The sequence below is a fragment of the Bacillus sp. BML-BC051 genome (assembly GCF_019656175.1).
GTDB classification, from domain to species: Bacteria; Bacillota; Bacilli; order Bacillales; family Bacillaceae_G; genus Bacillus_A; species Bacillus_A mobilis.
In genome coordinates this window covers 55,874-101,265 of record NZ_BPLI01000010.1, presented here as the reverse complement: position 1 = coordinate 101,265, position 45,392 = coordinate 55,874, and the positions used below count along the sequence as shown (strand labels likewise).

Annotated in this window: 50 protein-coding genes, 1 riboswitch and 1 other annotated feature (1 of these 52 cut by a window edge); of the genes, 33 read left to right on the top strand and 17 right to left on the bottom strand. The window is 36.4% G+C overall.

The window, feature by feature from the left end:
* Positions 1 to 29: 29 nt before the first annotated feature.
* On the bottom strand, positions 30 to 215 hold the full coding sequence (locus tag K5S59_RS04205; RefSeq protein ID WP_001080394.1) for a YqzH family protein: 186 nt from the start codon (positions 213 to 215) through the stop codon (positions 30 to 32).
* Between the two features lie 223 nt (positions 216 to 438).
* Here K5S59_RS04205 and argC point away from each other — a divergent pair, with 223 nt between their 5' ends.
* The 7 genes from argC (at position 439) to K5S59_RS04170 (ending at position 6,612) form a co-directional block, all read left to right on the top strand.
* Positions 439 to 1,476, top strand: coding sequence for an N-acetyl-gamma-glutamyl-phosphate reductase (gene argC / locus K5S59_RS04200; protein ID WP_000861232.1), 1,038 nt, complete (start codon positions 439 to 441; stop codon positions 1,474 to 1,476).
* A gap of 10 nt (positions 1,477 to 1,486) precedes the next feature.
* On the top strand, positions 1,487 to 2,710 hold the full coding sequence (gene argJ / locus K5S59_RS04195) for a bifunctional glutamate N-acetyltransferase/amino-acid acetyltransferase ArgJ (RefSeq protein ID WP_120450853.1): 1,224 nt from the start codon (positions 1,487 to 1,489) through the stop codon (positions 2,708 to 2,710).
* Between the two features lie 11 nt (positions 2,711 to 2,721).
* The gene (argB, locus tag K5S59_RS04190; RefSeq protein WP_120450852.1) at positions 2,722 to 3,489 is read left to right on the top strand and encodes an acetylglutamate kinase; all 768 of its coding nucleotides are present in this window, start codon (positions 2,722 to 2,724) and stop codon (positions 3,487 to 3,489) included.
* On the top strand, positions 3,486 to 4,646 hold the full coding sequence (locus K5S59_RS04185; protein WP_000200524.1) for an acetylornithine transaminase: 1,161 nt from the start codon (positions 3,486 to 3,488) through the stop codon (positions 4,644 to 4,646). Before argB ends, K5S59_RS04185 begins: the two co-directional genes overlap by 4 nt.
* Before the next feature lie 12 nt (positions 4,647 to 4,658).
* Positions 4,659 to 5,609, top strand: coding sequence for an ornithine carbamoyltransferase (gene argF / locus K5S59_RS04180; RefSeq protein ID WP_000108883.1), 951 nt, complete (start codon positions 4,659 to 4,661; stop codon positions 5,607 to 5,609).
* Positions 5,610 to 5,786: 177 nt separating this feature from the next.
* Positions 5,787 to 6,347 (top strand): DUF2062 domain-containing protein, encoded by a 561-nt coding sequence (locus K5S59_RS04175; RefSeq protein ID WP_002072979.1) that lies wholly within the window; start codon positions 5,787 to 5,789, stop codon positions 6,345 to 6,347.
* Positions 6,348 to 6,405: 58 nt separating this feature from the next.
* Positions 6,406 to 6,612 carry a hypothetical protein gene (locus K5S59_RS04170; protein WP_000291944.1) on the top strand — a complete coding sequence of 69 codons (207 nt, stop codon included), beginning with the start codon at positions 6,406 to 6,408 and terminating at the stop codon, positions 6,610 to 6,612.
* Positions 6,613 to 6,636: 24 nt separating this feature from the next.
* On the opposite strand, the gene K5S59_RS04165 is transcribed toward K5S59_RS04170, so the two are convergent.
* Positions 6,637 to 7,083 (bottom strand): MarR family winged helix-turn-helix transcriptional regulator, encoded by a 447-nt coding sequence (locus K5S59_RS04165; RefSeq protein WP_000445817.1) that lies wholly within the window; start codon positions 7,081 to 7,083, stop codon positions 6,637 to 6,639.
* A 74-nt stretch (positions 7,084 to 7,157) separates the two neighbouring features.
* On the bottom strand, positions 7,158 to 7,937 hold the full coding sequence (locus tag K5S59_RS04160) for a GDSL-type esterase/lipase family protein (RefSeq protein ID WP_000755842.1): 780 nt from the start codon (positions 7,935 to 7,937) through the stop codon (positions 7,158 to 7,160).
* A gap of 362 nt (positions 7,938 to 8,299) precedes the next feature.
* On the opposite strand from K5S59_RS04160, the gene cpdB reads away from it, so the two are divergent.
* Positions 8,300 to 10,642 (top strand): bifunctional 2',3'-cyclic-nucleotide 2'-phosphodiesterase/3'-nucleotidase, encoded by a 2,343-nt coding sequence (gene cpdB, locus K5S59_RS04155; RefSeq protein WP_000748625.1) that lies wholly within the window; start codon positions 8,300 to 8,302, stop codon positions 10,640 to 10,642.
* Between the two features lie 50 nt (positions 10,643 to 10,692).
* On the opposite strand, the gene nhaC is transcribed toward cpdB, so the two are convergent.
* Complete coding sequence (gene nhaC, locus K5S59_RS04150; RefSeq protein ID WP_120450851.1) at positions 10,693 to 12,066, bottom strand: Na+/H+ antiporter NhaC; 1,374 nt, start codon at positions 12,064 to 12,066, stop codon at positions 10,693 to 10,695.
* A 277-nt stretch (positions 12,067 to 12,343) separates the two neighbouring features.
* Positions 12,344 to 12,564: a binding site (T-box leader), on the bottom strand.
* A gap of 142 nt (positions 12,565 to 12,706) precedes the next feature.
* Here nhaC and K5S59_RS04145 point away from each other — a divergent pair.
* The 8 genes from K5S59_RS04145 to K5S59_RS04110 all read left to right on the top strand — a co-directional run bounded on the left by K5S59_RS04145 (position 12,707) and on the right by K5S59_RS04110 (position 19,468).
* Positions 12,707 to 13,063 carry a hypothetical protein gene (locus tag K5S59_RS04145; protein WP_000726894.1) on the top strand — a complete coding sequence of 119 codons (357 nt, stop codon included), beginning with the start codon at positions 12,707 to 12,709 and terminating at the stop codon, positions 13,061 to 13,063.
* Positions 13,064 to 13,185: 122 nt separating this feature from the next.
* Positions 13,186 to 14,574 carry an adenosylmethionine--8-amino-7-oxononanoate transaminase gene (gene bioA, locus K5S59_RS04140; RefSeq protein ID WP_000217833.1) on the top strand — a complete coding sequence of 463 codons (1,389 nt, stop codon included), beginning with the start codon at positions 13,186 to 13,188 and terminating at the stop codon, positions 14,572 to 14,574.
* A complete protein-coding gene (gene bioD, locus K5S59_RS04135) occupies positions 14,574 to 15,302 on the top strand; it encodes an ATP-dependent dethiobiotin synthetase BioD (protein ID WP_000012583.1) in 729 nt (242 codons plus the stop codon). Before bioA ends, bioD begins: the two co-directional genes overlap by 1 nt.
* Positions 15,268 to 16,455, top strand: coding sequence for an 8-amino-7-oxononanoate synthase (gene bioF / locus K5S59_RS04130; RefSeq protein WP_001077314.1), 1,188 nt, complete (start codon positions 15,268 to 15,270; stop codon positions 16,453 to 16,455). The genes bioD and bioF overlap by 35 nt, the downstream gene beginning before the upstream one ends.
* Positions 16,452 to 17,192 (top strand): alpha/beta fold hydrolase, encoded by a 741-nt coding sequence (locus K5S59_RS04125; protein ID WP_000661272.1) that lies wholly within the window; start codon positions 16,452 to 16,454, stop codon positions 17,190 to 17,192. The genes bioF and K5S59_RS04125 overlap by 4 nt, the downstream gene beginning before the upstream one ends.
* The gene (bioC, locus tag K5S59_RS04120; RefSeq protein ID WP_000608935.1) at positions 17,158 to 17,967 is read left to right on the top strand and encodes a malonyl-ACP O-methyltransferase BioC; all 810 of its coding nucleotides are present in this window, start codon (positions 17,158 to 17,160) and stop codon (positions 17,965 to 17,967) included. The genes K5S59_RS04125 and bioC overlap by 35 nt, the downstream gene beginning before the upstream one ends.
* Before the next feature lies 1 nt (position 17,968).
* On the top strand, positions 17,969 to 18,967 hold the full coding sequence (gene bioB, locus K5S59_RS04115; RefSeq protein ID WP_000815864.1) for a biotin synthase: 999 nt from the start codon (positions 17,969 to 17,971) through the stop codon (positions 18,965 to 18,967).
* 180 nt (positions 18,968 to 19,147) lie between these two features.
* Complete coding sequence (locus K5S59_RS04110; protein ID WP_000549787.1) at positions 19,148 to 19,468, top strand: hypothetical protein; 321 nt, start codon at positions 19,148 to 19,150, stop codon at positions 19,466 to 19,468.
* A gap of 24 nt (positions 19,469 to 19,492) precedes the next feature.
* Here K5S59_RS04110 and ribH read toward each other — a convergent pair whose 3' ends face one another.
* From ribH to K5S59_RS04085, 5 genes are all read right to left on the bottom strand, one after another.
* Complete coding sequence (gene ribH, locus K5S59_RS04105) at positions 19,493 to 19,954, bottom strand: 6,7-dimethyl-8-ribityllumazine synthase (protein ID WP_000230901.1); 462 nt, start codon at positions 19,952 to 19,954, stop codon at positions 19,493 to 19,495.
* A gap of 18 nt (positions 19,955 to 19,972) precedes the next feature.
* The gene (gene ribBA, locus K5S59_RS04100; RefSeq protein ID WP_000468991.1) at positions 19,973 to 21,166 is read right to left on the bottom strand and encodes a bifunctional 3,4-dihydroxy-2-butanone 4-phosphate synthase/GTP cyclohydrolase II; all 1,194 of its coding nucleotides are present in this window, start codon (positions 21,164 to 21,166) and stop codon (positions 19,973 to 19,975) included.
* Positions 21,167 to 21,178: 12 nt separating this feature from the next.
* A complete protein-coding gene (gene ribE / locus K5S59_RS04095; protein WP_000493926.1) occupies positions 21,179 to 21,823 on the bottom strand; it encodes a riboflavin synthase in 645 nt (214 codons plus the stop codon).
* A complete protein-coding gene (gene ribD, locus K5S59_RS04090; RefSeq protein WP_000131978.1) occupies positions 21,805 to 22,917 on the bottom strand; it encodes a bifunctional diaminohydroxyphosphoribosylaminopyrimidine deaminase/5-amino-6-(5-phosphoribosylamino)uracil reductase RibD in 1,113 nt (370 codons plus the stop codon). Before ribD ends, ribE begins: the two co-directional genes overlap by 19 nt.
* Positions 22,918 to 23,226: 309 nt before the next feature.
* Positions 23,227 to 23,370, bottom strand: a riboswitch (FMN riboswitch).
* A gap of 189 nt (positions 23,371 to 23,559) precedes the next feature.
* Complete coding sequence (locus K5S59_RS04085) at positions 23,560 to 23,766, bottom strand: CDGSH iron-sulfur domain-containing protein (RefSeq protein ID WP_001151582.1); 207 nt, start codon at positions 23,764 to 23,766, stop codon at positions 23,560 to 23,562.
* Positions 23,767 to 24,053: 287 nt separating this feature from the next.
* Between K5S59_RS04085 and K5S59_RS04080 the strand changes: the two genes are divergently transcribed.
* Complete coding sequence (locus tag K5S59_RS04080; protein ID WP_000360810.1) at positions 24,054 to 24,299, top strand: DUF2552 family protein; 246 nt, start codon at positions 24,054 to 24,056, stop codon at positions 24,297 to 24,299.
* Between the two features lie 11 nt (positions 24,300 to 24,310).
* On the opposite strand, the gene K5S59_RS04075 is transcribed toward K5S59_RS04080, so the two are convergent.
* Entirely contained in the window at positions 24,311 to 25,234 is a 924-nt protein-coding gene (locus tag K5S59_RS04075) for an alpha/beta hydrolase (RefSeq protein ID WP_220784039.1), read from the bottom strand.
* 81 nt (positions 25,235 to 25,315) lie between these two features.
* On the opposite strand from K5S59_RS04075, the gene K5S59_RS04070 reads away from it, so the two are divergent.
* Positions 25,316 to 25,795: a GNAT family N-acetyltransferase gene (locus tag K5S59_RS04070; protein ID WP_000262553.1), complete on the top strand. Its 480-nt coding sequence runs from the start codon at positions 25,316 to 25,318 to the stop codon at positions 25,793 to 25,795.
* Between the two features lie 102 nt (positions 25,796 to 25,897).
* Entirely contained in the window at positions 25,898 to 26,761 is an 864-nt protein-coding gene (locus K5S59_RS04065; RefSeq protein ID WP_120450850.1) for a LacI family DNA-binding transcriptional regulator, read from the top strand.
* Positions 26,762 to 26,784: 23 nt separating this feature from the next.
* On the opposite strand, the gene K5S59_RS04060 is transcribed toward K5S59_RS04065, so the two are convergent.
* The gene (locus K5S59_RS04060; protein WP_000994829.1) at positions 26,785 to 28,104 is read right to left on the bottom strand and encodes a Na+/H+ antiporter family protein; all 1,320 of its coding nucleotides are present in this window, start codon (positions 28,102 to 28,104) and stop codon (positions 26,785 to 26,787) included.
* A 130-nt stretch (positions 28,105 to 28,234) separates the two neighbouring features.
* Positions 28,235 to 29,233 (bottom strand): alpha/beta fold hydrolase, encoded by a 999-nt coding sequence (locus K5S59_RS04055; RefSeq protein WP_000898947.1) that lies wholly within the window; start codon positions 29,231 to 29,233, stop codon positions 28,235 to 28,237.
* Between the two features lie 121 nt (positions 29,234 to 29,354).
* On the opposite strand from K5S59_RS04055, the gene K5S59_RS04050 reads away from it, so the two are divergent.
* Complete coding sequence (locus K5S59_RS04050) at positions 29,355 to 29,831, top strand: ribbon-helix-helix domain-containing protein (RefSeq protein ID WP_000151918.1); 477 nt, start codon at positions 29,355 to 29,357, stop codon at positions 29,829 to 29,831.
* A gap of 122 nt (positions 29,832 to 29,953) precedes the next feature.
* Here K5S59_RS04050 and K5S59_RS04045 read toward each other — a convergent pair whose 3' ends face one another.
* A complete protein-coding gene (locus tag K5S59_RS04045; protein ID WP_120450849.1) occupies positions 29,954 to 31,543 on the bottom strand; it encodes a bifunctional metallophosphatase/5'-nucleotidase in 1,590 nt (529 codons plus the stop codon).
* A gap of 201 nt (positions 31,544 to 31,744) precedes the next feature.
* On the opposite strand from K5S59_RS04045, the gene K5S59_RS04040 reads away from it, so the two are divergent.
* From K5S59_RS04040 to K5S59_RS04030, 3 genes are all read left to right on the top strand, one after another.
* Positions 31,745 to 32,008, top strand: a complete 264-nt coding sequence (locus tag K5S59_RS04040) for a YqkE family protein (RefSeq protein WP_120450848.1) — start codon at positions 31,745 to 31,747, stop codon at positions 32,006 to 32,008.
* Positions 32,009 to 32,078: 70 nt separating this feature from the next.
* Positions 32,079 to 32,603: a GrpB family protein gene (locus tag K5S59_RS04035; RefSeq protein WP_120450847.1), complete on the top strand. Its 525-nt coding sequence runs from the start codon at positions 32,079 to 32,081 to the stop codon at positions 32,601 to 32,603.
* Positions 32,604 to 32,724: 121 nt separating this feature from the next.
* Entirely contained in the window at positions 32,725 to 33,552 is an 828-nt protein-coding gene (locus K5S59_RS04030; protein ID WP_120450846.1) for an aldo/keto reductase, read from the top strand.
* A gap of 29 nt (positions 33,553 to 33,581) precedes the next feature.
* Here the strand turns inward: K5S59_RS04030 and lolS are convergent, their stop codons facing one another.
* Together lolS and mciZ are read right to left on the bottom strand one after the other, a co-directional pair.
* Positions 33,582 to 34,496: an aldo/keto reductase gene (gene lolS, locus K5S59_RS04025; RefSeq protein WP_120450845.1), complete on the bottom strand. Its 915-nt coding sequence runs from the start codon at positions 34,494 to 34,496 to the stop codon at positions 33,582 to 33,584.
* Between the two features lie 198 nt (positions 34,497 to 34,694).
* Positions 34,695 to 34,829: a Z-ring formation inhibitor MciZ gene (gene mciZ / locus K5S59_RS04020; protein WP_000870297.1), complete on the bottom strand. Its 135-nt coding sequence runs from the start codon at positions 34,827 to 34,829 to the stop codon at positions 34,695 to 34,697.
* 74 nt (positions 34,830 to 34,903) lie between these two features.
* On the opposite strand from mciZ, the gene K5S59_RS04015 reads away from it, so the two are divergent.
* Positions 34,904 to 35,443, top strand: coding sequence for an NUDIX domain-containing protein (locus K5S59_RS04015; RefSeq protein ID WP_000067035.1), 540 nt, complete (start codon positions 34,904 to 34,906; stop codon positions 35,441 to 35,443).
* A 24-nt stretch (positions 35,444 to 35,467) separates the two neighbouring features.
* Here the strand turns inward: K5S59_RS04015 and K5S59_RS04010 are convergent, their stop codons facing one another.
* On the bottom strand, positions 35,468 to 36,019 hold the full coding sequence (locus tag K5S59_RS04010) for a GNAT family N-acetyltransferase (protein WP_000803488.1): 552 nt from the start codon (positions 36,017 to 36,019) through the stop codon (positions 35,468 to 35,470).
* 155 nt (positions 36,020 to 36,174) lie between these two features.
* Between K5S59_RS04010 and spoIIM the strand changes: the two genes are divergently transcribed.
* The 9 genes from spoIIM (at position 36,175) to corA (ending at position 44,230) form a co-directional block, all read left to right on the top strand.
* Positions 36,175 to 36,792 (top strand): stage II sporulation protein M, encoded by a 618-nt coding sequence (spoIIM, locus tag K5S59_RS04005; RefSeq protein WP_232289188.1) that lies wholly within the window; start codon positions 36,175 to 36,177, stop codon positions 36,790 to 36,792.
* Positions 36,793 to 36,898: 106 nt separating this feature from the next.
* A complete protein-coding gene (fur, locus tag K5S59_RS04000; RefSeq protein ID WP_000392655.1) occupies positions 36,899 to 37,354 on the top strand; it encodes a ferric iron uptake transcriptional regulator in 456 nt (151 codons plus the stop codon).
* A gap of 103 nt (positions 37,355 to 37,457) precedes the next feature.
* A complete protein-coding gene (locus tag K5S59_RS03995; RefSeq protein ID WP_001250433.1) occupies positions 37,458 to 37,688 on the top strand; it encodes a YqzK family protein in 231 nt (76 codons plus the stop codon).
* 6 nt (positions 37,689 to 37,694) lie between these two features.
* A complete protein-coding gene (gene xerD / locus K5S59_RS03990) occupies positions 37,695 to 38,585 on the top strand; it encodes a site-specific tyrosine recombinase XerD (RefSeq protein WP_000390082.1) in 891 nt (296 codons plus the stop codon).
* 144 nt (positions 38,586 to 38,729) lie between these two features.
* Positions 38,730 to 39,473 (top strand): FixH family protein, encoded by a 744-nt coding sequence (locus K5S59_RS03985; protein WP_033656201.1) that lies wholly within the window; start codon positions 38,730 to 38,732, stop codon positions 39,471 to 39,473.
* A 402-nt stretch (positions 39,474 to 39,875) separates the two neighbouring features.
* Positions 39,876 to 41,060, top strand: a complete 1,185-nt coding sequence (deoB, locus tag K5S59_RS03980) for a phosphopentomutase (protein ID WP_001046084.1) — start codon at positions 39,876 to 39,878, stop codon at positions 41,058 to 41,060.
* Between the two features lie 12 nt (positions 41,061 to 41,072).
* Positions 41,073 to 41,894 carry a purine-nucleoside phosphorylase gene (locus K5S59_RS03975; protein WP_001078444.1) on the top strand — a complete coding sequence of 274 codons (822 nt, stop codon included), beginning with the start codon at positions 41,073 to 41,075 and terminating at the stop codon, positions 41,892 to 41,894.
* A gap of 7 nt (positions 41,895 to 41,901) precedes the next feature.
* Positions 41,902 to 43,206 carry a pyrimidine-nucleoside phosphorylase gene (locus K5S59_RS03970; RefSeq protein WP_001243078.1) on the top strand — a complete coding sequence of 435 codons (1,305 nt, stop codon included), beginning with the start codon at positions 41,902 to 41,904 and terminating at the stop codon, positions 43,204 to 43,206.
* Between the two features lie 61 nt (positions 43,207 to 43,267).
* Positions 43,268 to 44,230 (top strand): magnesium/cobalt transporter CorA, encoded by a 963-nt coding sequence (corA, locus tag K5S59_RS03965; RefSeq protein ID WP_002008459.1) that lies wholly within the window; start codon positions 43,268 to 43,270, stop codon positions 44,228 to 44,230.
* A gap of 35 nt (positions 44,231 to 44,265) precedes the next feature.
* On the opposite strand, the gene K5S59_RS03960 is transcribed toward corA, so the two are convergent.
* Positions 44,266 to 45,392: the 3' portion of an NCS2 family permease gene (locus K5S59_RS03960; RefSeq protein WP_000676232.1), read on the bottom strand. Its footprint extends 163 nt past the window's final position; the window shows 1,127 of its 1,290 coding nt (coding positions 164-1,290); its start codon lies off the right edge, out of view; the stop codon is at positions 44,266 to 44,268.

Sequence of the window (45,392 nt, the reverse complement as noted above, 5' to 3'; positions counted from 1 at the left end):
AGATTTCCATATGGAAATCTCCTATTTTTTTATTTTCCAGTCACATAATCGTAAACGATATCCTCAACTGCCTCGTATACATCAATTTCAGTATTTGAATGAATTATCGTTTGAATATGTTTAATTAGCATTTCCTGATCCTCATTTGACATAGGATTATATTGATATTGCTGAAAACTTTTTATAATCATCTTCTCAATTAATTTTCTATTCATGTTTTCCCCGCCTATATGTACGTATGTATTGTTTTATTGTACTTGAAGTGAAGTGAAAAAACTACCATGCACTATTTGTGTATAAAAATCCGCTTGTATATATTATTTTTCTAGTAAAATTAAGTTTTTTAAGTTTGTAAAATTTATAAATATTTAATTGACTCTATAAATATACAATATTATAATCATACTTAATTTAAAGAATCGATATGAGGAGGAGTATATGAAAGTCGCGATTATTGGAGCAACTGGGTATGGAGGTATTGAGTTAATTCGGTTATTAGAGCAACATCCATATTTTTCGATAGCATCTCTTCATTCTTTTTCACAAGTTGGTGAGTGTATAACAAATGTATATCCGCATTTTCAAAATGTTCTTGTTCATACGTTACAAGAAATTGAAGCGGAGGAAATAAAGAAGAAAGCAGAAATTGTATTTTTAGCAACCCCAGCAGGAGTATCAACAGAGTTAACTCCGAAATTATTAGCAGTAGGTTTAAAAGTAATTGACCTCTCAGGAGACTTTCGAATGAAAGATCCTTCGACATATGAACAGTGGTATAAAAGGGCAGCTGCAAAAGAAGAAGTTCTTAGGGAAGCTGTATATGGGTTAAGCGAATGGAAAAGGTCCGAAATTCAAAATGCAAATTTAATTGCAAACCCAGGATGCTTTGCTACAGCTACATTATTAGCGATATTACCGTTAGTACGTAGCGGCATGATTGAAGAAGATTCCATTATTATTGATGCGAAATCAGGAGTATCTGGAGCAGGAAAAACGCCAACAACGATGACGCACTTTCCTGAGTTATACGATAACTTACGTATTTATAAAGTAAATGAGCATCAACACGTTCCTGAGATTGAGCAAATGCTTGCGGAGTGGAATAGGGAAACAAAGCCAATCACGTTTAGTACACATTTAATACCGATATCACGAGGGATTATGATTACACTTTATGCGAAAGTAAAACGAGAAATGGGAAGAGAACAGCTTCAAAGGTTATATGAAGAAACGTATGAACAATCGCCTTTCATTCGAATTCGCACGCCAGGAGAGTTTCCAAGTCCGAAAGAAGTGAGGGGCTCAAATTATTGTGATATTGGGATAGCTTACGATGAAAGAACAGGAAGAGTGACAGTCGTTTCTGTTATAGACAATATGATGAAAGGTGCGGCTGGGCAAGCGGTTCAAAATGCAAATATAGTAGCGGGGCTAGAAGAAACAACAGGCTTACAACATATGCCGCTTTATCTATAAGGGGGACATGATGACTAAAGTAGAGTCTATTACAAAATTAGAACATGGTTCCATTGTAGCGCCAAAAGGATTTTCGGCAATCGGTACTGCAAATGGTCTGAAAAAAGAAAAAAAGGATTTAGGTGTAATCATTTGTGAAGTGCCGGCATCATGTGCCGCTGTTTATACAACGAATCAAATACAAGCAGCCCCGTTGCAAGTAACGAAAGAAAGTATAGCGGCTGAGGGGAAATTACAAGCTATTATTGTCAATAGTGGAAATGCAAATGCTTGTACAGGAATGAGAGGCTTACAAGATGCTTACGAGATGCGTGCATTAGGGGCGGAACATTTTGGAGTGAAAGAACATTACGTTGCAGTAGCTTCAACAGGTGTAATTGGTGTTCAGCTGCCGATGGATATAATTCGAAAGGGAGTTGTAACTCTTATCCCCACGAAGGAAGTAAGTGAAGCTCATTCTTTTGCTGAAGCGATTTTAACGACGGATCTTATAACGAAAGAAACGTGCTATGAGATGATGATTGATGGGAAGAAAGTGACGATTGCTGGTGTTGCGAAAGGTTCAGGGATGATTCATCCAAATATGGCAACGATGCTAAGTTTTATTACGACAGATGCTCATATAGAGCATGACGTATTGCAAACAGCATTATCACAAATAACGAATCATACATTTAATCAAATTACGGTGGATGGAGATACTTCTACGAATGATATGGTTATTGTTATGGCAAGTGGATTATCAGAAACGAAACCAATCAATATGGAACATGCAGATTGGGAAACTTTCGTATTTGCTTTACAGAAGGTATGTGAAGATTTAGCAAAAAAAATTGCACGAGATGGTGAAGGTGCTACGAAGTTAATAGAAGTAAATGTGCTAGGAGCTCGTACGAATGAAGAGGCAAAGAAAATTGCAAAGCAAATAGTCGGTTCGAGTCTTGTGAAAACAGCAATACATGGTGAAGACCCAAATTGGGGGCGAATTATTAGCAGTATGGGACAAAGTGAAGTAGCGATTCATCCGGATACAATTGATATTACTCTTCAATCTATCGCTGTGTTAAAAAATAGTGAACCCCAAATGTTTTCTGAAGAGGAAATGAAAAAGAAATTAAAAGAACATGAAATTATGATTGATGTGTATTTACATTTAGGAGAAGAGACCGGATCAGCTTGGGGCTGTGACTTAAGTTATGAATATGTGAAAATAAACGCTTGTTATCGTACATAAGGAGAGGGAAGATGAGCGATTATATTGTAGTGAAATGCGGCGGTAGTATGTTGGATCAATTAAATGATGTGTTTTTTGATTGTATAAAGAAATTGCAACAGAAGTATAAAGTAGTGATTGTCCATGGTGGTGGCCCAGAAATTGATGCGCAATTAAAAGGTTGTAACATCAAAGTAGAAAAAAGAGATGGGTTACGAGTAACACCAAAAGAAGTTATGGATATTGTTCAAATGGTGCTATGCGGAAGTACGAATAAAAAATTTGTAATGAAGTTGCAAAGGCATAATTTACTTGCGGTAGGTTGTTCAGGGTGTGACGGCAATTTACTTCAAGTTCAACCTGTCAGCGGAAAAATAGGATATGTGGGAGAAGTAAGTTATGTCGAAACAGCCTTACTAAAAGGATTGATAAATTTGAATTATATTCCTGTTATTGCTCCGGTCGGGATACATGATAATGAGATTTATAACATAAATGCGGATACAGCTGCAGCTGGAATTGCAGCCGCATTATCCGCAAAAGAACTCATTTTTATTACGGATGTAGATGGGATATTACATGAAGGAAAATTAGTAAAGAAAACGGATGAATCGGAAATTATTACTTTAATAGAAAAAGGAGTTATTACAGGCGGGATGATTCCGAAAGTACAGGCGGCACTAACGTCATTAAAAATGGGAGTGCAAAAGATAAGTATTGTGAACGGTACAAAAGATTTTACTGAAGTTACGGGCGAGTGTATCGGAACGACGGTAACGAAAGGAGTAAGTATCGTATGACAAGTCATCTTTTTCAAACGTATGGGAGAAGAAATATTGAGCTTGTAAAGGGAAGTGGAACGGAAGTTATTGATGAAAATGGTAAGCAATATTTAGATTTCACATCAGGAATTGGCGTATGTAATTTAGGACATTGTCATCCTACGGTTATGAAAGCTGTCCAAGAGCAACTTCATGATATATGGCATATATCTAACCTGTTTACAAACAGCTTACAAGAAGAAGTAGCATCATTATTAACAGAAAATACAGCGTTAGATTCTGTTTTTTTCTGTAATAGCGGGGCAGAGGCGAATGAAGCTGCTTTGAAGCTAGCTCGTAAGCATACTGGAAAATCTCTCGTCATAACGTGTCAGCAGTCTTTTCACGGTAGAACATTCGGAACGATGAGTGCGACGGGGCAAAATAAAGTGAAAGAAGGCTTTGGTCCGCTCCTTCCGTCTTTTTTACATACTCCGTTTAACGATATAAAGGCGTTAGAGGAAGTAATGAATGAAGAAGTAGCGGCGGTAATGGTAGAAGTTGTTCAAGGAGAGGGAGGAGTCATTCCTGCTGATTTATCTTTTTTGAAAGCAATTGAAACATTATGTAATAAGTTCGGTTCCTTATTTATTATAGACGAAGTACAAACAGGGATTGGAAGAACAGGGACATTATTTGCTTACGAACAAATGGGAATAGATCCTCATATCGTTACTGCCGCTAAGGCGCTTGGAAATGGCATTCCCGTTGGAGCGATGATTGGCCGGAAGGAACTTGGAACATCGTTTACTGCAGGATCACACGGTTCAACGTTTGGTGGGAATTATATTGCAATGGCTGCAGCGAAAGAAGTATTGCAAGTAAGTAAGAAACCATTGTTTTTAAAAGAGGTAAAAGAAAAGGGCGAATACGTATTAGAGAAGTTGCGAGAGGAATTACGACATGTTGAATGTATTCAAAATATACGTGGTAAGGGGCTTATGATAGGGATTGAGTGTAAGCATGAAGTTGCGAGTTTTATAGAACAACTAGAGAAAGAAGGACTTCTCGTATTACAAGCAGGACCTAATGTGATAAGGCTATTACCACCACTTATTGTAACGAATGAAGAGTTAGAACAGGCAGTATATATGATAAAAAAAGTAGTTTGTACAAAAAACGTATCAATCATATGAGGGGGAAATTCCATGTCAACTGTACAAGTACCGAAATTAAATACGAAAGATCTTTTAACATTAGAAGAATTGACGCAAGAAGAAATTATTTCTTTAATTGAGTTCGCTATCTATTTAAAAAAGAATAAGCAAGAGCCTTTATTACAAGGAAAAATATTAGGGCTTATCTTTGATAAACATTCGACTCGTACTCGCGTATCTTTTGAAGCAGGAATGGTACAGCTCGGAGGACATGGCATGTTTTTAAGTGGGAAAGAGATGCAAATTGGAAGAGGGGAGAGCGTTTCAGATACTGCGAAAGTATTATCTCATTATATTGACGGGATCATGATACGTACATTCTCACATGCCGATGTAGAAGAGCTTGCAAAAGAATCGAGCATACCTGTTATTAATGGATTAACGGACGATCACCATCCTTGTCAAGCGTTGGCAGATTTAATGACGATTTATGAAGAAGTGAAGACGTTTAAAGGAATTAAATTAGCTTATGTAGGTGATGGGAATAACGTATGTCATTCATTGTTGTTAGCGAGTGCGAAAGTCGGAATGCATATGACTGTTGCGACCCCTGTAGGATATGAACCGAATGAGGAAATTGTAAAAAAAGCGTTAATGATTGCTGAAGAAACAGGAGCTGAAATTGAAATTTTGCATAATCCTGAATTAGCGGTGAGTGAAGCAGATTTCATATATACTGACGTTTGGATGAGCATGGGGCAAGAAGGAGAAGAAGAGAAATATACTTTATTTCAACCTTACCAAATTAATAAAGAACTTGTTATGCATGCGAAGCAAACATATCGTTTCTTACACTGTTTACCCGCCCATCGTGAAGAAGAAGTAACAGGAGAAATTATAGATGGACCACAGTCTATCGTCTTTGAGCAAGCTGGTAATCGATTGCACGCGCAAAAAGCATTATTAGTAAGTTTATTTAAAAATGTAGAAGAACTTTCTTAAATGATGTGCATCTCCAGTTGTTACGTACAAATAACAATTGGAGGTGCACTTTTTGTATTGAAATGTCATATGTATATTTAGTTAACCATTTTGATATCATTTATAATAAAAGAGGAAACTAAATTTGTTTTTCAGAGTGTGTAAGGACATACTACATATAAAAATATAGTTAAAGAGATGATGAGGGTGAAAACAACTAAGAAAACATATTCGTTTTTTCAGCGGATGTGGAGAATATTAAAGTTTCAATATTATAAGCTGCTTCGATCACCAGAAGGAGCAAAGAAAGTATCGTTAGGTTTTGCAATTGGGTTTGGTTTAGAGATGCTGGTCATATATACGGCATCGCTCGTATATGTAATATTTTATCCGATCGTTCGATTAGCAAAGGGATCTTTTCCTGCTGCGGTTATTGGCAATATTATTGGGAAAATATCATTTTTACCGGTATTTTTATTTCCAGTTGCTTATGCGTTAGGAAAAATGATTTATCCATTTCATGTGAAAAAAATACATCATGAACCATTTACGATATCTGACTTGTTTTCAAGCCATATTTTCACAATATTAAAGAGCTTATTACAGAGTGAAGTGTATGTATTAATTGGTATGACGATAATAGGAGTTGTGTTTGGGGTAATTTCATATTTTGTTGTGCATTATTTATATGAAAAAAACCGTAAGTTACGTTTGAAGAACAGAAAGAAACGAGTGAGAGAACCACTCGTGCAAATATAAAGAGTGTCACATTCATTTTCTCCTTTGAATATGTTTAAGAAAAAGGAGGAGAGAATGAATGTATTATTATTATGTACCGCAAGTATACCCATATGTAAATTATTATCCGGTAAATGATATGAGGCAGCAATTTGGAGTGTATCAGCAGCAACAATTTCAGCAATTACCACAAATACCACCACAGCAACCTACGCAAGAACAAAAACCATATTTAACGACATGGCCATATTCAAATGTATACTATGGTAATTATTACGAATCATAAAGCTGCTTCTATTTAGAAGCAGCTTTATGCGTTTGTTTTCAAAATTAAATTTTGAATGGTTTGAAGAGAGTGAATGAGTTTTTCACGTTCTTCCTCAGATAATGTTTGGAAATTTTCTTTTAATTTGTCTAAAATGAATTGTTGATACTGATTTACTAACAATTTCCCTTCAGCTGTTAGGGAAATTAAAATGACCCGTCGATCTTTTTCACTATAATGACGCTCTATTAATTCTTCTTGAATTAGTTTGTTTAATAGAGGTGTCATGTTAGGCCGTGAAATCGCTAGCCGCTTACCGATTTCGGAAACTGCTAATGTGCCATTTTCATGCAGAAGCAGCAATACTTGTGTATGTGATGGCGGCATATGTCTTTGAGAAGAAAATTCTCCAGGAAGCATAAATTTGCGATAAAAAAGAGGCACTAGCGAAAGAAGATGATCAACAATACGTTCCCACTCGCGTGATTCCATATAAAGGCCCCCTTCCACACTATCATTGTAACAAAAAAGACAGGGTATAAAAATAGAATTGTTTCATGACAGCTTTAATATTTGTAGGATAACACTTGCTTTGTAAACGCATTAGCAATAATTGCATAGCCGTTATCATTTGGGTGTACTTGGTCAAATAATAACTCTTTTTTATCATTCGATATTAATTTACGAACTGGCAAAACGATAGATGGTTGATTTGCTTTTGAAATGGAATAAACAGATTCATTCCAGCCATCTAAAAACATATCTGCATAACTGGCGATGGAGTCATCGAGTTGTAACGGGTTATAGAGCTCTGAGAGAATGAGTAAAGCGTCCGGGTTTTGATCGCGAACTGTCTTTACAATAGTTTTTATATCCGCTTCAAAATGAGCTTTTTCTTTATTTAATATTTTAATACCGTCTATAACACCGACATCACGATTTAAGCGAAATAAATTATTTCCTCCAATATTAATCGTAATGATATTTGCTGCTCTAATCTTTTGCTTTACATCTTCTGATTGAACTTTTTTAGCGAGACGATCTGTTGTAAGACCGTTTATCCCAAGATTTTCTATGGTAATTGGTTTATGAATTTGTGCTTCTATTTGTCTAGAACCTAATTCAGCAAATCCCCCTTGTGTCGATCCATATCCTTTGGCGAGTGAATCACCTAATACGAGGTGATAAAAGGAATCGTTTGTTTGCTTATCAATCCAACTTGGAGTAGATGTTTTTTCTGTTTTTTCTTCGGGTTCATTTTGTTTTGTCTCATCGTTCTTTTCGAAATAAGAATAAGAAATGATTAGAAGGAGGAGACAAACAATTGTTAAGATGACTTTTTTCATAAATTCATCCTCCTTGTAATTGGTAATTGTATCATATTCAGCAGTATTAACAATGTAAGGGCATATTATATGTTTATGAAAAGTTTACAATAACTTTACAGAAAATTTGTAGAAGTATGTCAAAAAATATTGACGATATGAAAGTACATTATATATGATAATGTCAGATAAGGTGAAATTTTAATGAGTAGGGCTTTATTTCCTGCTAATTAAAGTTTCAACAATCGGGCGTTTAAGGGGAATACTCATTAGCGCAGGATGAAATGAAAATCTTGTCTCTAATAGAAGAAAAAAGGTATGTGGTTAGAGGCAAATAGAGGTTTATTTCATTATTTTTGGTAATTGTATAAGGGGGATTTTTTGTGAAAAAGTCAAAAAAAATGCTAGCTGGAGCAACTCTTGCTATAGGTGTAATAGCGCCGCAAGTATTGCCAACAACAGCTCATGCGGATGAGAACAATGGGGAGAGTACGGTTAACTTACGAATTCTAGAAACATCAGATATTCACGTTAACTTAATGAATTACGATTATTATCAAACGAAAACAGATAATAAAGTAGGTCTCGTACAAACTGCAACACTTGTTAATAAAGCACGTGAAGAAGCGAAGAACTCTGTCCTATTTGATGATGGGGATGCATTACAAGGGACACCGCTTGGAGATTATGTAGCGAATAAAATAAATGATCCGAAGAAGCCTGTGGATCCTAGTTATACACATCCATTATATCGTTTAATGAATTTAATGAAGTATGACGTCATCTCTCTTGGGAATCATGAATTTAACTACGGTTTAGACTATTTAAACAAAGTAATTAGTAAAACAGAGTTCCCGGTTATTAACTCGAACGTCTATAAAGATGATAAAGATAATAATGAGGAGAACGATCAAAATTACTTTAAACCATATCATGTTTTTGAAAAAGAAGTAGAAGATGAATCAGGTCAAAAACAAAAAGTGAAAATTGGCGTAATGGGATTTGTTCCACCTCAAGTTATGAACTGGGATAAAGCGAACTTAGAAGGAAAAGTGAAAGCAAAAGATATAGTTGAAACAGCGAAGAAAATGGTGCCAAAAATGAAAGCAGAAGGTGCAGATGTTATCGTTGCACTAGCGCATTCTGGTGTTGATAAGAGTGGATACAACGTTGGTATGGAAAACGCTTCGTATTATTTAACAGAAGTTCCTGGTGTAGATGCAGTATTAATGGGACATTCACACACTGAAGTGAAGGATGTATTTAATGGTGTTCCAGTTGTAATGCCTGGTGTCTTTGGAAGTAACTTAGGTATGATTGATATGCAATTGAAAAAGGTAAACGGAAAATGGGAAGTACAAAAAGAGCAATCGAAGCCGCAACTGCGTCCAATTGCTGATAGTAAAGGGAACCCATTAGTAAAATCTGATGAAAAATTAGTTAATGAAATTAAAGATGATCACCAAGCTACAATTGATTATGTGAATACAGCTGTAGGAAAAACGACAGCGCCAATTAATAGTTATTTCTCATTAGTACAAGATGATCCTTCTGTACAACTTGTAACAAATGCACAAAAATGGTATGTAGAAAAGTTATTTGCTGAAAATGGACAGTACAGCAAATATAAAGGAATTCCAGTTTTATCTGCAGGAGCACCATTTAAAGCAGGTGGCCGAAACGGTGCTACATATTATACGGATATTCCAGCTGGAACGTTAGCAATTAAAAACGTTGCAGATTTATATGTATATCCAAATACGTTATATGCTGTAAAAGTAAATGGGGCACAAGTGAAAGAATGGCTTGAAATGTCTGCAGGTCAGTTTAATCAAATCGATCCAAAGAAAACAGAAGAACAACCATTAGTAAATATAGGATATCCTACATATAACTTCGATATTTTAGATGGCTTAAAATACGAAATTGATGTAACACAACCAGCGAAATACGATAAAGATGGAAAAGTTGTAAATGCAAATACGAATCGTATTATAAATATGACATATGAAGGTAAGCCAGTAGCTGACAATCAAGAGTTCATCGTCGCTACAAATAACTATCGCGGAAGTAGCCAAACGTTCCCAGGTGTAAGTAAAGGGGAAGTTGTATACCAATCACAAGATGAAACACGTCAAATCATTGTGAAATATATGCAAGAAACACCAGTTATTGATCCAGCAGCAGATAAAAATTGGACGTTTAAACCGATTGTTGCAGATAAATTAAATACAACGTTCGATTCTTCACCAAATGCACAAAAGTATATAAAGAAAGATGGGAAAATATCATATGTTGGACCATCTGAAAATGAATTTGCTAAATATGCAATTGATATAACGAAGAAGAACGATGATGATAAGGAAACTGGTGGAGAGAATCCAACAACACCGCCAACAGGTGAAGGAAATAATGGAGGAAATCCAACAACACCGCCAACAGGTGAAGGAAATAATGGAGGAAATCCAACGACACCACCAACAGGTGAAGGAAATAATGGAGGGAATCCAACGACACCGCCAACAGATGAAGGTAATAATGCAGGATCTGGACAAACTACAACGGATAATCAAAACTCAAAAGAAACAACAACTGTAAGTGAAAATAAAGAAGAACGTGATTTACCGAAAACAGGTACAAGTGTTGCTTCTACAATTGGAGCAGGCTTGGCGTTTATTGGAGCGGGATTACTTCTGTTATTTAGAAGAAAGAAAGCAAATAGATAGTCGAGAAATATAAAAAAAGGATTACCGATTCAGGTAATCCTTTTTTTATATTATGACATTGTAACTGCTTTTTCTTTCTTCCATGAAAGGCCAAATCCAGTAAAGCCGACGATAATTGTTAAGACTGGGCACGCTAAACAGAAAATTGCGAATGGAAGGTAATCAAATGTCGGAACGCCAAGGACGTTCGATAAGAATACACCACTTACACCCCATGGTACGAGCGGGTTAATAACTGTACCTGCATCTTCAAGTACACGCGATAAATTACGACGCTCTAAACCAACTTCATCGTATTTATTAGCAAATGCTTGTCCTGTTAAAACGATGGATAAGTACTGCTCACCAAGTAAGAAGTTTACACCAATTGCAGTTGAAGCAGTAGAAATAATTAATCGTGTGCTATTTTTTACGAAGCTAGAGATGATATTCATTAGCTGCGTGATAATACCCATTCCTTGTAATAATCCTCCCATACAAAGAGCTAGGAAAATAAGGGCAATCGACATCATCATGCTTTGTAGACCACCACGAGATAGTAAGCTATCAATGTCTTTAATACCAGTTTTAGAAACGTAGCCGTCTTGCATAATTTTCATTAAATCAGCTAAAGAAGTGCTAGGTTTAAAAATAAAGAGAATAATAATTCCTACCACAATTCCTGCAAGTAATGTTGGAACGGCTGGAACCTTTTTAAATGCGAATAGGAACAGTAATAAAATTGGAATAAGTGTAACGATAGAAATCGTTGCATTTTTTTCTAATGTGCTAATAAAGTTTGTGAAGTCAACGTCTCCACTAGTACCGCCTCCTAAAATGAAAAATGCGATAAAAGCAATAATGAATGCTGGAACTGTCGTCCAAAGCATGTTACGAATATGCTCAAATAAATCTACACCCGTAACAGCAGGAGCTAAGTTAGTTGTATCAGATAAAGGAGACATTTTATCTCCAAAGAATGCACCAGAAATAATTGCACCAGCGATTAGAGCCGGATCGTATCCGAGAGCACTACCCATGCCCATAAAGGCAAGTCCTACAGTTGCGGCAGTTGTAAAGGCACTACCGATACTTGTTCCAACAATTGCACAAACAACAAAAACAGTCGGAACGAAAATCTTTGGAGATACAAGCTGGAAGCCGTACACCATTAAAGTTGGAATTGTTCCAGCAGCGATCCAAACACTAATTAATACGCCTACAAGTAAGAAAATAAAAATAGATGGAATACCAGCTGAAATACTACTGATCATCCCTTTTTCCATAGTAGACCAAGAGATTTTTTTCATAAATCCAAATGCTAATAAAAGAACGATACCGAATAAAATCGGGATGTGTGGTGAAACTTCTAATTTGATAACACTAAAGCCAATGCAGAAAAAGATAAATAATGTTAAAAGAACAGATTCAATTTTTGAAACCATTGTTTTCCCCTCCTAAGTAATCTAAAATAGCTCTTTTTTATATAAAATTCGCCAAAATTGTTTATTTCCTTCTAAAATTTAGAATTTTGTGACAAATTACCGGTAATTGTTGATTCTTCAATATGATACGGAAATGATTGGATAAAAAAACGTCCCTGCATATAATTATGCAGGGACGAAGAAATCGCGGTACCACCCTAGCTTGTGAAATGAATGTATCACAAAATAAAGGGTCGTATGATATGCGCTAATAAAATAAAAACGCCCCTGCAATATATGCAGGGACGAAAAATTCGCGGTACCACCCTAAATTGTGAAACAGTTTCGTTTCACCACTCTTTAGATATAACGGTCTATAACCGTCTTTCACTACTCCTTACGTTTCGCAAAAGAAGCTCCAGGGGGTAATTCATAATTCGCTCTGTACTGGTTCGCACCGACCACCAGCTCTCTGAAATCAGAAATCGAAATACTACTAAATCCTATCAATGCCGATTCATATGATGTTAGTTAAATTTTTATCATATATTCATCATACATGTCAATAAAAATGTGTAATATTTTTTTAGGGAAATAAAGGTTAAATGTTTTTAATGTTCTAAATTTGTACGTTATAATGAATTTGAAAGGGGAGGAAAGAGTGAAGAAAAAAATAATTCTTTTTACCACCTTACTAGTCATTGGCGGAAGTGCTGGAATTTACACAGCTTTTGCAGCTGAATCAGAGCAGGCGAAGCAAAAGCAAATACAGCAGTCAGAAGTGAAGAAAGTGAAAGAAACGGAAGAGAAGAAGTCGATGGAAAAAGCAGCTGAGAAACTAGGAGTTTCTACTGAAGGGAAAACAAAAGAAGAGGTTACGAAAGAAGTAAATACCGCAAGATTTGAGAAGCGTCATGATTTATTGATTGAACATGCAAAACAACTTGGAATTGATACAGAAGGAAAAAAAGATGAAGAGATTATTTTAGAAATTGGAAAGATACAACACGGAAAGTAGAACAACTTATCGTATGATAAGTTGTTCTTTTTTAAGAACTATTTGATCTAAAAATAATTGACAGTCATTTAAATTTAATGTTAACTATATTTATAAAATAGTTAACATTAGGAGTGGCAATTATGACTGTTAATAGTAATACGACTGAAAAATCGTCTTATACATATGAAGAATTATCGGAGAAAAATAAAGCTTATGTATGGCATCCGTTTACACAAATGAAAGATTATTTAGAAGAAGATCCTGTCATTATTGAACGTGGAGAGGGAAGAAAGCTATACGATGTAAATGGAAATGAATATTGGGACGGTGTTTCGTCTATTTGGTTAAATGTTCACGGACATCAAGTGCCAGAATTAGATGAAGCAATTCGTGGGCAATTAAATAAAATTGCCCATTCTACTATGCTAGGACTTGCTAACGTTCCATCTATTTTATTAGCAGAAAAAATAATTGAAGTTGTACCAGAAGGTTTGAAGAAAGTATTCTATTCCGACTCCGGTTCTAGCGCTGTTGAAATTGCAATTAAGATGGCATTTCAATATTGGCAGCATAAAGGAAAACCGAAGAAACAAAGATTTGTAACATTAAAAGAAGCGTATCACGGTGATACAATTGGAGCTGTTTCAGTAGGAGCAATAGACTTGTTTCACCAAGTGTATAGTTCACTTTTATTTGAGGCAATTAAAATGCCTTATCCATATACATATCGTTCTCCTTATGGAAATAATAAGGAGGAAATTGTAAAAAAACATTTAGAAGAAATGGAAGAGCTGCTGAAAGACAAACATGAAGAAATTGCAGCGATAATTGTAGAACCTTTAATGCAAGGTGCTGGCGGTATGATTACAATGCCAAAAGGATACTTAAAAGGGCTACGTAATTTATGTACTAAATATAATGTTTTATTTATTACAGATGAGGTAGCTACTGGATTTGGGCGTACCGGGAAAATGTTTGCATGTGAACATGAAAATGTAACGCCGGACATTTTAACAGCCGGAAAAGGTTTAACGGGCGGATATTTACCAGTTGCAATCACCGTAACGACAGATGAAATTTATAATGCCTTTTTAGGCGAATATGAAGAACAAAAAACGTTTTTCCACGGTCATAGTTATACAGGGAATCCGTTAGGGTGTGCGGTAGCAATTGCGAATCTAGAACTATACGAGAAAACAAATTTAATAGAAGAGGTGGCACGTAAGACAGAATATGTGGCGACGCAATTGGAAGAGCTCTTTGCATATAAACATGTAGGGGATATTCGTCAGTGCGGGTTAATGGTTGGAATTGAACTTGTGAAGAATAAGGAAACAAAAGAAGCGTTTGAATGGACAGAGAGAGTCGGTGTTCAAGTATGTAAACGCTCAAGAGAGCTGGGCATGATTATACGACCGCTCGGTAATACGATTGTATTTATGCCTCCTCTTGCTTCTACAATGGATGAGATTGATGATATGTTACGTATTTTGTATAAAGCAATCTCGGGTGTTACGGAGGGAGAATAATGAGTGGTTTTTTTGTAACAGCAACGGATACTGAAGTGGGGAAAACTGTAGTTGCAGGTGCATTAGCAGGTGTATTTAGAGAATTGGGATATAACATAGGGGTATACAAACCGTTGCAAAGTGGACATGTTGCATCAAATCCAGAGGGAGATGCAGCAAGGTTAAAGGCATTATCAGGTGTACCGACAAAAGAAGATGAAATTTGTCCTTATTCTATTGAAGAACCGCTTGCTCCGAGACTTGCCATGAAAAGAGCTGGAAGAGTAGTACATTTAAAAGACATTATGGATCACTATAATGAACGATTGAAAGAGTTTAATAGTCTACTTGTAGAAGGAGCAGGCGGACTGGCCGTTCCGTACACAGAAGATGCTTTAGTAATTGATTTCGCAAAAGAATTACAGCTTCCTCTTATTGTAGTAGCACGTCCTACATTAGGAACAGTAAATCATACCGTTTTAACGATTGCTTATGCAAAGGCACAGGGCTTAACAGTAGCAGGTGTAATTTTATCCGGCTGTAAAGAATGTGAAATGGAAAGAGTACAAGAAAATAAAGAAATGATTGAAGAGCTAAGTGGGGTACCGGTTTTAGGTTTATTACCATTCTTTGAAGGTGAGTTTACAAAAGAAGAAGTCTTGAAATCTGCAAAAGAGTATATAATGATTTCAAAATTAGAGGAGTTCATCCGAAATGAATCAAACGTGGCGCACACATCTCCAATCTAAATTACAACAATTAAATGAGCAAGGGCAGTATCGCAATTTACATGTAACAGAACAAGCAGAAGAGACATGGCTTATCCGAGATGAAACAAGGATGCTAAATTTAGCGTCAAATAATTATTTAGGGTTAGCTGGAGATGAGAGGTTAAAAGAAGCTGCTATAGCATGCACAAGAAAATATGGAACTGGGGCGACAGCATCAAGGCTCGTTGTGGGAAATTATTCACTGTATGAAGAGACTGAGAGAAGTATATGCGATTGGAAAGGCACTGAAAAAGCCTTAGTTGTAAATAGTGGATATACGGCAAATGTTGGAGTGATTTCTTCATTAGCCTGTCGTCACGATATTGTGTTTAGTGATAAATTAAATCACGCAAGCATCGTTGATGGAATTATATTAAGCGGGGCAGAGCATAAAAGATATCGTCATAATGATTTAGATCATTTAGAGAAGTTGTTGCAAGTAGCACCGCCCAAAAAGAAGAAATTAATCGTAACGGATACTGTTTTTAGTATGGATGGTGATACTGCATATTTACGAGAGTTAGTGCACATAAAAGAGAAATATGGAGCAATGATTATAGTTGATGAAGCACATGCGAGTGGAATATATGGAATGAATGGAGCAGGATTGTCCCATATAGAAAAAGATGTTGCTCAAAAAATTGATATACACATGGGGACGTTTAGCAAGGCTTTAGGGTGTTATGGTGCGTATTTGACAGGCGATGCAATTTATATAGAGTATTTACAAAATATGATGAGAAGCTTTATTTTTACTACTGCATTACCGCCAGGAACATTAGGAGCGGTACAAAAAGCAATTGAAATTGTGAAAGAAGATAATGAAAGAAGAGAGAGACTTATAGAGAATGGGGCCTATTTTAGGACACATTTGCAAGAAGCTGGTTTTGATATTGGGAATAGCTCAACTCATATTGTACCGATTGTAGTCGGTTCAAATGAAACAGCTTTACGGTTTAGTAAAAGGTTGCAAGAGGTAGGTATTGCAGCAATTGCAATTCGTCCACCAACAGTTCCAGTTAATAGTTCACGGGTCCGTTTTGCAGTTACGTCCCAACATACAATAGCTGATTTGAACTGGGCTATTCAGCATATTATACGCATTGGTAAAGAAGAGGGATTTTTAGTATGAAAGAGCTAAAGATTATTTTTATTCCTGGATGGGGAATGGAGGAAGGTGTTTGGACTTTAGTTCTGCCGTATTTTAAAGGATATTCTGTTCAATGTATCAATTGGCGTAATGTGAGAGAACAAAGTGAATTTGCGGGGCGAATAATAGATGTAGCAAAAGATGAAAATGTAATTTTAGTTGGATGGTCACTAGGAGCGTTAGCGGCAGTTCAAGTTCATAAAAAGATTAAGGCGAAAGGTATCGTATTAATTGGTGGCACTGCTAAATTTACAAATACGAGCGACTATACGAGTGGATGGAATGCTTTGCATGTAGAACGGCTGAAAAAGAATGTAGCGAGAAAGAAAAAAGATACGCTCAAGCGGTTTTATGAAAATATGTTTACAAAAGATGAGCTGAAAGAGAATAAAAGGTTTGAAGATATGATAAAACGCTTTAAAGGTGATTCTATTCAGTCTTTGCAATTAGGTTTGGAGTATTTAATAGAAGCAGATATGAGGGAAGAACTGAAAGAGGTTAAAGTTCCTATCCTACTTATTCACGGAGAGCAGGATGTAATATGCCCATTATCTGCAGCGCGTAGTATGGCTGAGAATGAGACTGCCACGCTCAAGGTAGTAAGTGAGGCTGGACACGCATTATGCGTAACGAATTTCGAATATTGCGGAAATGAGATAATTCAATTTGTAGAGGGGATACGAAATGATCAACAAAACGTTACTACAAAAACGGTTTAACGTGGCAGCTGTATCCTACGATCAATATGCAAATGTACAAAAAAAGATGGCACATTCATTACTTTCTACATTGAATCGGCGATATAGTGCAAATTCAACGATACGTATTTTAGAACTTGGATGCGGGACAGGATATGTTACAGAGCAATTATCAAACTTATTTCCGAAAGCGCATATTACAGCCATTGATTTTGCTGAAAGTATGATTGAGGTTGCGAAAACTAGACAAAATGTGAAAAATGTAATGTTTTACTGTGAGGATATCGAAAGATTACGACTAGAAGAAACGTATGATGTCATTATTTCGAATGCCACATTTCAATGGCTAAATGATTTAAAACAAGTGATAAGAAATTTATTTCATCATTTGTCTATAAATGGGATATTACTCTTTTCAACGTTTGGACACGAAACATTTCAAGAATTGCATGCTTCGTTCCAGCGGGCGAAAGAAGAAAAAGATATACAAAATGAAACATCGATTGGGCAACGTTTTTATTCGAAAAATCAGTTGCGTCATATATGTGAAATAGAAACAGGGGATGTGCATGTTTCTGAAACATGTTACATAGAGAGGTTTACAGAAGTTAGGGAGTTTCTACACTCTATTCGAAAAGTAGGAGCGACTAATAGTAATGAAGAATCCTATTGTCAAAGTCCCTCACTCTTTCGTGCGATGCTTCGCATATACGAAAGAGACTTCACGGAAAATGAAGGGATAATGGCGACGTATCACGCTTTATTTATGCACATAACAAAAGAGGGGAAGAGATGAAATGAAACAAGTACAAACAAAAAGGGATTGGAAAAAACTTGCATATGACGTAGTAGAAGAGAAAATGATTACGAAAGAGGATGCAATAGCGATATTAGAAGCTGATGAGACAGAAGTTTTAGAGATTATGAATGCAGCTTACATCATTCGCCATCATCACTTTGGTAAGAAAGTAAAATTAAATATGATTATTAATACGAAATCTGGATTATGTCCTGAAGATTGCGGATATTGTTCACAGTCTATTATTTCAGAGGCGCCGATTGATAAATATGCATGGCTAACGCAGGAAAAGATCATAGAAGGAGCACACGAAGCAATTCGCCGTAAAGCGGGTACATATTGTATTGTAGCATCTGGTCGTCGCCCGACGGATAAAGAGGTGAATCACGTAATTGGAGCCGTTAAGGAGATCCGTGAAACGACAGATTTGAAAATTTGTTGTTGTTTAGGTTTCTTAAACGAAGATCAAGCAGGACGTTTAGCGGAAGCGGGTGTACATCGTTATAACCACAACTTAAATACACATGCAAATAATTACGAAAGTATTTGCTCCACTCATACGTATGACGATCGTGTTGATACAGTTCAAAAAGCGAAACAAGCGGGTATTTCACCATGCTCTGGGGCGATTTTTGGAATGGGGGAGACAATAGAAGAACGCGCTGAAATTGCATTTGAATTACAACGTATAGATGCAGACTCAATTCCATGTAATTTCCTTGTTGCTGTAAAGGGTACACCGCTTGAAGGACAAAAAGAATTAACACCAGTAGAATGTTTAAAAGTGCTGGCAATGATGCGTTTTGTAAACCCAACGAAAGAAATTCGCATTTCAGGAGGACGTGAAATCAATTTACGCTCTGTGCAGCCAATCGGTTTATTTGCAGCAAACTCTATCTTTGTTGGAGATTATTTAACAACAGCTGGGCAAGAGCCGACTGCAGACTGGGGTATGATTGAAGATTTAGGATTTGAGATTGAAGAATGTGCATTATAAGGTAGATAAAAAGCAAACTTGTAAAAGAGTTTGCTTTTTTGTAAATAAAATGTAATAAATAGTTGTAAACGCTTGATACTATTGGTTTTTGAGTAAAAAAAAGAATTTTGGTGGACGAATTTTCCAAGCCCCAATTGTACATAGTAAATATGTAATTTATATTGGGTTGGAGGATTTTACATGCACAAATATATATTAGCGATTATGACTTGTCTAATTTTACTAAAAGCAATAAGTACTGATCCAGTTAAGGCTGCCGAAAATCCTGAACAAAAAGAGATGCAACAACGAATTGAACAACATTTTCGAACGAAAGCTGAACATTTTGGGTTGAAAACAGAAGGGAAAGATTTAAAGGAAGTCCGAAAAGAAATTACTATTATAGAAGAAGCGAAGAAAAGAGAGAATGTATGGAGAACAGCACAAACGCTTCGTATACAAACAGAAGGAAAAACAATGGATGAATTAATAAAAGATGTACGGAAAAAAGTAAAGAAATAAAAAAAGAGGCCGCAGCCTCTTTTTTTATGCCCATTGTTTTGATAAGTGAGCCATTTCAATCGCAGCAACGGCAGATTCATAGCCTTTATTACCAGCTTTCGTGCCTGCGCGTTCAATTGCTTGCTCAATCGTTTCAGTCGTTAATACACCGAAAATAACGGGGATGTCTGTTTGTAGTGATAAAGATGCAACCCCTTTTGCTACTTCATTACAAACGTAATCGTAATGTGTTGTAGCACCGCGAATTACAGTACCTAGCGTAATAACCGCATCATATTTTCCGCTACTAGCCATCTTTTTAGCGATTAAAGGAATTTCAAATGCGCCAGGAACCCAAGCAACATCAATATCAGTTTCTTCTACACCGTGGCGCTTTAATCCATCTAAAGCTCCGCCGAGTAACTTACTTGTAATAAATTCATTAAAACGTCCAACAACAACCCCAACTTTTAATCCTGTACCAACTAAATGACCTTCGAATACCATAATGAATCTCTCCCTTTATTATAAGTTTAGTAAATGTCCTAATTTGTTTACTTTCGTTTGTAAATACGTTTTATTCTCTTCTTTTGTTGGCATTTGCAATGGTACACGCTCGATTACTTCTAAATCGTAACCTTGTAAGCCAGCAATTTTTCGCGGGTTATTTGTTAATAATCGTAAATGTTGTAAACCTAAATCTTTTAAAATTTGAGCGCCAATACCGTAATCACGCAAATCAGCTGGGAATCCAAGTTTTTCGTTTGCTTCTACAGTATCGAATCCTTCTTCTTGTAACTTATAAGCGCGAAGCTTATTAAGAAGGCCGATGCCTCGTCCTTCTTGTCTCATATAGAGAAGAACGCCTTTTCCTTCACGCTCAATCTGAGCAAGTGCAGCATGGAGTTGTGGTCCGCAATCACAACGGCATGAGCCAAATACATCACCTGTTAAGCACTCTGAATGAACGCGTACAAGCACAGGCTCTCCTGTTGAAATATCACCTTTTACGAGTGCGATATGTTCTTTCGTATCTAATGAATTAGAATAGCCAATTGCATGGAAAGTACCGAAATCTGTAGGTAATGTAATTTCTACTTCTCTCGTCACTAATGTTTCATGGTGGCGGCGATAAGCAATTAAATCTTCTATTGTAATCATTTTTATATCAAATTGTTTTGCACACTGTAGTAAATCAGGTACGCGTGCCATCGTACCGTCCTCATTAATAATCTCACAAATAACTCCAGCTGGTTCTGCTCCGCAAAGCTGTGCTAAATCGACAGCAGCTTCTGTATGACCAGCGCGGCGCAGGACACCACCCTCTTTCGCGATTAATGGAAAGATATGTCCAGGACGATTGAAATCAGCACCTTTTGATGCAGGGTTTAACAATTCTTGTATCGTAGTTGCCCGTTCGTGAGCGCTTATTCCTGTTGTTGTAGAAACATGATCAATACTCACTGTAAATGCAGTATGATGCGAATCCGTATTATGAGCTACCATTGGTTCTAATTGTAGACGTTCTGCGTACCCTTCCGTAATCGGTACACAAACGAGGCCGCGCCCATGTGTAATCATAAAGTTAATCGTTTCCGGCGTAATATACTCTGCTAAAGCGATAAAATCGCCTTCATTTTCGCGGTTTTCATCATCACATACGATAACGACTTTTCCTTGTTTTAAATCTTCTAGAGCTTCTTCAATACGATGAAACATCATGCTTCCCCCTTATAGAAATCCGTTTTCTTGTAAAAAGCTTTTGCTCATTGAACCAGTTCGATTTACAGGTTTAGAAATAAAGCGTTCGATATATTTACCGATCATGTCACACTCAATGTTTACGATGTCACCGGCATTCTTTCCACCGATAACAGATTCACTTACTGTGTGCGGGATGAGTGAGATTGTGATGGAAGATTCGTCTATATCAAATATTGTTAAACTCGTTCCATCAACAGCGATGGATCCTTTATGCAAACAATAGCGCAGTAATTCATCAGCAATAGCTATTTTGTAATAGACGGCATTATAGTGTTGTTTTTTGTTTAATATAGTTCCGATGCCATCAATATGTCCTGAAACGAAATGTCCACCGAATCGTCCGTTTGCAGTCATCGCCCGCTCTAAATTTACTTTAGAGTGTGGTTTAAGCATGCGAAGTGATGTTGATTGCATCGTTTCAGGCATTGCGTCCACTGTAAATGAAGTTGTTGTGAAACTCGTTACAGTTAAGCAAATACCGTTAACCGCGATACTATCACCTAAGTGAGCATCTGATAAAATTTTATTTGCATGGATCGTTAACTTCATCGCTTCTCCGCTTTGTTGCATGTTTGTAATCGTTCCTAACTCTTCTACAATTCCTGTAAACATTCCGTCACCTCGCTTCGGGCATTCGCAACGATTTTTATATCATCGCCAATTTGTTTCATCTCTTGAATCTCCAAGGAAAGTGCATCTTGTAATGCTGCGAAACCATTTCCGCCAAATAAAGTAGGGGCATCTTTCCCGCCAATTAATATCGGGCTTATATAAGTTATAATTTCATTGAAATGCTTTGTTTGTAAGAAGCTTGCATGAATCGATTGGCCTCCTTCAACGAATAAAGAAAGAATTTGCTTCTCTCCAAGAAAGAAAAGGAGGTCCTCAATTTCAATTTGCTTCGTTTTCATTTGGAATATAGTTACATTTTCAGATTCATAAGAAGCTATTTTCTCTTTATTTACATCCTTACCGACAAAAATCCATGTCGGTACTAAACCATCTTTGATGACATGAGAAGATGGTGGTGTTCGTAAATGGGTATCTAAAATAACACGTATAGGATGTTTACCCCCGTTAGGAATTCTTGTCGTTAAATGCGGATTATCAGCTATAACTGTATTTACTCCAACGAGAATCGCATCATGTGTATGGCGATATTGGTGAACATCAGCTCGTGCTTTTTCACCTGTAATCCACTTACTTTCACCAGTGACAGTTGCTGTTTTCCCATCTAAGCTCATCGCTGTTTTTATGGTTACAAATGGACGTTTCGTTTTCATGTAGTGAAAAAAGAAACGATTTAATAAGGTGGCTTCTGCTTCAAGAACACCGGTAGTTACGTCGATGCCAGCTTCTTCTAATCTCTTTTTTCCATTACCAGAAACGAGAGGGTTGCAATCAAGAGTAGCAATTACAACTCGCTTAACTTCCTTTTCGATGAGTAATTCACAGCAAGGTGGTGTTTTTCCAAAATGGCTACACGGTTCAAGTGTTACATAAACGGTAGCTCCTTTTGCTTTCTCACCAGCCATATGAAGAGCATGAACTTCTGCGTGTTCTTCACCAGCACGCAAATGAGCTCCCATACCGACGATGTTTCCATCTTTTACAACAACAGCACCAACCATAGGATTTGGACTTGTTTGTCCGGATGTTCCTTCTGCTAACTGCAGGGCAATCCTCATATATTCTTGATCTGTCATTCTCTTCACCTCTCCTGAAAAAATCAAAAAACCCCAAGGATTTTATATCCTTGGGGTTTGGGAGACGTGATTTCTAGAAATATAGTTCGAATACGAAAGTATAGGAAAGAAACCTAACGATGATTGATATTTTTGCATAAGGAAAAAACCTAGCAAAATATCGAATTTTTCAAACGCTAGTCGTATCTTTTTATTCCAGTATAGAAACATAAGTATACAAAATAAAACATATATAAAGATTCAAAATGAAACTTTAAAAATATGCATACTGAAATAAAAGTGTATTCGCTATATAAAATTACTAGAAAACATATCCTTCTCCCATCCAGACTATACTGTCGGCCCTAGAGTTTCACTAGATCCACCGTTTTCGAGTTGAAAACGGGTCACGGACTTAGAAGTTTGCACTTCATCACCGCCGGTTGGGAATTTCACCCGACCCCGAAGGATGTTGTTTGCTCAAATTATAGCACAAAAAAGATAAAAGGCTAGTAAAAAATATTCGAATGTGAAGAATTGTGTGAAAATACATGTAGCTTGGCATGGAGACAAAAGTGTGAGAAATGTTGTAAGGAGAAGGGATATAACGGAAGTGTAAAAAAGAAAAACATGCACAAAAAAATGTGCATGTCACATGTGGAATTATTCTGCCTCTGGTGCTCTAACAACAGATTCGAATTTACCTTTATGCGAAGCATCGCAATAAGGCATATTTTTTGATAAACCACAACGGCATAAAGAAAATGCCGGCTTTGCTGGGAATACATTCCCTTGTGAATCGACTAATTCCACGTCCCCTGTAACGCGAAAAGAGCCATTATCATTTACTTTAATTTGTACTTTAGCCAACGCTATCCCTCCTTCCCAAACGCTTAATTTCATCATATAATTAAGAGAAGTACTTGACAATATAAAGTGAAACTTTAATTAGTGGGGGAGGTATCCCCCACTAATTATTAGTTGAACCAATCGGGCTTTTAGGGGCAGTAAAACTCCCACCTAACTTCTTTGTTTTAGCTGAGTTTTGAGGTGGGAGTTTTACTGCCCGTTAATGCGGGGTAAAAAGAGCACTTTCTTTGGGAGAGAAGAGAGTGTTATAATGTTTTTTATAACTGACTAGAGTAAGGTGACGAAAGATGGATAAACAATTACGTACATTACGAAATATTGCAAATGAGCGCACGTGGGCATCATTTTTGAATGATAATCATCCATATAGTTTGTTACACTGGTCCATTGCAGGTGTAGGACAAGAGTCAAAGGATGTTTGGTTACTTCAAGATGAAGTAACATTTCAAACGACAGAATTTCCAACGTTAGATGATGCAATGCAATGGATTTCTGAAAACATGGAACAAGTTACAGACGTTTTAGCGCAATAAAAAAAACAGGCTTATGCAAGCCTGTTTTTTGTTTCTTTTACATATGAGTTTAAAAATTGATCAACGGCTGCTTCATATTCCTCTTTATTTTCGTTATAAGAGCAAGCGTGTGCGCCGTGTTCTGCAATATAAAGTTGTTTATTGTTTTCTTTTGCTTCATATAGTGCTTTCGTCATATCAGCCAAAATATAATCATCATCTTTACTATGAATAAAGAGGACGGGATTGTTAATGTTTTTTATACAATCGATTGGTGAAACTTCGCGAATCGTATAACCTTCACGCACTTTTAAAAAAGCATTTGCTAGAGGTAATAAAGGCCATTTAGGTAAATGGAATTCAACCTTTAAGCGGTGTTGTAATTGCCCGTAGAAATCAGAAAAAGGACAATCTGCAATATAGAAATCAGCACCATCTTCTACAAGTCCTGCGTATTGAAGAAGTGTTGCAGCTCCCATAGATTCACCATGAATACCGAGTGTTATATTTTTTCCAAAACGACTTTTTAGCCAGTCAACTACTGATTTTAAATCATGTTTTTCATAGTATCCATAGCTTGTTGTTTTTCCGCCAGTTTTACCATGACGACGATGATCATAAATAACGACATTATACCCTCTGTCTAAAAATAACCTTGCATATTTTACAGAGTTCATTTTATTTACAGTTACGCCGTGACAAAAAATCATAAACTTATTGGAATGACCAGCAGGAATGTAATATCCGTGAAGATCATATCCGAATTGCGAAGGGATATGAATTTCTTCTTTATGAAGAGCATCAAAATCCTCTATACGAAAATGTTTTTTCGTTTCTCTTTCGAGTACTTCTTCCTCTGTTTTTTTCTTTAAGTACATCACTTTATTTGTAAAGAAAATCCCAAGGGCAGTTATCGCACCTAGTATAGTAAACAATGTTGCAAAAAAACGTTTCATACTTTACCTCATCCTCCAAATACCGTTACATGTGATACACTTATATTGTATCACAATGATAGAAAGGGGGAGAAATAGGAAATGGTGTATATACAAAAAATTACGCCAGTGATGAAAGAAACAATCCGAATGTTCATGTGTGAGAACTGGGGGAGTTCATTGATGGTTTCACATGGGAAGGGGCATCAGTTAGAAGAGTTGCCAGGATTTGTTGCGTTCCTTGATGACAGAATAATCGGAATTATAACGTATGAAGTGACCGGAAATATGTGTGAAATTGTATCGTTAGATAGCTTTGAAGAAAGAAAAGGAATAGGAACAAAACTTGTGGAGTGTGTATTACAAGTTGCGGAAGAAGAGCGGTGCGGGCGGGTGTGGCTCATAACAACAAATGATAATATGAATGCGTTACGTTTTTACCAAAAACGTAATTTTGTGATGACGAATTTATATGTGAATGCAGTGGAAGAGGCACGAAAAATAAAGAAAGAAATTCCAAGTATTGGGTATGATAATATCCCAATTTTACATGAAATTCAGTTAGAGTATCGTTTAGTGTAATGATGTAACAATTTTCAGAAATATAAGTTATTAACCTTGACGAATATTGTAATTTAGGTTACCGTAAAATTGTAATCTATTACCATATTAAGGGGTGACGATGTGGCAACTATACGTGATGTTGCAAAATTGGCAGGTGTTTCAGTCGCAACCGTTTCACGAGTTATTAATGAAAAAGGATACGTTCATGAGGACACAGTAAAACAAGTAAAGGAAGCAATTGAGGAATTACGTTATAGGCCAAATAGTACAGCAAAGCCATTGTTTAAAGAGAATTCAACGATAATTGCATTACTTGTAGATAATTTATATAACCCATCAAACATCACTTTGCTACATTGTATTGAGGAAATAGCATATAAAGAAGGATATCAAATCATTGTTTGTAATATAGAGAATAAAGATAGATACATACATATGTTGAAGGAAAATAACGTTGCAGGTGTTATTTTGACAAACTCAGTTTTTAAAAGTATAGGAGAAATTCCACTTCCGTTTGTTGTGATCGAGGAAAAAAAATCACATGCAAATTATTATGAAAGTGGACAAAGAGCGGTTTCTTTATTAAAAGAGAAGGGTTGTCACTTTCTTGCTTATTTCGGTGAGGGAGAAGATAGTGAAGCAATGGAAGAGCACATATCGGGATTTTTAGACGCTGTTTGGGAGGAAGGAATCTCTTATCGAGAAGAATGTGTACAAGGGTATACGAATAAACAGTTTATTACATTATTGCAAACCTATCCGTATATTGATGGAATTGTAACTTCAAGTGATAAGGTTACTTTTGAGTTAATGCGAGCAGCGAAAAATTTAAATATCTGTATACCGGATAAATTGAAAATTACTGGACTGAACGGGAGCGTAGACAGTGAATGGATAGGCCCGCCACTCATCAAAATTGAAAGTTATGACGAAGAAAATGGGAAAATAGCTTTGCAACAATTAAAAGGAAAAATAAAAAGGTAAAAGGTGCGTATAAAACGCACCTTTTATAATGTAATTGCGGCAATAAAGCCGAATATAAGTAACGGTATATTATAGTGTAGAAACGTTGGTACACATGTATCCCATATATGATGGTGTTGACCATCAGCATTTAAACCGGATGTTGGTCCAAGTGTACTATCTGATGCTGGTGATCCGGCATCGCCTAGCGCTCCGGCTGTACCGATAATTGCAATTGTGGCCATTGGACTAAATCCAAGCTGCATGCAAAGAGGTACAAAAATTGTTGTTAAGATAGGGATGGTTGAAAAGGATGAACCAATTCCCATCGTAACGAGAAGTCCAATCACAAGCATAAGAAATGCAGCGAGTGGCTTGTTATTTCCAATTATATGTGCACTCGTTTGCACAAGAGATTCAACATGTCCTGTTTTTCGAAGAACAGCGCCAAATCCAGCGGCAGCGATCATAACAAAACCGATAAAGGACATCATGCGCATTCCGCTTGTTAATATCGCATCTGCTTCTTTAAGAGGTAGACTACCACTTACTGATAAGACGATAATCCCTGCTAACGCACCGAAAATCATTGATTCCGTTGCTAATTGAACAATTAATGTAGCTATGATAGATAATAATCCGAAAGTAATGCTACGTTTTGTGTAGGGAACGATTTCATTTGCCGTAGTATGAACTTGTTCTGTTTCATACGTACGAGGTTTCCGGTACGTAATAAATACGGCTACACATAATCCAATAATCATACCGATTGCTGGAATAGTCATTGCTTTTGGAATAAGTGCGACATCAAATGTAAGACCGCTTTGCGCAGCATTTGTTTGTAATACGTCATGATAAATTTTTCCGAACCCCGCTGGAATCCACATATAAGGAGTAATCAATCCGAATGTAATAATACATGTAACAAGTCTGCGATCCACTTTCAGCTCATTTAGTACTTTTAATAGTGCTGGAATTAAGATGGGGATGAAAGCGATATGAACAGGAATCACATTTTGTGAGAAGCAAGCCATCGTTAAAATGATGAATAAAATAAGTATTTTAGAATAAACTTGTTTTTTCGTGTCTTGTTCATTGCCAATCCATTTTAATGCAGTTTGAATCATGGCATCTGGAAGTCCTGTTTTAGAAAGGGAAATAGCGAAACCGCCAAGCATTGCATAACTTAAAGCGATTGGAGCACTGTTTCCAAGGCCAGTTGTAAAAGTGTTAATCGTTTCTGAAATACCGAGTCCGCCGATAATTCCGCCTGTTAAAGCTCCAACAATGATGGCGACAATGACCTGGACACGTAACAAACTAAGCAATAGCATAACTGCTACTGCGACGAGTACAGCATTCATAATAAATGTAATCTCCCTAAATTTTTATTGTGCTCAAGCAAGTAAATATGAAGCACTTTGCTATATTTATACATAGTTGCGACATATTATTATAAATTGTTTTCTATGAAATGTAAAAGAGCCTTTGTTACTAATGCTGAAAAGTTAGCTCTTGTTTAATTGCTTGTAAAGAATTAGCGAATAATTCTGGTTCTTCTAAGTCAGGAGAATGAGCTGAATTTGGGAACCAAATCATTTTTTTTATGGGTGCTGCTATCACATCGCAATATTCCTGAACGAGTGCATAAGGAGTTTGATAATCATAGCGGCCAGAACAAAAATAAACCGGAATAGATAAACTTGAAATAGAAGAAAAGAAATCGATTGTCAGCATTTCTTCCCATAAAACACCAGATTTTAAATTTCCTGCGAGAAACTTGAACCAATCTAATAGTGTATATTCAGGAGAAAAGAAGCCTTTTCGTATGAAAGAAAAGGAAGAGCCGTTTTGGATTGCTCCTCCGAATGTGCCAAGCCATTTTCTTTGAATAATAAGGCGTCTCGTATCTAAAAATGGTGGTTTGCCTAATTTTAAAAGGGACGCTAATGCTTTTTTATGATCATGTTTTTTTGCAGAACGAATTAAATGCTGATATAGCAATTCTTCGTTTTGTTTCATATGTACAATCTGCCCAATACCGATGTAAGCCTCGATATACTGTGGATATTGATGTGCTATGTTAAGCCCAATAATACTTCCCCAAGAATGACCAGCGAGAAATAGTTTCTGTTTATTGAACTTTTTAAGTACATATTGAATCACTTCTTTTGCATCGGAAACGAATTGTTCGATTGTAAAATTTGCTCCGAAATCTTTCATTGAAAAAGATTTACCTGCCCCGCGCTGATCCCAATTAATAACGATGAAGTGTTTCTCCAATTCTTTTTGAAAATGACGAATAAATCCGATTTGTGCCATGCCCGGTCCACCATGACAGCATAATAAAATAGGTTGCTCTATGTTTTGCCCGCGAATAAGGAGAGTTTGTTTTCGATTATGAATCATAACGCTTTCCATCGTAGCAATACTATTAGGAATGAGTTGTTTATTTTCATTATAAAACTGTGGGGTATGGCTACGAAAAAGCATATTGAAAACCTCCTTTTCTGAAATCGTATGAATCGCACAGGCTATTTGTTTTGCATATACTGTTAGAAAATCATTGTAACATACCATACTAGTGTCATTTCAACACGGGAGGAGGGAAATTGTGACGATTGGAGAAATTATAGATTGCTTAAATAGACGTGAATCCATCGCTATCATAGCAAAACGTCTTGAAATAAGCCCGTATACATTATCAAAGAAATTAAGACTGATTGGATATGAATATGATGGAGAACAGAAGAAACGTATTTTTGTAGGAGATGGAGAAGAACCTCGTCACTTACAACTCCAAGAAGCGACAGCCCTTCAATATGCGAAAACGGATTATCAATTATTAATTTATGAACAATTACAAAGTATTTATGAATTACTAAGCAAGAGAGAAGAAGTAATCGCGCCAATTATGAGTATAAGTACAGAAAAAAAGAAACGTACTTTTTCTATTAATAAAGAAATATTAGCAAAACTAGATGTTATATCAGAAGCGAAAGGAATTCAAAAATCTAAACTTGTAGAAGAGGCGTTACAACAATTTTTACAGCAATATGACTTTAACAAAACAGCACGTTTGGATGACTAAAGAAAAGGATACTAAGTTCATTGTAAGAACGAGTATCCTTTTTAGGTTTTACTAATATTGTGAATTAAGCATAAGTGCATACCCTTTACAATAAGAATCCGGATCGCATATTAGGGAAATACTTAATTTGTTTTTTGAATTCTTCCATCAATAACTGGTTGAATTGGTTCTTTTAATTGTTTTACATAATCGACTAGCGCTTCAAAGTCGTTTGGACCAGTCTCTGCATTTTTACCATTTTTAAATGATACGAATCCGTCACCGCCAGAAGCTAAGAAGGCATTTGCAACTACGCTATACGTTTTAGATGGAGATAATTCTTCTCCGTTTGTTAAACGTATATTCGTAACCTTTTCACCGTTTGGTTTATTTGCATCCCACGTATATTGAATACCTGAAATTTGAAGCATTCTTGTTGTTCCTTTTTGCCATTGCTGATTTAAAATGTCGCGAATATCTTGACCTGTTAAATCTACTTTAATCAATTGGTTTCCAAAAGGCTGAATGCCATATAATTCGCCCCATGTAATATCGCCAGCATCTAAGTCATTACGAATACCACCAGGATTCATAAGTGCGATTTGAGCTTGCATTGTTTGACGCTGTGCGTCGGCAATTACATTCCCAAGAGTAGATTCACCAGCATCATTTTGTTTACGGTCGATAGCTGCTGTAGATTTTCCTACAACTTCATTTACAAGTGGTGCGATTTTTTCTTTATATTGATCTATTTTTTGTTTTACTTCTTTATCAGGTTCCACACCTTCATGATATGTTGTGATCACTTCAGCTTTTTTCTTTACAATATCTTTTGTTTTACGATCAATTGTTACATCTACGTCTGAGAAAGCTGTTCCATAAGAGTTCGCTTGGACGATTAGTTTATTATTTACAGTACCATTTACGTACGTGTGACTATGCCCACCGAAAATAACATCAACTTCTGGATCTGTTTCATTTGCAATTCGAGTAAGGTCTCCATTTGTCACGCCAGATTCATCAGTTGTTCCGCCGACATGGGCAAGGACGACGATGGATTTAACACCGAGACGCTTTAATTGTTGCGTTGATTTATTAATTGCTTCTACTTCGTCAGTGATCTGTACATTTTTAAGCATTGTAGGCATCACGACATTTGGTGTATCAGTTGTAACAACGCCAATGAATCCTACAGGAACACCATCTACCATTTTTACAGTAAATGGTGGTAAAAATAAACGACCAGTTGATTTGTTATAGAAGTTAGCAGCGACATAAGGGAAGTTAGCACCTTTGAAATTCCCTGTTTTCTCGTGATATCCACCGTAAATGAGGCGTTTCATTTCATCGATACCTTCATCAAATTCATGGTTTCCGATTGTACCAACATCGAATTTTAAGTCATTCAAAAATTCAATCGTTGGTTCGTCTTGTAACAATGCTGAAACTGGTGGACTAGCTCCGACAATATCGCCAGCATGTACGAGAAGTGTATTCGGGTTTTGCTTTTTACGTTCTTTTAAATAAGTAGCTAAGTAATCAGCGCCACCGGCTTCTTTGTTATTAATTTTTTTAACAGTATCTAGTTGTCCATGGAAATCATTAATACCAAGCATTTGTACGTCTACGTAGCGGTTTTGTTCAGCTGGAGTCTGGGATGGGGGAGCGGCAAATACAGTTGAAAAGGTAATGGTGCTTAAAACGGCAACAGTAGGAATGATTTTTTTCCACATAATTCATTTCTCCTTTTTTTATAATCTGACATCATACGACATAATTTTAATAGATTCATAGGATTATATCTATATAAAAATTTAGTTTTTTCGAAAAATTAACATATTTACAAAAAGTGAATAATAGAGTAAAGAACCTTTTTTATTGTCGAGTTCATTGTGTATCTACTATAATGGAGAAAAAAGTAAAAGGTGAGTAGCATGAAGAAAAAGAAACAAAGACAAATGCAAAGACAATTGCAAGTGAATAAACTAGAGAAAGAGTCGCTTACATTAGGCGATCAATTAAATGATTCACTCATGCAGCAATTAAAGAATAAGAAGAAAGAATTGCAAGTGAGAGAAGAGAAAAAAGAGGCAGCTGAACTGGAAAGAAAGCGCCAAGAACAAAAAGAGCGTGAAAAGAATAAATCATTTGAAGAACTGTTAAGTGAAAGTAGCCTTACTTGGAAAGACTTTAAATAATATAAAAAAATGATCAGTGTATATCGCTGATCATTTTTTTGACGAGCTTGTAAGAAAAGGGGAGTGTAAAATGAGAAAAATTGTAGTCGTTCCGCATGAAAATCATTGGAACGAAAAATTTCAAATAGAGGCCGAGCGATTAAAATCGGCGATGCCAGAAATGGTGAAAGTTCATCATATTGGAAGTACGTCAGTGCCAGGACTGGCAGCTAAACCAATTATAGATATGATTATGGAAGTAGAGAGTATCGATAGAGTAGATCATTGGAATGAACGTTTTGATGAGCTTGGCTACATCGCAAAAGGGGAAAATGGTATTTCAAGACGTCGTTATTTTATTCATGGAACGGAGGAAAAACGCTCGTATCACTTACACGTGTTTGAAAGAGGAAATCCTGAGATAGTAAGGCATTTAGCATTTCGTGATTATATGATGGCTCATTGCGAAGAAGCTGAGGCATATGCAACTTTAAAGAAAGAATTAGCTGAAAAGTATACATATGATGGCACGTTATATTCGGAAGGGAAAACTGAATTTGTACGTAATGTTGATGAAAAAGCGAAAGAATGGAGAGAAGGAAATATGAATAATTGAGTTCACGTTTTAGTGTATAAAATTATTATGTAAACTGTACATATGTTTTGACTTTTTAGTTGAATCTTGTTCAAATAAAGTGGTGGCTTATAAAAAATGTAAGAATGAGAGGAAGACGACTGTGCACATTCCAACAACTACACTTCATAATGGCGTGAAAATGCCAATGATTGGTCTAGGCGTTTATAAAGCGAAAGAAGGCGACGAAGTAAAACAAGCAGTAAAAACAGCGTTAGAAGTTGGATACCGTTCGATTGATACAGCGACTGTATATGAAAATGAAAGCGGTGTCGGAGAAGCGGTTCGTGAATCAGGAATTCCGAGAGAAGACATATTTATTACAACAAAAGTTTGGAACGACGATCAAGGATACGAAGAAACACTTGAGGCGTTTGAAAAAAGCTTAAAGAAATTACAAATGGACTATGTAGATTTATATTTAATACATTGGCCAATAAGAGGAAAGTATGTTGATACGTACAGAGCGTTAGAAAAACTGTATGAAGAAGGTAAAGTGCGCGCGATTGGTGTTTCTAATTTTCATAAACATCATTTAGAGCTATTATTACCAAATTGTAAAGTAAAGCCGATGGTAAACCAAGTAGAACTTCATCCGATGTTAGCGCAATTTGAATTGCGTAATTTCTGTCAAGGTGAGCAAATTCAAATGGAAGCATGGAGCCCATTAATGAGAGGCGGGGAAGTATTCGAGCACCCGATTATTCAGGCCATTGCTACCAAATATGAAAAAACACCTGCGCAAGTTATATTAAGATGGGATATTCAAAGCGGGGTCGTGACAATTCCTAAATCTGTTACATCATCTCGTATTAAGGAGAATTTTACTATCTTTGATTTTGCACTAACAGAAGAAGAGATGAATCAAATTAATACGTTAAATCGTAATTTACATGTAGGAACGAATCCTGATAAATATGATACGCTATAAAAAGACGCTACCAGTATGGTAGCGTCTTTTTAACGATGTAAAGCGTAAGTATCACATTTAGCAATTTGCTGAAGTTGTATATATTCTGCTGTTGTTAACTGTGTTTGTTTACTAGCCTGTACATTTTCTTGCAATTGTTGGATAGAGCTTGCACCAGGTATAACAGCTGCAACAGTTTCGTTATGTAAGCAATATTGAATAACTGTTCCTGTTAAAGAGCTTTCCCCGATTCTTTCTTTTACATTCGCGAGTGTCGCATATAATTCATCGTAAGAATAAGAAAGATAATCCTTTTCTTTTACTCTTTCTATCTTTCTGGCATTATTGTCAGTTAAAATTCCTTTTGCAAGTGGCCCACGAGCAATAATGCTAATTTGATGTTCATTTAGAAGCGGGAACCATTCTTCGGGACGACGATTTAAAAGGCTATATTCCATTAGTACACTAACGATATTTGAACGTTTTGCATACTCACGGATGACGTTTGGACGTATAGAAGAAATACCGTAATGGCGAATGATACCTTCTTTTTTTAATTCTTCAAAGGCTTCAATTGTTTCATCTATTGGATCTTCAATCGTCCCGCCGTGAAGTTGATAAAGATCAATATAATCAGTTTGAAGTCTACGTAAACTTTCTTTCACTTCAGCCTTTATGTAATTCTTAGAAGGATCCCAAGACCAGCCGTTTTTTTCTTCTGTCCATCGATTTCCAACTTTCGTTGTAAGAACAATTTGGTCTCGTTTCCCTTTTAATGCTTTTCCAACAAATTCTTCGTTTAATCCATATTCATATAAATCTGCTGTATCAAAAAAATTGATTCCTAAATCGATTGCTTCATCGATAATACGCATAGCTTCTGTTTCAGAAGTACCGAGAGACATACAGCCAAGTCCCATTTCTGTAACAAACAAATCTGAGTTTCCTAATTGACGTTTTTTCATAGGTCAACCTCCTTACCTTTATTGTACGAAAGGGAAAAGAGGTTGACAAACGTTTACTTTTTACCCCGCTTTAACGGGCAGTAAGACCCCCACTTTAAAATTCGGCTCATACGAGGAAGTTAGGTGGGAGATTAACTGCCCGTAAAAGCCCGATTCGTTCAACTAATAATCAGAGGGGCTGAACAAAACCCCCTCTGATTAAAGTTTCACTTTATTTGCTGTAATCCACTCTTGTACAGTTGTATACTCTTTGCCATATTGTTTTAGTTTATGGCGAATTTGCCATGCTTTTCCAACTAAAGTGACGCGATTTGGTAAAATATAAACTTTCATTTCTATCACGCTCCTTTCAATGTGGTAAAATGTATGAGGAAAGAATAGGAAATAGAACAGGGAGATGAAGTAGTATGAGTAATCTTGCAGAGAGAACAGTAAAAACTGAACCGATTTTTGATGGTAGAGTTATAAAAGTTCGTGTTGATGATGTAGTATTACCAAATGGAGCAATGAGTAAACGTGAAATTGTAAATCACCCTGGTGCAGTTGCTATTATTGCTATTACTGATGAGGGGAAAATCGTGCTTGTTGAGCAGTATCGTAAAGCGCTTGAAAAGGCGATTATAGAAATTCCGGCAGGCAAGTTAGAACCTGGTGAAAAACCTGAGGTGACAGCAGTTCGTGAATTAGAAGAGGAAACAGGATATGTATGTGAAAATATAGAGCTTATTACTTCTTTCTATACATCTCCAGGATTTGCAGATGAAATTTTATATGTATATAAAGCAACAGGTTTGACGAAAAAAGAAAATAAAGCCGAGTTAGATGAAGATGAGTTTGTGGAATTGATGGAAGTATCGTTAGAAGAAGCGATTACTCTTACGAAAGATCTTCGTATTCATGATGCAAAAACGATGTTTGCAGTACAATATTTACAACTACAAAAATAAACACTCGCCAAAGGCGAGTGTTTTTTAATTGATTTTTGCGTATACGCGTGCATCACGTAAGCTACCGTCTGGTGCTATGAAATCATTTTCCATTGTACCTTCTAGAATAAACTCTAAACGTTCTGCTAAGTTACATGCATTTGTATTGGTTGCATCAATACGAATTTCAATTCTTCTAGCACTTAGCTTATCAAAGGCGAATTGAATGGCACCTTTAATAGCTTCAGTCATATAGCCTTGTTTTGTATACGCACTATGCAGCCAGAAGTGAAGTGAAAACTTTGGAATATCCCAGTTTTCAGGCTTAAGCGTTATAGCTCCGATAAATGTACCAGATACTTTATCGTATAAGTGAAAATCAAGTGTTTCACGAAGTAAAAACTGTCCGTGAGCGTTACGAACGATTTCTTCAGCACTTTCTTCTGTTTCAGCGTTAATTGGCATCCACGGTACTAAGTCTTCTAGAGAAGCTTGGATTGCTTCATACACTTCTGCACCATCACCTGGAAATGGCTTACGAACTTGTAAGCGTTCAGTTTGAAATAATGTTGGAAAATCTAATAATAATGGTTTCAAGAGAAATCCCTCCTATTCTCTACTTTTTAGTTTAGCAAAGTAGAGCGGAATTTCAATGTTAATTCGTCATACTTTTTTCTTTCTTTCATACATTTTTAGTAAGAGTGTGAACGGAGGGAAGAAAAATGTGGAGAAAAACTTGGCAAGATCGTGTAATGTCTCACATACAGGAAAACTCTTCATTATATATATTTAACGCTGTTTTATTATTGATGGGAGTAATATTTGGGGCCATTCTTGTAAATAGTCTACAATTAAATCAAAAACAAGATTTATCATTTTATTTACAACGTTTTTTTGGACAAGTTTCTAAAGGAGAATTTGCTATTGCAAGCGAAATGTTTCGAGAAAGTTACTTTTCGCAATTAAAATACATTGGATTTATTTGGATTTTGGGGATTTCAATTATTGGATTGCCACTTATTTTTATTTTATTGTTTGTAAAAGGAGTAGTTGTCGGATTTACAGTAGGTTTTTTAGTCAGTCAGCATGGATGGAATGGGTTATTATTAGCATTCGTTTCTGTGTTGCCACAAAACCTCATTATTATTCCAGTATTTCTCGTTATGACAACAATTGCAGCAAGCTTTTCCTTACGCATGATTAGGCATCAATTTATTCGGAAAATAACCGAGCCACTATTACCGTTATTAATTCGTTATACATGCTTCTTTCTTATAATTGGAGCGGTGTTAGCTCTTGCGTCTAGTGTAGAAGCTTATGCATCACCAGTTTTAATGAAAGAAGTCGTTAAGGCTATTAATAAACAATAAATACTTTATGAGAATAATTATCAATTTGTTTTTATTGTTTTTCTTTTGACAGAAGCCCTTCTTCTGATATAATGGTGTAAGAGTGGCGAGGAGGGAGTAGTACCGAATGGAAGAAAGAATTGAACGAATTAAGAAGCAATTACATGCAGCGAGCTACAAGTTAACACCGCAACGTGAAGCAACAGTTCGTGTGCTGCTAGAAAATGAAGAAGATCATTTAAGCGCAGAAGATGTTTACCTCCTTGTAAAAGAAAAGTCGCCAGAGATCGGATTAGCAACCGTCTATCGAACTTTAGAACTATTATCTGAGTTAAAAGTTGTCGATAAGATTAACTTCGGAGACGGTGTTTCACGCTATGACTTACGCCAAGAAGGTGCGCAGCGTTTCCACCATCATTTGATTTGTACACAATGTGGTGCTGTACAAGAAATACAAGAAGATTTACTTGGTGAAGTGGAAAGGAAAGTAGAACATGACTGGAGCTTTAAGGTGAAAGATCATCGTTTAACATTCCATGGGATTTGTAAAAATTGTCAAGAAAATGAAACGGATGAAAAATAACCTTTTCCTATTTATCTAGGAAGAGGTTTTTTATTTGAATAAGGTATAAATTGATGAAAGCTTGGCATATGTTGTAATAACTTATATTTTGGAGGAGTTTACAATGCGCCGAGCTTTAAAATTAACTTTTGATGGAATAAAAGTATTTTTATTATTTACAAGTTGTACGATTTTGTTTTATTTCGCTATACTATGGATAAATGAAGAATATGAAAGCTATCATCGTTATGAAAAGCCACAAGAAGAGACTGTAGAAAAAGTATCAGGGAATGAAGAGCCGGCAAAGGATGCTTTCGTAAATAGAATGATGTTTTTCTATGAAAATGGGGAGTAGTGTAGATTGGAAGATCAATTAAAAGATTTTATTCATTATATGGTTGTCGAAAAAGGGCTTGCGAAAAATACAGTAGTATCTTATGAACGTGATTTAAAAAGTTATGTAAAGTATTTACAAAATGTAGAACAGGCGAAAAGCTTTCATGAAGTGACACGCTTGCACATTGTTAATTTTCTGCAGCACTTAAAAGAAAACGGAAAATCTTCGAAAACATTAGCACGTCATATTGCATCGATTCGTTCGTTTCACCAGTTTTTACTTCGTGAACGAGCGGTAGAGCACGATCCATCCGTACATATTGAAACGCCGCAAGGAGAACGAAAATTACCGAAAGTATTATCAATCGATGAAGTAGAAGCGTTACTTCAGACACCGAAAATGACGAGTGCTTTTGGGGTTCGTGATAAAGCGATGCTAGAGTTATTGTATGCGACAGGGCTTCGTGTTTCGGAATTAATTGCTTTAAACTTAGAAGATATACATTTAACGATGGGATTTGTTCGTTGCATAGGGAAAGGGAATAAAGAAAGAATTATTCCACTAGGAAGTTTAGCGACGGAAGCGATTCAAAAGTATATTGAAAAGGGAAGAAGAGAATTGATGGGTAAAAGAGTAGTAGATGCACTATTTTTAAACCATCATGGGAATCGATTATCAAGACAAGGATTTTGGAAAATTTTAAAACGATTAGCGAAAGAAGCAAATATTGAAAAAGAGCTTACACCGCATACGTTGCGCCACTCTTTTGCTACGCATTTATTAGAAAATGGAGCAGACTTGCGTGCTGTGCAAGAAATGCTTGGACATGCAGATATTTCAACGACGCAAATTTATACGCATGTTTCAAAAGCTAGATTAAAAGATGTATATAAACAGTTTCATCCGAGAGCATAGTTACTATGCTCTTTTTTTCATAGATTCAAAAGGCTATAGCACTTCACAAAAACTTCACAAACATTTCGTACATTGTTTTCAGCAGAAGACTAGAATATTACAATGTATTTCCTCTATACTAAATAAAGTATGAAGGAGGAAATGATGATGAAAAAACTTATTATGACTTTATTTATCGCGATGCTAGCATTGGCTGGCTGTAATACAAACAAAGAAGAACCGAAAAAAGAACAGAAACTAGAAGCTGTAAAAGTAGCAGTTCAAACAAATCCGAAAGAAATTAAACCTGGTGAAAAAACAGAAGTACAAGCACTTGTTACGCAAGGAAAAGAAAAAGTAACCGATGCTGATGATGTAAAGTTTGAAATTTGGAAAGCTGGCGACGAAAAGCACGAAATGTTAGATGGTAAGCATAAAGGTAAAGGTGTTTATGCTGTAGAGAAAACGTTCGAGACAGATGGAGTGTACCATATCATCGCTCACACAAATGCGCGTGAAATGCATGTTATGCCAGAAGTAAAAGTGGCTGTAGGAAATGCGAAAGTAGAAGATGCGAAAAAAGAAAATAGTGATCACGGTGCAGGGCATGGCGATCATAAAAGTGATACAATGATCCACCTTATGGCTGGTGACATAAAAGCAAACGTTGAATCGACTATGAAAGTTCATTTAAAACAAAAAGAAGAAGCGTTAACTGGTGCTGAAGTACAACTTGAGATTTGGAAAGATGGTGTTGAAAAACACGAATTTATTCCAGCGAAAGAAGGAAAAAAAGGAGAGTATGAAACGAAACATACTTTCAAAGAAAACGGTGCTTACAAAGTGAAAGTTCATGTTAAAAAAGGCGAACTGCATGAACATAAAGAAGAAACAGTAGAAGTAAAATAAAAAGTAGCTCTTTAGAGCTGCTTTTTTTATTTTTATCTCGTTATTTGCGGGCAGATTAAAGTTTCGCTTTATATGACGAAATAAATCATAAAATAATTAGCACTTATTTGCATAATGGATTACAATAGAAGTGTGAAGAAAATGAGAAATTCTACGAAAATGTATTAAAAAGAAAGCGTAAACATGTTATGATATCAGTATCAGATGTCTGACATCTGACTTAGAAAAAACTAGAAATGTTTTTGAGTCGTTTCAAAGTAAACGAAATAGGTTAGAGAATCATTTAAAGAAGTACTGTTTGACAATGAGAACGAAAGAGAATTCTTATGGAGAACAGTTTCACTTTATAGCGTTTTGAACATACTACAAGAAGTAGAACTGAACTTATAGGAGGTCGCAGTTATGAATAAATATAAACGTATATTCCTAGTCGTAATGGATTCTGTTGGAATCGGTGAAGCACCAGATGCTGAACAATTTGGTGATTTAGGATCTGACACAATCGGTCACATTGCTGAACATATGAATGGGTTACAAATGCCTAACATGGTGAAATTAGGTCTTGGTAACATTCGTGAAATGAAAGGTATCTCTAAAGTAGAAAAACCACTTGGATATTATACAAAAATGCAAGAAAAATCTACTGGTAAAGATACAATGACAGGACATTGGGAAATCATGGGTCTTTACATTGATACACCATTCCAAGTGTTCCCTGAAGGATTCCCAAAAGAATTACTTGATGAATTAGAAGAAAAAACAGGTCGTAAAATTATCGGTAATAAACCAGCTTCTGGAACTGAGATTCTTGATGAACTTGGTCAAGAACAAATGGAAACAGGTTCTTTAATCGTTTACACTTCTGCTGATAGCGTATTACAAATCGCAGCACACGAAGAAGTAGTGCCACTTGATGAGTTATATAAAATTTGTAAAATTGCACGTGAATTAACGTTAGATGAGAAGTACATGGTAGGTCGTGTTATCGCTCGTCCATTCGTTGGTAAGCCTGGAAACTTTACACGTACACCAAACCGTCATGATTATGCATTAAAACCATTCGGCCGTACGGTAATGAATGAATTAAAAGATAGTGACTACGATGTGATTGCTATCGGTAAAATCTCTGACATCTATGATGGTGAAGGGGTAACTGAATCACTTCGTACGAAGTCTAATATGGATGGAATGGATAAGCTTGTAGATACATTAAATATGGACTTTACAGGTCTTAGCTTCTTGAACTTAGTTGACTTTGATGCATTATTTGGACATCGCCGTGATCCACAAGGATACGGAGAAGCGCTACAAGAATATGATGCTCGTCTTCCAGAAGTATTCGAAAAACTAAAAGAAGATGACTTATTATTAATTACAGCAGACCATGGTAATGATCCAGTACATCCTGGTACGGATCATACACGTGAATATGTACCGTTATTAGCATATAGCCCAAGCATGAAAGATGGCGGACAAGAACTATCACTTCGCCAAACATTTGCTGATATTGGTGCAACGGTAGCAGAAAACTTCGGTGTGAAAATGCCAGAACACGGAACAAGCTTCTTAAACGAGCTAAAGAAATAGGGGGATAAACAAATGAATCGTGAACTTATTACAAAATCAGCTTCATACTTAAAAGAGAAATTTCAAGAAACGCCACAAGTAGGACTAATCCTTGGATCAGGACTAGGTGTATTAGCAGATGAAATCGAGAACGCAGTAACAGTACCTTACAGTGAAATCCCTGAATTCCCAGTATCAACTGTAGAAGGACATGCAGGTCAATTAGTATTCGGTACACTTCAAGGTGTAACAGTAGTAGCAATGCAAGGACGTTTCCACTTCTATGAAGGATACGACATGCAAAAAGTAACATTCCCAGTTCGTGTTATGAAAGAACTAGGTGTAGAAACAGTTGTTGTAACAAATGCAGCTGGTGGTGTAAATACATCATTCGAGCCAGGCGATCTTATGTTAATTTCAGATCATATTAACTTCATGGGTACAAATCCATTAATCGGACCAAATGATTCTGAGATGGGTGTACGTTTCCCTGATATGTCTACATCATATACGACAGAGCTTCGTGAAATGGCGAAACAAGTCGCAGCAGACTTAAATATTAAAGTACAAGAAGGTGTATACGTTGGAATGACAGGTCCTGTATATGAAACACCTGCTGAAATTCGTATGCTTCGTACACTTGGCGGAGATGCAGTTGGTATGTCAACAGTACCTGAAGTAATTGTAGCTCGTCATGCTGGTATGAAAGTACTTGGTATTTCTTGTATTTCAAATATGGCAGCTGGTATTTTAGATCAGCCACTTCACCACGATGAAGTAATCGAAACGACAGAACGTGTTAAAGCTAACTTCTTAGCATTAGTAAAAGCAATCGTAAAACAAATGAAGGGGTGACCTCACAATGAGAATGGTGGACCTAATTGCAAAAAAACGTGACGGACATGCATTAACGACAGAAGAAATTAACTTTATTGTTGAAGGATATACGAATGGTGATATTCCTGATTATCAAGTAAGTTCACTTGCAATGGCAATTTTCTTCCAAGATATGAACGATCAAGAGCGTGCTGATTTAACAATGGCAATGGTAAATAGCGGTGATACAATCGACTTATCAGCTATTGAAGGAGTAAAAGTAGATAAGCACTCAACAGGTGGCGTTGGTGATACAACAACACTTGTATTAGGTCCATTAGTAGCTGCTTTAGGTGTACCGGTTGCAAAAATGTCTGGACGTGGTTTAGGACATACTGGTGGTACAATTGATAAATTAGAAGCAGTTCCAGGATTCCATGTTGAAATCGAAAATGATGAATTCATGCGTCTTGTAAATGAAAACAAAATCGCAGTTATTGGTCAAAGTGGAAACTTAACACCTGCGGATAAAAAATTGTATGCACTTCGTGATGTAACGGCAACAGTAAACTCAATTCCGCTTATTGCAAGCTCGATTATGAGTAAAAAAATTGCTGCTGGTGCAGATGCAATTGTTCTTGATGTAAAAACTGGAGCAGGTGCATTTATGAAAACAGATGAAGATGCAAAACGTTTAGCAGAAGCAATGGTGCGCATTGGTAATAACGTTGGTCGTAATACGATGGCTGTTATTTCTGATATGAGTCAACCACTTGGTGAGGCGATTGGTAACGCACTTGAAGTACAAGAGGCAATTGATACGTTACAAGGTAAAGGACCAAAAGATTTAGAAGAGTTATGTTTAACACTTGGAAGTCAAATGGTATACCTTGCGGGACAAGCTTCATCTTTAGAAGATGCACGTGAGAAATTAATTGAAGTCATGAACAACGGTAAAGCGCTAGAATCATTTAAAACGTTCTTATCAGCGCAAGGTGGCGATGCATCTGTTGTTGATGATCCTTCAAAATTACCACAAGCACAGTTTAAAATTGAAGTAGAAGCGAAAGAAGACGGTTATGTATCAGAAATCGTTGCAGATGAAATCGGAACAGCAGCAATGCTTTTAGGAGCAGGACGTGCGACGAAGGAATCTGAAATTGATTTAGCAGTTGGCTTAATGCTTCGCAAAAAAGTAGGGGACAGCGTGAAAAAAGGTGAATCCCTTGTTACCATTTACGCAAACCGTGAAAATGTGGAAGATGTAAAAGCAAAAATTTATGAGAACATGAAGATCTCTAAAGACCACGTAGATGCACCAACTTTAGTGCATGGTATTGTAACGAAGTAATAAAAAAGGCCAAGGAGTATTTCTCCTTGGCTTTTTTTGCTATTTTTTGTTTATAATAATAATGGGTGAAATTATGATTAGAATTTGTGCAATAACAAAAACAGATGAAGTATTATATGATGTTTCGCTAGAAGAAACAACGAAAGACCATATTGTATGGTATTGGCTAGATTTATATAAGCCAACGAAAGAAGAGTATACATACATTTTGCAAGATCATTTTAAGTTCCATCCCCTTGCAATTGAAGACTGTATAGAATATGTACAGAGGCCAAAAGTTGATTTTTATGATGGATATAACTTTTTAGTTCTTCATGCATTTGGTGAGGATGGATTAGAACCGCACGAGATCGATTTATTTATTAGTGATCGTTTTATTGTTTCTTTCCACTTTTCTCATAACAATGCAATCGAAAGAGTATGGAAAACACTTGGAGAAAAGAAGCGTATTAAAAATAGTCCGTTACATGTAGCTCATACAATTATCGATCAAATTGTGGACGACTATTTTGCACCTGTATATTACATTGAGGATCATTTAAATGCAATTGATGATAATTTAACGGGTGAGACAGCAGGAAGTGTGCTAGAAGAAGTATTTGATATACGTGCAGACTTATCAAAACTAAGGCGTACAATCATTCCGATGCGTGATTTATTGTATCGTATTTTAAATTCGACTCGTTTTTACGGTATAAGTGATCATGAAATTTACTTTAAAGATATACATGATCATTTGCTTAAACTGACAGAAATGATTGAGGCAAGCCGGGAGTTAACGGCAGATATTCGAGATAGCTATTTTTCATTAAACTCACATCATATGAATAACATTATGAAAACATTAACTGTATTCTCGACTATTTTCATGCCATTAACATTTATTGCGGGAGTATACGGAATGAACTTTACGCATATGCCGGAGCTTGGTGGACAATATAGTTATTTTATTTGTCTACTTCTAATGGCACTAATTGGCGGTGGCATGATGGCTTGGTTTTATAAAAAAGGATGGTTTAAGTAAAAAAACACCGAGGAAAATTCCTCGGTGTTTTTTACTTAACCAATAGCATGTAATACAAACATGGCTAAGAATAAGCATGTAACGATATACATAGACGGTGCGACTTCTTTATGCTTTCCAAGAGCAACTTTTAAGATAGGATAAGCAATAAATCCGAACGCAATGCCATCAGCGATACTATATGTGAGCGGGATCATGACGATAATTAAGAACGCTGGAAATCCTTCTGAAAAATCGTTCAGAGGAATTTGCTGAATGCTTGTAATCATCAGGCCGCCAATAATAATTAAGATTGGTGCAATGGCACTATCAGGAATTAGTTTGACAAACGGAAGTGCAAACAGTGATGCAAAGAATAACAACCCTGTAACGATAGACGTCAGACCTGTCTTTCCGCCTGCAGTAATACCTGCGGCACTCTCTACTGTTGATACGGTAGGGCTTGTGCCAAATAGACCACATGTCATTGCTGAAATTGCATTGGCTTGGTAAGCACGTGGGAATTTACGGTCATCTTCTAATAAACCGTGCAGAAGTCCCATGTTCTCAAAAATAAGCACCATGCTTAAGGAGAATGTTGCAATCCAAAACGGTAAGGAAGAAAGTTTGCCAAATGACATAGCTCCAAACACATCGCCGTAATTAGCGAATGAGAATGAACTAGTTCCGATTTGACTTGTATCAACAAGACCAAATAGCCATGCAATACCAGTTCCTATTGCAATCGTCCATAAAAAGCTTCCACGTACGTTACGAATAAATAGTACAAGTGCAACGATAAGAGTAAGTAGTGTCGCAAGAACGACAGGGTTACTTAATTTACCCATTGCAACAGCAGTATTTGGATTCGAAACGACTAAACCACCTTTTTGCAATCCGATAAATGCTAAAAATAATCCGATACCGACAGTAATAGCTTCCTTTAATGACTTTGGAATCGATACTGAAAGCACGCGAGCGATTGGTGTAAACGCAGCAATTGCAAAAATAATACCAGAGATGAAGACAGCTGCTAATGCTTCCTGCCAAGTTAATCCGAGCGTATGCACAGCGGTGTACGTGAAGAATGCATTTACACCCATACCAGGGACAAGAATAGCAGGTGCATTTGCCCAAAATGCCATGAGCAGACATCCGATAAATGAACTGAAAACAGTTGCTA

Coding starts and splice junctions, on each gene's coding strand:
- K5S59_RS04205 (WP_001080394.1), bottom strand. CDS start 215: ATGAATAGAAAATTAATTGAGAAGATGATTATAAAAAGTTTTCAGCAA.
- argC (WP_000861232.1), top strand. CDS start 439: ATGAAAGTCGCGATTATTGGAGCAACTGGGTATGGAGGTATTGAGTTA.
- argJ (WP_120450853.1), top strand. CDS start 1,487: ATGACTAAAGTAGAGTCTATTACAAAATTAGAACATGGTTCCATTGTA.
- argB (WP_120450852.1), top strand. CDS start 2,722: ATGAGCGATTATATTGTAGTGAAATGCGGCGGTAGTATGTTGGATCAA.
- K5S59_RS04185 (WP_000200524.1), top strand. CDS start 3,486: ATGACAAGTCATCTTTTTCAAACGTATGGGAGAAGAAATATTGAGCTT.
- argF (WP_000108883.1), top strand. CDS start 4,659: ATGTCAACTGTACAAGTACCGAAATTAAATACGAAAGATCTTTTAACA.
- K5S59_RS04175 (WP_002072979.1), top strand. CDS start 5,787: ATGATGAGGGTGAAAACAACTAAGAAAACATATTCGTTTTTTCAGCGG.
- K5S59_RS04170 (WP_000291944.1), top strand. CDS start 6,406: ATGTATTATTATTATGTACCGCAAGTATACCCATATGTAAATTATTAT.
- K5S59_RS04165 (WP_000445817.1), bottom strand. CDS start 7,083: ATGGAATCACGCGAGTGGGAACGTATTGTTGATCATCTTCTTTCGCTA.
- K5S59_RS04160 (WP_000755842.1), bottom strand. CDS start 7,937: ATGAAAAAAGTCATCTTAACAATTGTTTGTCTCCTCCTTCTAATCATT.
- nhaC (WP_120450851.1), bottom strand. CDS start 12,066: ATGGTTTCAAAAATTGAATCTGTTCTTTTAACATTATTTATCTTTTTC.
- bioA (WP_000217833.1), top strand. CDS start 13,186: ATGACTGTTAATAGTAATACGACTGAAAAATCGTCTTATACATATGAA.
- bioD (WP_000012583.1), top strand. CDS start 14,574: ATGAGTGGTTTTTTTGTAACAGCAACGGATACTGAAGTGGGGAAAACT.
- bioF (WP_001077314.1), top strand. CDS start 15,268: ATGAATCAAACGTGGCGCACACATCTCCAATCTAAATTACAACAATTA.
- K5S59_RS04125 (WP_000661272.1), top strand. CDS start 16,452: ATGAAAGAGCTAAAGATTATTTTTATTCCTGGATGGGGAATGGAGGAA.
- bioC (WP_000608935.1), top strand. CDS start 17,158: ATGATCAACAAAACGTTACTACAAAAACGGTTTAACGTGGCAGCTGTA.
- bioB (WP_000815864.1), top strand. CDS start 17,969: ATGAAACAAGTACAAACAAAAAGGGATTGGAAAAAACTTGCATATGAC.
- K5S59_RS04110 (WP_000549787.1), top strand. CDS start 19,148: ATGCACAAATATATATTAGCGATTATGACTTGTCTAATTTTACTAAAA.
- ribH (WP_000230901.1), bottom strand. CDS start 19,954: ATGGTATTCGAAGGTCATTTAGTTGGTACAGGATTAAAAGTTGGGGTT.
- ribBA (WP_000468991.1), bottom strand. CDS start 21,166: ATGTTTCATCGTATTGAAGAAGCTCTAGAAGATTTAAAACAAGGAAAA.
- ribE (WP_000493926.1), bottom strand. CDS start 21,823: ATGTTTACAGGAATTGTAGAAGAGTTAGGAACGATTACAAACATGCAA.
- ribD (WP_000131978.1), bottom strand. CDS start 22,917: ATGACAGATCAAGAATATATGAGGATTGCCCTGCAGTTAGCAGAAGGA.
- K5S59_RS04080 (WP_000360810.1), top strand. CDS start 24,054: ATGGATAAACAATTACGTACATTACGAAATATTGCAAATGAGCGCACG.
- K5S59_RS04075 (WP_220784039.1), bottom strand. CDS start 25,234: ATGAAACGTTTTTTTGCAACATTGTTTACTATACTAGGTGCGATAACT.
- K5S59_RS04070 (WP_000262553.1), top strand. CDS start 25,316: ATGGTGTATATACAAAAAATTACGCCAGTGATGAAAGAAACAATCCGA.
- K5S59_RS04060 (WP_000994829.1), bottom strand. CDS start 28,104: ATGAATGCTGTACTCGTCGCAGTAGCAGTTATGCTATTGCTTAGTTTG.
- K5S59_RS04055 (WP_000898947.1), bottom strand. CDS start 29,233: ATGCTTTTTCGTAGCCATACCCCACAGTTTTATAATGAAAATAAACAA.
- K5S59_RS04045 (WP_120450849.1), bottom strand. CDS start 31,543: ATGTGGAAAAAAATCATTCCTACTGTTGCCGTTTTAAGCACCATTACC.
- K5S59_RS04040 (WP_120450848.1), top strand. CDS start 31,745: ATGAAGAAAAAGAAACAAAGACAAATGCAAAGACAATTGCAAGTGAAT.
- K5S59_RS04035 (WP_120450847.1), top strand. CDS start 32,079: ATGAGAAAAATTGTAGTCGTTCCGCATGAAAATCATTGGAACGAAAAA.
- lolS (WP_120450845.1), bottom strand. CDS start 34,496: ATGAAAAAACGTCAATTAGGAAACTCAGATTTGTTTGTTACAGAAATG.
- mciZ (WP_000870297.1), bottom strand. CDS start 34,829: ATGAAAGTTTATATTTTACCAAATCGCGTCACTTTAGTTGGAAAAGCA.
- K5S59_RS04015 (WP_000067035.1), top strand. CDS start 34,904: ATGAGTAATCTTGCAGAGAGAACAGTAAAAACTGAACCGATTTTTGAT.
- spoIIM (WP_232289188.1), top strand. CDS start 36,175: ATGTCTCACATACAGGAAAACTCTTCATTATATATATTTAACGCTGTT.
- fur (WP_000392655.1), top strand. CDS start 36,899: ATGGAAGAAAGAATTGAACGAATTAAGAAGCAATTACATGCAGCGAGC.
- K5S59_RS03995 (WP_001250433.1), top strand. CDS start 37,458: ATGCGCCGAGCTTTAAAATTAACTTTTGATGGAATAAAAGTATTTTTA.
- K5S59_RS03985 (WP_033656201.1), top strand. CDS start 38,730: ATGATGAAAAAACTTATTATGACTTTATTTATCGCGATGCTAGCATTG.
- deoB (WP_001046084.1), top strand. CDS start 39,876: ATGAATAAATATAAACGTATATTCCTAGTCGTAATGGATTCTGTTGGA.
- K5S59_RS03975 (WP_001078444.1), top strand. CDS start 41,073: ATGAATCGTGAACTTATTACAAAATCAGCTTCATACTTAAAAGAGAAA.
- K5S59_RS03970 (WP_001243078.1), top strand. CDS start 41,902: ATGAGAATGGTGGACCTAATTGCAAAAAAACGTGACGGACATGCATTA.
- corA (WP_002008459.1), top strand. CDS start 43,268: ATGGGTGAAATTATGATTAGAATTTGTGCAATAACAAAAACAGATGAA.